Source organism: Bacillus sp. AY2-1 (assembly GCF_008368965.1).
Classification (GTDB): Bacteria; Bacillota; Bacilli; order Bacillales; family Bacillaceae_G; genus Bacillus_A; species Bacillus_A thuringiensis_S.
Genome location: NZ_QPEL01000126.1, coordinates 11965 through 57248 on the forward strand (window position 1 = coordinate 11965; position 45284 = coordinate 57248).

Here is a 45284-nt window from a genome sequence, read left to right on the forward strand (position 1 = left end):
TCTGGTGTTCCGGGTTTACCTGGAACACGTGTTCCAGGTTTCTCTGGATCTGGTGTTCCAGGTTTCTCTGGATCTGGTGTTCCAGGTTTCTCTGGATCTGGTGTTCCAGGTTTTTCTGGATTTGGTGTTTCTGGAACTGGTGGTGCTAAATGATTCAATTTGTTTAATACTTCTAATTGAACTGCATTTATCATTCCATTTGTAATTTCAAATGGAATTGGATTAGTTAATTTTTCATATCCTTTTGGTGCTTCTACTTCTACTAGTGTGTAGTTACCTACAGATAGATCTGCGATTTTTGCCTTTCCATCTTTATCTGTTGTTACTTTCACTACTACTTTGCCCGCTTCATCATGAACTTCAAACACAGCTCCTGATAAGACTTCCTTGCTTTCAGCAGCCATTTTTGTAATCTCCACTGAACCTTTGTCTAACTGTTCATTCTCTACTTTCAATGATAAGACTTTCGTCATACCTTTTTTAATTTCGAATGATACTGGTTCCGTTAACTTCTTATAACCTGGTAAGCTCTTCGTCTCTACTAATTTGTATTTTCCTACTGATAGATCTGAAACGTTTGCTTTTCCTTCTTTATCTGTCGTTATTTCAGTTACTATTTTGCCTTGCTCATCTTGTACTTCGAAGACTACGCCTTCTAATGCTTTTTGGCTATCTTTATCTACTTTTGTTACTTCTACATTTCCCTTGTCTAACATTTCATTTTCTACTGTTAAAGCAAGAGATTTTGTCATACCTTTTTCAATTTGGAAAGTAATCGGATCTACTAATTGTTTATATCCTTTTGGTGCTTTTACTTCTACTAACTTGTATGTGCCAACTGATAAATTAGTGACTTGTGCTTGTCCTTTTTTATCTGTCGTTATTTTAGCGACTACTTGTCCTGCTGCATCTTGAATCTCAAAGACTGCATCAGCTAAAGCATCTTTATTTTCTTTATCTACTTTTGTAATTTCTACATTTCCTACATCCACTAATTCATTTTCTACAGTCAATTGTAATGCTGTAACTCTACCTTTTTCAATTTCGAATGAAACTGGCTTTTCTAGTGGTTTGTATCCTACCGGTGTTTCTACTTCTACTAACTCATACTTTCCAATAGATAAATCTGAAACTGTTGCTGTTCCTTCTTTATCTGTCGTTACTTTCGCAACTACTTTTCCTTTTGAGTCACGTACTTCAAATACAACATTTTCTAATGGTGCTTTACTGTCTTTATCTATTTTTGTGATTTCTACATTCCCCGTATCTACCATTTCATTTTCTACAGTGAACGTTAAAGATTTTGTCATACCTTTTGTAATTTCAAATGGTACAGGCTTTTCTAATTTTTTGTAGCCTGGTAAACTATCTACTTCTACTAGCTTGTACTTTCCTACTGATAAATCTGAAACTGTTGCTTTTCCAGCTTTATCTGTCGTTACTTTCGTTACTACCTTGCCTTTGTCGTCTTGAACTTCAAAGACTACCCCTGCTAACGGTGCCTTATTATCTTTATCTATTTTTGTAATTTCTACATTTCCCGTATCTACCATTTCATTTTCTATTTTTAATGATAGAACTTCTGTCATTCCTTTTTTGATTTCAAACGATACTGGTTCTGTTAATTGTTTGTAACCTGGTAAGCTTTCTTTCTCTACTAATTTGTACTTTCCTACAGATAAGTCTGAGATTTTTGCTTTACCATTTTTATCTGTTTTTACTTCCGTTACTACTTTGCCTTTTTCATCTTGCACTTCGAAGACTACATCTTCTAATACTTTTTTACTATCTTTATCTACTTTTGTAATTTCTACTGAACCTTTATCTACTAGTTCATTCTCTACTTTTAATGATAAGACTTCTGTCATACCCTTTTTAATTTCGAATGATACTGGCTCTGTTAGCTTTTTGTAGCCTGGTAAGCTTTCTACTTCTACTAGTTTGTAATTTCCTACAGATAGATCTGAAATTTTCGCTTTTCCTTCTTTATCTGTTGTTACTTTCGTTACTACTTTGCCTTTTTCATCTTGCACTTCGAATGTTACGCCTTCTAATAACGCGCCACTTTCTTTGTCCACTTTTGTAATTTCTACTGAGCCTTTATCTAACTGTTCATTCTCTACTTTTAATGATAAGACTTCTATCATACCTTTTTTGATTTCGAATGATACTGGCTTCGCTAGTTTTTTATATCCTGGTAAGCTTTCTACCTCTACTAGCTTATATTTTCCTACTGATAAATCTGAAATTGTTGCTTTTCCATCTTTATCTGTTTTTACTTTCGTTACTACTTTGCCTTTTTCATCTTGCACTTCGAATGTTACGCCTTCTAATAACGCGCCACTTTCTTTGTCTACTTTTGTAATCTCTACTGAACCTTTATCTAACAGTTCGTTCTCTACTTTCAATGATAAAACTTTCGTCATACCTTTTTTGATTTCGAATAATACTGGTTCTGTTAATTTTTTGTAACCTGGTAAGCTTTCTACCTCTACTAGCTTATATTTCCCTACTGATAAATCGGAAACGTTTGCTTGTCCTTCTTTATCTGTCGTTACTTCTGTTACTACTTTGCCTTTGTCGTCTTGAACTTCGAAGACTACGCCTTCTAATAATTTTTGACTATCTTTATCTACTTTTGTAATTTCTACATTTCCCTTGTCTAACATTTCGTTTTCTACTGTTAAAGCAAGAGATTTTGTCATGCCTTTTTCAATTTGGAAAATAATCGAATCTACTAATTGTTTATATCCTTTTGGTGCTTTTACTTCTACTAACTTGTATGTGCCGACTGATAAATTAGTAACTTGTGCTTGTCCTTTTTTATCTGTCGTTATTTTAGCGACTACTTGTCCTGCTTCATCTTGAATTTCAAAGACTGCATCAGCTAAAACATCTTTATTTTCTTTATCTACTTTTGTAATTTCTACATTTCCTGTATCTACTAATTCATTTTCTACTGTTAGCTTTAATGCTGTTACTCTACCCTTTTCAATGTCGAATGAAATTGGCTTTTCTAGTGGTTTGTATCCTGCCGGTGTTTCTACTTCCACCAACTCATACTTCCCAATAGGTAAATCTGAAACATTTGCTTTTCCTTCTTTATCCGTCGTTACTTTCGTAACTACTTTTCCTTTTGAATCACGTACTTCAAATACAACATTTTCTAATGGAGCTTTACTATCTTTATCTATTTTTGTTATCTCTACATTCCCTGTATCCACCATTTCATTTTCTACTTTTAATGATAGAACCTCGGTCATGCCTTTTTTGATTTCAAATGATACTGGTTTTTCTAGCTTTTTATAACCAGGTAAACTTTCTACCTCTACTAATTCATACTTTCCTACAGGTAAATCTGAAACATTTGCTTTTCCATCTTTATCTGTCGTTACTTTTGTAACTTCATTACCCTTTTCATCTTGGACGATGAATGTTACTCCCGCTAACGGTGCTTTATTATCTTTATCTATCTTTGTTATCTCTACATTTCCCGTATCTACCATTTCATTTTCTATTTTTAATGATAGAACTTCAGTCATGCCTTTTTTGATTTCAAATAATACTGGATCTGTTAGTTTCTTATAGCCTGGTAAACTTTCTTTCTCTACTAATTTGTACTTTCCTACTGATAGATCTGAGATTTTTGCTTTACCATCTTTATCTGTTTTTACTTCCTTTACTACTGTTCCAGCTTCATCTTGCACTTCAAAGACTACGCCTTTTAATGCTTTTTTGTTGTCTTTATCTACTTTTGTAATTTCTACTGAACCTTTATCTAACTGTTCATTTTCTACTTTCAACGATAGGACTGTTGTCATACCTTTTGTAATTTCGAATGATACTGGTTCTGTTAGCTTTTTGTAGCCAGGTAAACTTTTCGTCTCTACTAATTTGTACTTTCCTACTGATAAATCTGAGATTTTTGCTTTACCATCTTTATCTGTTTTTACTTCTGTTACTACTTTTCCTTGCTCATCTTGCACTTCGAAGACTACGCCTTCTAATACTTTTTGACTATCTTTATCTATTTTTGTAATTTCTACTGAGCCTTTGTCTAACTGCTCATTTTCTACTTTTATTGATAAAGCTTTTGTCATACCTTTTGTAATTTCAAATAGTACTGGTTCTGCTAGATTTTTGTAACCTGGTAAGCTTTTCGTCTCTACTAATTTGTACTTTCCTACTGATAGATCTGAAACGTTTGCTTTTCCATCTTTATCTGTTACTACTTTTCTTACTACGCCATCTTTCTCATCTTGGACTTCAAATTCGACACCGGCTAATACTGCCCCGTTTTCTTTGTCCACTTTTGTAATTTCTATATTCCCTTTGTCTACCATTGCATTTTCCACTTGTATTGGGAATATGCCGTCCCCTGTTACATTTACTTCGAACTCTGTTTCTTTTAATTGGTAGCCTTCAGGTGCTTTTGTTTCTTTTAAAATATATTTTCCTGGTGCTAACGGTTTAGAGATTGCCTTACCATCTTTATCTGTAACAATATGTTCGACTACTACACCGTCTTTTACTATATCAAACTCTGCATTTTCCAATGGTTTTTCACCATTTTCCGAATCAATTTTCTTTACTTCAATTTGACCCTTTTGCATAGTATTTTTAATTTCAATTGTTTTTGTTTCTCCAGCTTGAAGTGTAACCTCTACTGGGCTTGTTAATTTTTGATATCCTTCTGGTGCTACTGTTTCATAAATTTTATACGTCCCAGGAGCTAAAGTTTGAGGTACTGAAAAACCTTTTTCGTCCGTTTTTAGTTTTGCAACAACTTCATTTGCACTATTTCGAACTTCAAATTCGGCACCTTTTAACCCTTTATTCGGATTCTCAGAATCTGTTTTATGAATCAATACTGTACCATCTTTTGGAGCTTCAGGCGGCGTAATAGTTACTTCTTTTGATGTTAATGTTTTATCATCAAAATGCAATTCCGCTTTATTAGGAATCTTCTTATCTACGTAAGAAGATAAGTCTGCATTATTTTTTATTTTCGCCTTGATACTGAGATTGATTATCTGGTCTTCATATGACTTATAGTCAAAACTCTCACCAAACGTAAATGTTACTTCACTTCTTTGTTTATCTATATTTAACGTTCCTTTAGAAGTAATATCTTGGCCATTTTGATCATACACTTTTGCCTCTAATACTTCTAAAACATCTTCTAAATCATCACTAATTACCATAGATGTGTATTTAGGAGGATCGTTCGGTATATGTGTACCAACTTGGTATTGAATAACTTGATCCATTTGTGTTAACTGCTCATTCTCTACAAGCTTGCCATTCTCATCAACTATATTTTTTTCAATGCTAGGTGGATTATTGTCACCTGAACCGGATCCTCCTCCACCACTTACAAATACTTGTCCTACTTTTTCTTCAGTTTTAATATTTTTACCTTCTAATTTCACAGTATTTTTATGAGGCTTTGCAGCAGGATTTGTAACCTTTGTTTTATATCTTAAAATATAACCTTTTGAACTGTCTGGAAACTCAATTGTAAATCCAGTCTTCGTTGCATTTATTTTAATGTTAGATAAATCTGCTGGCTTAATATTTGTTGGTGCATAACCATCTTCAAATACAGCCTCTTCTAATACTACGCTGTCTGTAATTAACTCATGCCCAGGTCCTAATGTATCTGTTAATTTAAGATCTTGCATTTCTGTTCCAGTTGCATTTACGTATACAAGCCAATCAGCAATTGAAGGATCTTCTTGATTATAAGAACCCCATTTCAATAAATTTTCCGTATTGGGCTGTGGCTTCGGTCTCTCTGTCGTATTATTTACACTTACTTCTTTATTGACGATTTGACCATCAACGTTAAATTCTAATGGAATTTCTTTAACACCATCATATGCTTCTAGACCAAAGTAGAATTCTACGAATAAAGAGCCTTTAATGTTATTCTTTCCTTCTACGTAATCACCCATAGTACACGTTAATAGACCCTTTTTCATCTCACATGTACCAACTGTTTTTCCTTCAGCATCTTTTAAAGGAAAACTCATATTCATAAGGTCTTTTCGAAACTCTTTTGGCATATCAATTGTGAATTGATCTCCACTTTTTATTTTTTCTTTAGCTGACCACTTCACTTCTACTTTCATACCATCTGAGGCTTGATACGGTTCAGATGTCGTGCCATCAGTACGGGAAATATTAATTTCGTCCACTGGACTTTTCATCACAGCAGCTTGAATAACTGGAGCCCACACATTCAGCACTGAAAATAATACTAGAAAAACTAATGAAACCATTGAAATATGCCTTTTAGTACTTTTCATTTGCATAGTTCCCTCCTATTTTTTATATTTATATAACAAAAAAAGACCGTCCGGTTGCATCAAAAATGTGCAACCAGACGATCTTAGTAACCAATATGTATTACCGTAGACTCTAAGCTTTGCGGCCTATCCTTTCGAATAGTGTGCTAAAAATATCTTTTATTCTTTTTTTGTTTCATTTTCCTCTTAAACCAAATATTACTATACCGTCTGGACGGTTATAATTCAATACTCTATAAAATTGTTCTATTTTTCTAATAAAAAAAACAATTCACCACTACATTAAATAAGTAATGGTGAATTGTTTTCGCATTATATAGTTCGTATATTCTATTTATACGAATTATCAATAAGAGCTTGAATCACTTTTTCTCTTAACTCGGGGCTTAGTCTGCCAACCCCTAAATATTCCGAATACCATAATCCATCTGCTGCTAATCTAATAATTGTTGCACAAACTGAATCTATCTCATCGTTTTCTATATTCTTTTGCAGTTGCTGAAATGATTGTTGTAATGGCTCAAGTAATTCAGGTTTTAACATGAATGCTGCCATCATACTACTAGACAACTCTTCTGTTCTTCTCTCATTACTTAATCTTTCCTCTACAAAAGAGCGAACCCATCTCCCTTTCCTCTCTGAGTCTTCCGCTACTTTATTGTAAATAGCGCCCTCATAATCCTCTATCCCTCTGACTATCATACCTTCTATTAAAGCTTCTTTATTTGCAAAGTGATACAATAATCCACCTTTACTTACACCCGCCTCTTTTGCCACTGCTTCTAAGGTTAATTTAGCAACCCCTTTACATTGCACAATTTGAGAAGCGGCCGCCAAAATCTTTTGCCGCGTTATGCTGATACTCATTCCTTTTTAAAACCCCATTTCTACTAAATTTATATAAATACGAATCTTATTTTTAATATTGTTGATTACTACTAAGTATTTTCTTTATACAACAAAAGCTTCATTACCTTTGAATTTTTAGTTACTTATTCTATTAAAAATTTCCATATCATTCAATATGATAACATTAAATACACAAAGTCGACTATACATCTATACTTTTGTATTCATTCCTAATATATCCATCAATAAAATTTACCGATGTAGTCCTTCTTATTACTTTATAAGACGGCAGTAATTCTTTCAGCATTAAATAAAAAATGTTATTACTCCCATCGAATCGAGTAATAACATTTTACTTAACAAATTCGCGGCCAACTAGCATCCTTCACATCTTCACTAGTCGGTTTTCTAACTGATCCAATAAAGTGAAACTTTATATCCGCAACATGGACAGGTGTATTTCATTTTGTCACTCCATTATTAACTTGTTTTCCCATATATTCCGACTCACAAAGAATGTAACAGCACAAATCATAGTTATCCCTATGAAAAATGTATTAGAATCTTCATATGTAGTTGGAATGCCTACCGTTACGAAAACAATACTAAAAGCTAAAAATAGATATAATAATAAAGATATAATATAGCTTAGTTTAAATCGTAAAATGATACCTCTAAACAATAGCTCACCAAGTAGACAGCCACCTAAAATAATAGGTACTCCGAAATACAATGTAAGGACTCCCATTTGCGCAGTAGATTGAATTATCTTTCCAATTATGTTCGGCGAAACCAGCTCACTATCGTTTCCCATCCTATCATATAAATCAAGTGCTGTTGCTGAAATAAAGAAACTTAATATAGAAAATGAATACGGTATTAAAAATTTGCTCACTCTCATTCACCTCGCTTTTTTCTTTACATATATTATTCATTATTTCCTATCATTTTTACATAAAAAAATAACCCTCTATGATAAAACATAGAGGGAAGCATTTCTATATAAAAATCTATACCTTATCCTGAAGTGAATCCCGAAAATAGGACAAATATCAAAACACCTAAACCATCTGCTATCTGCTCCCTACATTCTTTAGGGTAGATAGTTTATATGTTTTATTAGAAAGTAGTGCTCTCTTTTTTATAATATTCTTTTGAAATCTCTTCATAAAATGCTGCCGATGTCGAGTAGAAATAAGGTACTAACCATAAGAAACCGATTCCTATAGTAAGAATACTTAATATGAACCAGCCTAAGAAACTTAAGCATAGTAAAAAGTAATCCATTTTATGTCCATTCATCATATGACGACTCTCAGTAATCGCTTGATTCGCTGTATATTCTGGATGATCATTCAAAATAAAATATGTCATAGAATAAGAAAATGATTTAATAATACCTGGAATAATAAGAAGTAATGTCCATAGAGTCAAGTATACATACATTAGTAAATATGTTAAAAACGACTTCATCAACTTACTTCCATCGCTAAACCATCTAAATATATGACCAATGCGAGCATCAGTCCTACGAATTGCATTTAAAACAAGATAATAGGCACCTATTGTTAATGGACCAATAACAAGCATTACAATAATACTTACTGTGAGTGAATCACTTGCTTCTTCCCAACCCCAAAATATCGAAAAAATACCTGTTGTTAGCATTTCAACAGCTCCAATAAGGATTCCAATTAATAAAGTTGCCCCTACCGCTAATCCCCATCTTCCTTTTAATGCATCAAGTGCTTCTCTTTTCAACTGACTTATCATATATAACCTCCTAATACTATTTATATTTTAGTATACCATTTATATCAAAAATTCCACAGATTCCTCTAAAATAGAAGAATATTACCTTTTTTCATACATATTAATACATGTGTGCTGTAGTTGTACTGCTCTATCACTTAAACCACTCATTTCCTTATAACAAAAAAAGCCTGCCCTTCATAATAGGCAAGCTTTCTCAAATTATTCCTCACTCATTCTCTTCTTATACCAATCCTGCATTCTCTCCGCGTCTTCTACTCTCGTATGCTCTATTTTATAACTAGATGATGCACTAGAAAACTTATACGTACATAAATCCGCGCGGCGCTGGAAATATGATTGTGTCTTCTCCATTGATTGGACGTGTCTTCTTCTAATAAGTCCTGTGTATTTTCCGACGCTACGATAGACAAGTGTAATTTGTTCTCCGTTAACACAGTAACCATTTGTTTTAAATGTTGCGTAGCCAAGTGTAAAGATAAGGATTGCGAGCGGTAGTAATGCCCACATGATGTAATACTTTTCAAAGTATACGCTTATTCCAGTAAGCGGGATTGCTAGCATAGCGAAGAAAATGAAACTATCAATGAGATAGCGGCGCAATGCTGCTTTTGGTAACGAAGTAATATTTGTATTCAGTTCGTATGGTAATTGTAAATGCGCGAGTAACTGTTGCACTCGATTTTTTCGAATGATAGGATGCAGTGTAACTTTTTCTTCTTTTCCCTCACTTTGAATGACTTCTACTTGCACAGCACAATAACCGAACGGTTGGCGTAAAATGCCTTCTTTTATCGTAATCCCTTGAATACGGTGCAATTTTAGTACGAGTTCTTTTCTTTCCAGTAACCCTTGCGAAATACGGACTTCATCATTTTTTCGATTTACTGTGAAGTTACCATGTTTTAACGCGTAGCCAATTGTCGATATAATCCACGAAAGGACGAGCAAAATAGCTATCATGAAAATCCAGCCATATATATCATGTTCCATTACATACGACTTTACGCCATTCTCTATCCATTTTGGAATGTACTCATCTACTTGGTGATACACAAAAAAGATTAATGAGAATAATAGTCCAAACTGACCAGATGTAACAGACGCTATTAAAATCTCTTTCCACGTTAACTTGTACTCTGTCGTTTGCTTTTCCTCTGTAACGATTGCTTTTTCTACTGTATTTTCTGCTGTTTCGTCTAACGTTTTTTCTGCTTTCACTTCTGGAGTTGGCTCATTTAGCAAAGCAATAAGCTCCGCCGCTTCTTCTGCCGTAATACCAGCTAAGCTAACTTCTGCTTCATCGCCCCCACCAGCTGTTTCAATCTGAATTTTTTTCAAACCGAGCATTTGATATAGTACGTTAGAACTTGTATTAATCGTTTGAACACGTTCTTTATTTAAGTAGCTCTCCTTTTTCACGAAGAGACCTTTTTTCACATGTAATACGTTATTTTCAACCCAATATGTTGTGTAATACCATTTTTCAAATACTGAAAAAACAGTGAGTAAACCAAATGCTGCGGGAATTAAATACCAAAACGGGAATTTTCCGTTTAAGCTAAACATGAAAATAATGAGTGGTATAAAATCTGTTATTTTTAATTCTAATAACATCGTGATTGGATGCTGCCTCTTATACATCCTCATCACTCACTTTCGCTAATTCTGCGATTTTCGTTTTCAACATTTCTGCTTCATACATCGTTAAGCCTGGGATGCTGTGAGAAGTTGCTGCTGTTGAAATGTGTAATTCTGCTAATCCGTATTTTCTCATAATTGGTCCTTGTTCAATCGTAACGTGCTGCACACGAATCATCGGTACTAATACGCGCTTTACGACGAAAAGACCATGCTGAATTTCAAGTTCTTCTTCATTTAGTTGGTAGCTGTAATAACGTTGACGTAGTTTCGGGAATAAGAAGTACGAAAATGGCGCGAACACAACTGTTAGCCCAATCATCACATACAAAATCCACGCCCACCAATCAAACTTTATCATGAGGAAAAGGTAAGCTAAAATGACGAGTATACCGATCCCTTCTTCAATTACAGCACGAATTTTCCACACTTTGACCATGTCAGGGTTAATTTCATTTTTCAATGGATCCATGTAACCACTCCAAATCTAGTAATCTAATATACGAATACTCTTAATCTATATTTTACATAACTTTACAGAAAATTAAAATTTAATCTTCTTTCCTCTCTGGAATAAAATATCCGAACCAAAGTAGCCAAATAAAACCGATTAACTTCATCCAACTTCCATCTGCTTGAAAAGCCTCTATCATGCCTGGAATTTTATAAACTCCAATGAATCCAAGAAAACCGAGCCACCAGTTTTTTTGCATTTTCATTTTTACTCCTCCTTCATGACGCTTTTCACATTTCGAATCCAAATTTCTTTATATTTTAACTGAAATCCCATGAGCATATAATTGCTCATATTATCGATCACAAGCGCTAGCGTATGAGCGTTTTCTTCCGTTGCATGTTGTGACACAACGCCCAGTCTCGCGCCTTGCTTCAATAAATCGTGGAAACCATGTAAGAAATCCTCTTGTATTTCAAATAATCGTTTCTGATACTTTTCATTTCGCGATGCAGTTACGATAAATTCATTGATAACGCGTAGTATTCCTTCTTGCCCTTCATACTCAGAGAGCATATGTAAACCATCTGCGATTAGCTTTTCTGCAAAATTTTCTTTCGTATACTGCTCTTTATCGAAGTAATTTGCAAAATGATAATCAGAAAAAATCTCTTCAAATAAAAAATCAACTAACGCTTCTTTAGAAGAAAAATGATAGTAAATAGCCGGTTTTGAAATACCTACCTCTTTCGCAATCATGGAAAGACTCATCTTCTCAATGCCGTGCTCTGCCATGAGTTTAAATGATGCCTCGACAATGTTTTGCGATGTTTGTAAATTCTTTGTCATACTGTACCTCACTTATTTTTACTTACCGGTCGGTAAATAAATTATAAAATGAAACTGAATAATTTGCAAGTTAATAAGAGTTTACACAGGAAGTTCTTGATAAAGTGAAACTTTAATCAGCCTCCATAAACAGCGGGATAAAGGCGGCGATGAGGCTGGTCACGATAATAAAAGCGGATTTCCATCCATTATTGTGCTCTTTATCATATTGATTGTAGTCGGAGTTGGCTATAGCGAAATTAACTTCTAAAAAAAGCATCCTAAATCACACATTTAGGATGCTTTTTTTTACTTTCTATTTAGCAATCGCATACGATAACAATTCATTGTCACTTCTCCAAGTCTTTGCAGCAATTGATAGTTCGCATATGCGCCTACCGGGGCACCGATTACTGGTACGAGCTGAAGCATTTTCGCTAAATCGATATAGTCTCGGTATTCTGTTTGGAACTTTTCCCAGTCCATATGATTTTCTTTTTCTGTATCCCACGTTTCAATTGCTTTCCATATTTCTTTTCTGTGACTGTCACTTGAAAAGGCGAGTTGGAAAACGTGAAGAATAAAAAGACGCTCTTCTTGTTTACTTGTATCAAATCCATACAACGTTGCTGCATCGAATAAAAATTTAATTTTAATCGTAAGTAAAAGCGGAAAGTCAGCAAGACCGAGTAAAATACCACCAGCCCCCGTCCCTGCTCCTTCTGCCGCAGCTATTTTTTTGTACTCATCCATTTTTTTACGCACTTCGTCATCACGTCTTTGCAGTGACCATGTCGTCTCTTTTAGCTTCGGCTTTATAAAGTTTGATCCGGCGCTGATCGTTTGCACCATCATCCGAATCGTTTCTGTTAAGACTTTTTGCACTTTCGCCGGAATAAGCTGTTGTACTTTCGTCTGCACTTTCTTTGAGAACCGTGTCATCATAGAAGAATCTTTCATGAATGTAGCTTTCCACTGCTCCAGTTCTTTTATAACCTTTTCTTCATATGTAATCATAGGTTCATTCCCTTCAATTTAAACGTTCAATGCGCTTCGCACCGTATTGGTAAACGAAACCGATACTAAATAATATGCTTACAACAAGTAAAATTCCTGTCATCATGAAATCTTTCGTTGCTAGTGCAAATATAACTGTAAAGATTACGCTCCCGATGATTAGAATCACATTTAATAAAGTAAGAAAATCTTTCTTCTTTTCATCTACCTTTACTGGATACAAATCAAGCCAAATTTTCATGCGGTGATGTTTCCATAAAGTTAATAGCTGATAGCCAATTAAGTATAGGAAAATAAAACTTACGATAAATCGCCCGTATAAAAATGGAATGAAGTAAAGAATAACTCCTCCAAGAGCGAGCAGACGCACATATAATCCAAAATAGTTACCTGATCTTAAAAACGTTCTCGTATATAAGTATAAATATGTGCGCTTTTCGCCGATTATCGACAGAATGAAATCCAGCCATTTTCGGCGAGATACTCTTTCTTTTAATGCTGGTACATCAACGAACATATTCGCAATTCGGTACAGCAGCATCATTTTCTTACCTTCTTCAGAAATTAAATACTCCCAGTTTAGCGGCTTTCCTTTTACCATTTGATGCATGATAGCAAGATATAACACCATGAGCAGAACGATTCCGCCAATAACAAGAACTGAAGTACGTTCTACAAGGAAATATACAAATAAACCGTTTAAGATAAAACGAATAAACCAATCAGCCCTTTGTATATTTTGATCTGTTAAAAATGATTTTTCCCACGCGACGAATAAATTCCACGCTTTTACAATGACAAATGCGAGGACAATCCATATGTAAGCAGCTCCTGTTTGTTTCATTTGCTGGAAATATAACGGGGCAAGCGCAGCTGCTACGATTGCGATTATGTATAACTGAATCATAAACGTAAAAAGAAATGCCTTTGTGAAGTAAGGTTTTAACTTTTCTTCAACTGGCAGTAAGTAAACGAGATCCGCTTCTTTTAATAACGTTTGAATGGATCCAGCCGTTAACACGAGTCCAATTAATACTGCCATTACGAGCGCAGTTGGAAACGAAGATGTTAACGTTTGTAACCATTGCTGGTAATAATACGCTCCCGCACCGATGATGAACACGAAAATAAATTTCAAATGATCATTAAATACGTATTTACTATATGTACGAACTTCTTTTAGAAAGTGACGAAATCGTTCTTTCCATAACGCTGTGCTATTCATAATCTTCTTCCTTTGTTAGCGCGATGTAAATATCATCTAACGTTGCACCTGGCATATTAAACTGTGATTGCAGTTCAGATAACGTTCCCTTCGCTCTTACTTCACCTTGATGCAAAATAATGAACGAATCACAGTAACGCTCTGCCGTCGCTAAAATATGTGTGCTCATTAAAATACCGGCACCACTCTTTTTCATTTGATCCATCATTTGAAGAAGGGATTGAATTGCTAACGGATCCAACCCAACGAAAGGTTCGTCTACTATGTAAAGAGATGGCTCAACTAAAAATGCGCTCATAATCATTACTTTTTGTTTCATCCCTTTTGAGAAATGAGATGGAAACCATTTTAAACGATTTTTCATGCGAAATTCATGTAATAGTTGTCCTACACGTTCTTCATATTGTTTTTCATCAACTCCGTACGCCATCGCTGTTAATTTCAAATGCTCTTCTAACGTTAATTCATCATATAATACCGGCGTTTCTGGAATGAATGAAAAGCTAGAACGGTACGCTGTCATATCATCACGAATTGTTTTCCCATTAATTGTGACAGTTCCTTTTTTCGGTTCCATTAAACCGATAATATGTTTAATCGTCGTACTTTTACCAGCTCCATTTAATCCGATTAAGCCGACAAGTTCGCCTTTATTAACAGAGAACGAAACGTCTTTTAATACAGGTCGTTTCGTATATCCTCCTGTAACATTTTCTACACGCAATAACTCACTCATACGACACCACTTTCTTCATTAGTATTCATTCTATATTCATCTTACCAAAAATTATGGTGTACTACATAGTATCCATGTACTCAAAAATAAATTTAAATTTATTAGCATATATTTTCCCGAAAGCGGACATCATAATTAGTGAAGAAGGAACACATTGAAAAAGCGACCACCAATTGATGAGTACAACAACATAGTTAAGTCATCATGAAATGGGGTGTCCATGTTGGACAAAGAAATTTACACATAACCAGATCATTTGTTTCATTTTCGAAACGGGGTGTCTCCGAAAGAGCATATACTGTTTTAAAAAATAAACAATTTCCTTTTATGAAAGATTGCAATTCATTTCACTTGAAAATGGGGTGTCTACGGCAGAAACTTTAGCCGATTTACCGTGCATTTCTTAAATAAATGAGGTGTCTGCGAAACGTAAATTACGATAATGCTTTTTCAATCCCTCTTCAGAAAACAGGAAGCTGAGTCAGCTTCCTGTTTTTCGTGTTTGTTCTCTTATGTAATTATGGTAAAATACGGCTAAGGATATTTGAAAGGATGAGATCAATGAATCATACAGCAGACAATTGTATTTTTTGTAAAATCATTGACGGGCAAATCCCTTGCTCAAAAGTATACGAAGATGAACATGTGCTTGCATTTTTAGATATTAGTCAAGTAACAAAAGGACATACTCTTGTTATTCCGAAAGTTCACAAACAAGACATTTTTGCGTTAACGCCAGAAATCGCATCACACATTTTTTCTGTCGTTCCAAAAATCGCAAATGCGATTAAAGCAGAGTTTAATCCAGTTGGCTTTAACCTACTTAACAATAACGGTGAAAAAGCTGGACAAACTGTGTTCCACTTCCACCTTCATTTAATTCCACGCTACGGTGAAAAAGATGGTTTCGGTGCTGTTTGGAAATCACACCAAAATGAATACACTATGGAAAATTTACAAAACATCGCAAGTACAATTGCAAATAGTGTGAAATAATGACACTATAAGAAGGCGTAATACATAACAAGCCACTTCCCTGAAGTCATCAAATTCCGCATGGCTTGTTTCTTCACTTAAAATGCTCAGGGATGATTGTTTGTGCATAGCACATATAAGAAAGATATGCATATTGTTTTACATCATGAATACGAACAAAAAATAAGGAGGTCTCCTTTTATGTCAAAAGCTAAATCCTTTATTACAGGTGTTATTTGCGGGGGAGCAGTTGCTGGACTAGCCGTTCTTTTCTCAACTCCTTCTTCTGGTAAAGACATGCGCGGCAAGTTAAAAGAAAAAGGAAATGATATTAAAAAGACTTTAGCTGATATTACAGCTGATACGAAATTATTAAAGCGTCAAATTGTTGAAACTGCTTCAGAAGGTAAAGAAGTGTTTCAAGAACTAAAAGATGACATGCAAGACACGCTTTCTAACTGGAAACAAGATATTTCTCAAAACAAGCGCCATATTGAGAAAGAAATTTTGGACATCCAAAAGTCAATTGAGAAACTACAAGAAGCTGTTCCAGAAAAAGCGTAAACAAATTCCTGCTTAGTTTTTTGCATATAACAAATATTTTTTATATAAATTGACCTTGACACGGCATATCGTATAGATATGCCGTGTTTTTATGCATTTACAATATATGTTATCAATTAACATGTAAGGACAACGCATGTATTCACGACTCATAAAACGCTTCCATAGTTATGCATGATTTGTATAGAATGTCATTTTGTTAAAAAATTTTCACAATTCTCACAAAAAGACTTTATTAATTTTTATTTTACTGGCATAATAGATAGTAATGAAAAAAGAATGTTAAAGTGGGTGAGTACATGAAAAGTGGAGAAAAAGATTACTCGGTAAAAGAAGCGATGATTTTCAGCCAACGCATTGCTCAATTATCGAAAGCGTTATGGAAATGTGTAGAGAAAGATTGGCAGCAGTGGATTAAACCTTACGATTTAAATATTAATGAACATCATATTTTAACAATCGCTTATCATTTAAAAGGGGCTTCTATTTCTGAGATTGCTAAGTTTGGAGTTATGCACGTATCAACGGCGTTTAACTTCTCTAAAAAGCTTGAAGAACGCGGCTATCTTGTATTCTCAAAAAAGGAAGATGATAAACGAAATACGTACATTGAAATTACAGACAAAGGGGAAGAATTACTACTTCGCTTAATGGAGGAGTATGATCCTGAAAATAATTCAGTGTTTAATGGGGCTCTTGCACTTCGTAATTTTTATGGGAAGTTCCCAGAAAATATCGAACTGATTGCAATCCTGCGTAATATTTACGGACAAGACTTCATCGATATTTTTGAGAAATCATTAGAAGATATTGAAGAGAACTTTACAGAATCCGATCAAAAGTTAGTTAAGAAATAATCTATTTATTTTTTCGCAATCATGCTTAAGAATTCATTCATAAGCGGCTTAAATAAACCTTGTTTTGCTAGCGCTTCCGCAGTTTCGTTTACTTCGAGCTGATGTGGAAGCGCTTTTTCAAATTGATCTAACAGCGCATCGAACAAAAGAAGCCCTTCTGCTTTCTCCACTACATATTGCTCGTTCAGTTTTTCACAAAGATTTAGTATACGTTCAATATCTTTTTTACGAGCTTTTTTCTTTATGATCAAAGAATAAAATGGACACTTCTCTTCATCAATCATTTTAAATAGTAGGTCTACGTAGTATTCAGCTTGTTCTAATCTTCTAACAACGTCCATTTTCTCCCTCACTTTCTAACACAAAGTCTTCTATTTCTGAATTTTGTAACACGAACAAAATATCGTGTGATACAATATATGTATATGTATTTTAGCCAAAAGGAGGTCTCGCCTCATGACACTTATAACAGTTGTTTTTGTCGCATTCGCACTTCTTGTTATATTTTACACGAATTTCATGACACATACACTGTGTGAACGAAAACAAATAGCTGCGAGCCGCCAGCCCGGTGTCTTTCGGGTTATTAATGTATGTATAACAATTTTATTAATTTCTAGTTATATAGAAATTATATTTCATGGAAAGTGAGGAAGGAAAGCCCCTTCCTCACTTTTTTCCTCTATAAGCAAATTATACCTACAATAACCAATAAAATAAACAGTACAAGTAATAAAATAAGTTGAGAATTCATCCCCATCCCCTCCTCTATTCTGTATATGCGGCATACGCCCAATATGGCACACTTTCAAAATCTGACACGTACTGGTTAATTTTTCTTTATCAATATGAAAACGCGTCGAAATATGATATATTAAATTTTGTACATATTGCTTATACTATAGAACAAAACATTCATCAAAACTTTATCCTCAGCCACGGTAAGCCCTGTTAAGCGCGCTTTACCAATACAAAAAAGCAAAAGTATCAGTGAGACTTAATCGGGCTCTTATGAATTTAAAATTCATCGGTGTAGGATAAATTAAAAATACATAATAGTAGGAGTGTTTATCGAATGAAGAAAGCTATGCTTGCCTTAGCCGCAACAAGTGTAATCGCATTATCAGCATGTGGAACATCATCATCAGACAAAATCGTTACATCTAAAGCTGGTGACATTACAAAAGAAGAATTCTACGATCAAATGAAGACACAAGCTGGTAAACAAGTACTAAACAACATGGTTATGGAAAAAGTTCTTATTAAAAACTACAAAGTTGAAGACAAAGATGTAGACAAAAAGTTCGATGAAATGAAAAAACAATACGGTGATCAATTCGATACACTAATGAAACAACAAGGTATTAAAGAAGAAACTATCAAAAATAGTGTGCGTGCTCAATTAGCTCAAGAAAAAGCGGTTGAACAATCGATTACTGATAAAGATGTAAAAGCAAAATTCGAGGATTATAAAAAAGAAATTAAAGCAAGTCATATCCTTGTAAAAGATGAAGAAACTGCTAAAAAAGTGAAAGATGAACTTGCTCAAGGTAAATCTTTCGAAGAATTAGCAAAGCAATACTCTGAAGATACAGGTTCAAAAGAAAAAGGTGGCGACTTAGGATTCTTCGGACCAGGGAAAATGGTAAAAGAATTTGAAGAAGCAGCTCAAAAGTTGAAAAAAGATGAAGTAAGCGAACCTGTAAAAACACAATTCGGTTACCATATTATTAAAGTAACTGATAATCACGCAGATGCAACTTTCGATAAATCAAAAGCTGATATTAAAAAATCACTAGCTCAAGAAAAAACGCAAGATGCTCAATTTATGAATGACTTAATGATGAAAGAAATCAAAAAAGCTGACGTAAAAGTTGACGATAAAGATTTAAAAGATCTTTTCAAAGAGCAAAAAGCTGACGAGAAAAAAGACGAAAAGAAATAATGAAGTAAAAAGCTTGGGCTTCGGCCCGAGCTTTTTTTATACCCTCTTCTTCCGATAGTTATATCCAGATTCGGTAAATGAAATTATATCGGCGATTTTTCAAATATATCGACTTACCGACAAAAAACGACAACAAGTGTGACTCCCTCTTAAAAACACAAAAAAACCTTGATCCACGCTACACGGAACCAAGGTTTATCTTATTATCATTGATTAAATTCAAAAACTATGTTAAATTAGTACAGAAACACGTTTTCCAAAATACAAAGAACGTATTTATCCGTATCTTAATTGTACAACAAAATCTTTCTTCAGTCAACCTCTATTTTTCACTTTTAAAGGAGTGCTTACGTATGAACAACAAACTTGATCTAGAGCAAAAACGATTGGATACCGTAATCGAAACGATTACGCAACAAATTGATAAGCTGGAAAACGAAACTGGTAGACGCCGGGCAGAAGTAATCAACATCCGTAAACACTTCTGGGATGACGTTAAAGTGAATACAGATACTTTTGATGATTACCTTGAAACAGTTATCAACTTAAGACAACAAGCTCAATCACTAGCTGTTACACAAATCACCCATAAACACAACTTTAATCGACTTGCCGCGCTGCGACGTATGCAAAAAGCACCTTACTTCGGACGCATCGATTTTACTGAGGAAGGCGAACCTTCCTCAGAACAAATCTATATCGGTGTTTCTACCCTTACTGATGCAAGCGGAGAAAACTTTCTTATTTATGACTGGCGCGCCCCAATTTCAAGTGTTTATTACGACTACCCACCAGGACCAGCTGAGTACAACACACCAGGCGGCGTAATTCGCGGTAATGTGGAGAAAAAATTACAATACATTATTCAAAATGGCGAGATTGATTCCATGTTCGATACGAGCCTTACAATTGGCGATGAAATCTTGCAACAAGCACTCGGAAAAGGTACGAACAAACATATGCAAAGTATCGTCGCTACGATTCAGCGTGAGCAAAATGAAATTATCCGTCACGATGAAGGCCGACTCCTTATCGTTCAAGGAGCTGCTGGTAGTGGTAAAACATCAGCTGCCCTGCAGCGAATTGCCTACTTACTATATAAATATCGCGAATGGCTAAAAGCGGATCAAATTATTCTCTTCTCCCCTAACTCTATGTTCAATAGCTACGTATCTAACGTACTACCTGAACTCGGTGAAGAAAATATGCAGCAAGTAACATTCCAAGAATATTTAAACCATAGACTAAGTAAGTCATTTGATGTTGAAGACCCTTATGAGCAATTGGAATATATGTTAACTGAAACAAATAGCCCTACCTATAAAACGAGAAATGCGAGCATCCGATTTAAAGCATCCACTCAATTTTTCGAGATGATTAGAGCGTACAGACAATCTCTTGAATCTTCAGGCATGCTATTTAGAGGAATGAAATTTAGAGGAAAATTGATTGCCTCTGCTAAAGAAATTACAGAGCAATTTTACAATACCGATTCCTCCCTCCGTTTCCATAATAGAATTGAAAAGTTAACGGATTGGCTAAATAAACAAATAGATGCAATCGAAAAAGCAGAACTGAAAAAGCCTTGGGTAGAAGAAGAAATTGAATTACTTAGTAAAGATGAATATCAAAAGGCTTATAAATATTTACAGAAAAAAGGCGAGTTTGACGACAACTCTTTTAATGACTATGAGAAAGAAACGAAAGTCCTGGGACGTATGATTGTCCGTAAAAAATTGAAGCCGCTTCGTAAAGGCGTTCAAACATTGCGCTTCATCAATTTCACAGGAATCTATAAACAACTCTTCACAGACGCATCATGGGTTACTGGAGAAAAACCGAAAGAATGGGATGACATTTGCTCTTTAACGGTAAACATGCTTGATGAAGGAAAGCTATATTACGAGGATGCGACTCCATTTTTACTTTTAAAAGAATTAATCGAAGGCTTCCAAACGAATAGATCGATTAAACACGTACTCGTAGACGAAGCGCAAGATTATTCGCCGTTCCAGTTCGAGTTTTTAAAACGTCTCTTCCCTGCCGCAAAAATGACGGTACTCGGAGACTTTAATCAAGCGATATTTGCCCATGCAAGTGAAGCAGTGAATTTCAATACACTTACTAGCTTATACGGACCGGATGAAACGAACGGTATTAACTTAACTCGTAGCTATCGCTCAACAAAACCGATTATTGAATTTACACGTGCTCTCGTACCGGAAGGCAAGAACATTCACGCCTTTGAACGTGACGGCGAGAAACCTACAGTGACGAAAGTAGCGAATGAGAGCGAACTGCACGAACATATTACTGCCAAAGTTGCTGAACTACAAAAAGAGCAACACAATACAATCGCAATTATATGTAAATCCGCAGCTGAAAGCGCCGCTGCATACGAAGCACTTAATCATATCGATAATATTAAACTCGTGAAGAGTAACTCAGCCGAGTATGAGCAAGGCATTGTCGTAATCCCTGCTTACTTAGCGAAAGGTATTGAATTTGATGCCGTTATTATTTACAATGCTTCTAAAGATGTGTACAGCGATGAGAGCGTTCGTAGATTGTTCTACACTGCTTGCACACGCGCGATGCATGAGTTGCACCTTTATAGCGTTGGTGAGGTTAGTCCTTTTGTACTTGGGGCTGATTCGTATAGTTTTGAGCTAATAACTAAAACACCTTGATGATTATCAAGGTGTTTTTCTCATTCTAAAAGGAATATCTTTACGTCGATATACACTTAACACAATTCCCATTATAAATGCATGAAACAGAGTTGGTATCAATCCGTAGCTAATAAATGGTAATGATATAGAAACACGTGGTAATATCCCGAGGGTCATGCCAACATTACAAATAAAATGGATTACAAAAAGAGTCACTCCGCCAACGAGAAGCAATTTACCATAACCATCATTTATTTTATAAGCTATGTTCATTATTCTTACTGCAAAAAGAGAAAGAATCACGACAAGAACTAGCGCAAGTACATATCCATAATAGTAAGTCAAACTTGCAAATACAAAATCAGTATGGGCAGCACGGATAGACTTTATATTTTCATATGTACCAAACCAACCTGCTGAAGACATCGCCTCTTTTAAACGTAAATACCATAGATCATGCTCTGGATTTAACATTCCTAAAATTCTGGCCATACGGTATTCTTTTACAGCAGACCAGGAAAGTAGATCCCTAATAATCAATGGTACAATAGGTAAAATCGTAATGAGCCATGCCGTTTTCTTTCCTAACTTACTCCACCAAAGCATAACAAATACCATCGTGATATAGATGAACAGTGGTAAAAGAGTTGATGTAGTTAGAAATAAATATAAAGAAAATAAATACAACATGAGAAGATGTATAAACTTTAATCTACTGTTATTGAAAAAAGAAGCCCAGCCTAGAAAAAAGAATGGTATTGTCATTAAACAATCAATTATGACGGAACCAATTTTTAGTAATGGTTCTCCATTCAAAGAAGCAGTCGGAAAACATTTTATCATTAACAAGATAAGTACACCAATTGTATAAAACAGCCACCCAAGTCTCTCTAACTTCCGATAATCAAATAGCATCATCCCAATCGCTGTTGTAACACCGAGAATTACAAATATCACCTTATTCATTAATAAGTCAGCATGTCCAAGCGCTATAACTGGCAAAAAACCTAGCCCCATCGCAGCCACTAATAAACCAATTAAGAACCAATCAACCTTTGGCTTATGTAGTTTATTAAGTTCCTGGCCAAGCTTAATTGGACTTCCCATTTGTTCAACAGCCTTATCTTCAGCAACTTCCTCACTTAAGCCTTTCTCTATCCACATATTCTTCGTCTGTTTCAAGTGAAAATCTAGTTCCGTTGCTACTAAGTCCTTCGCTTCTTTTGATTTAATATGATTCGTAACTTCTTTTAAAAAACGCTCCCCTTTTTGATTCAATTTTTTCTCACTCCTGTACTAATCCTTTTAATATAAATCGTGCCTTCGTAGCATTCTTCTCTGCCTTTCGCAGCATCTTGTTTCCTTTATCATTTAATTGATAATATTTAGCTCCTGCGTGATCCCAGCTAGATTGGATAAAGCGATTCTGTTCTAAACGATGTAATAAAGTGTATAGAGACCCTTCATCACCTTCGAATTTTTGAATCCCTCTCCCTCTTAGCAACTGCATCAATTCATAACCTGTTTTTTCATTCATAAGAAGTTGTAATACTGCTAAAAGGATATCTTCTTCCTTTTCGGACGATTGCTTAATTTTTTCGCGCACCTGCTTCTGGTGTTGATCAGAAAAACTCAAATGTTTAAACGTTGTGTTCTCCATTGATTTTCGCAAGCCTTTTAATCGATCTTCCATTTGATTATTCCTCCAATCCTTCCTTCAAAAGCTCCTTCGCTTTTTTCAGTCTCGTTTTTATCGTGTTTTCCTTTACTTCTATTACTGTAGCAATCTCTTTAATTGATAATTCCTCATAATAAAATAGATAAATCACTTCTCGATATTTTATCGGTAAACTCATTACTGCAGAAGCCAGTTCACGATCCTCCGCATTTTGAATGACAGTTTGTTCCACACTTTCTTTTTGACTCTCCATATACGTAAAGTCATCCTCTGTCATGATAACTTTTTTGTTATACCAACTTTTTAAATAGTCCTTACATTGATTGCAATTCTCCATAACCATGTTTTCAAATTCGAATTCCCTTTATATGTATGAAGAGATTTATAGCATTTCACGAATATATCTTGCGTTAAATCCTCCGCAACCTCTTTATTATTCACATACGAATACACAAGCTGCAGGACTTCTTGTCCATACTTGTTCATTATTTCGTCGATAAGGTCCTCCTTATCTTCTATTTCAAACGCTTCTATCGTTAATTCATCCACATCATTTCCTCCTTCCCATATATTAGACGACGCACTGTATGGAAAAGTTTTATAAATACATAAAAAAATACGGATGGTAATGTCCATACCGTTTTTTTATGTATATTTATTTGCTTCTTGTCCCTTGATACTTATGCTCTGCTTAAAGATAGGGATTTTTATCCATATGTCTTGTTCCCTATTTTAAAACATAATACAATGGAAATGTAACTTAATAAGCTATAACTAGTAGGTGTGGTAATCATCTCTTCCATTTTGAAAAAAGGGGGGAGGTGATAAAATGATCGCGATGTTTGTAATTAAATTAGTGTATGGTATCCTAACCGGAGCTGGCGTTGTCATCGGTAGAAGATACGTCGGTCCGTGGCTAATTTCTGTATACAAAAAAGCGAGAACCACCCTGCTTCGTGGAAAAGGTAAGGGCGGTTCTCGGCTAAAACGTTAATGTAATTGTCTTATAACCGCACCTACTACCACCACAATAGCAAGTTAGGTTACAAAGGCAGAAGTTTCTCAGGCTTCTGTCTTTTTTATTTTATGCAAAATTCACACTAAATACTCTATCATCATTGTAACACATTTTATTTATTTTTAGTCAAGAGAAAAAACACCTCCTGAATTCACTTAATAAGTATAAAAATTCAAAAAAATCAAACCATCTATCCCCTTAAGTATATAGGGAATAGATGGTTTAGTTTTTTTAACATGTGTTCCATTTTCATAGCTCACTTCAAATCACTGTGATTTTCACTTTATTCTTCTAAATACCCAATCGCGGCTAGTGCCTGTAAGTATTCTTGAAACAAGGGGTTTTCAATATTGCATTCTTCTTTTTCTAAGCCCATAAGAACTGTAAGTTTATTGTACATCATCTCTGAATGACCTAATAAGTTGAAGTAATTAATGTATGTGCCATCCGCACTTGCTAAAAAGATAACAATTAATTTACCTTCTTGAATTTCTTTATTGAAAAGATCTTGCTCATCGAAATCTGTATTTTGTTCAGATTGATTAAGTTGTATCATTTCAGCAAAATCTTTTTTTTCCGCATCACTAAACAACCCCATCAAAACAGCCTTTTCCTCGATCTTATAACACTTTACTATTTCTTTAAATTCGATATTTGGATCTAGATAAATGGAACCAATTTTATTTTTTTTGATTTCTGTAGCTCTATACTCACTTTTCAAAATTGTATCAATTTCGTCTATCGAAAATTTATTTGGGATGTTTCTCATTTTGTATTTTTCATAAAGTTTATTTATCATATACTACTCCTTTTTAATAGAATGAATGACCACCTGTTCTATTATGGATATGGAAGTGGAAATAATAACCTTCAGCTGACGTTTTTCCTTTGTCACGCTCAGGGCCAATTGGTGTTCTCCCGTTTCCAGCGTCTTTTGCAACAGTTGCGGCTAAAGCATAAGATTTTGACCAAACATTGTTATTCTTTTTATCACTTGATTTCATTCTTGAAACTGCAGTTGCTTTAGAGATTGGTCCGCCAATATATAAATCACCTTTTGTTAAAACAGCAGCATAGTGATCATATTTTTTCTTTCGTAATTCTGCAGCAACTTTCCCCACTACCGTATATGTAGCACCTGCAATAATTACAGCAGCACCAATCGCGATTAAATGCGAAACAAGCCCTTGACCAATTACGCCTGCAAGCGGTAATAAGAACACTATAGAAGCATGTGCTTCCATAGAATCTACTTCAAAAGATTCGTTTGTTTTTATATCGGTAAATGTCGCTTTAAACACTTCCTCAGTAGCCTCTTCAACGTCAACTCTATATTCTTTTTCAACTTCATTTCCGTTTGCATCTTTTTCCATTGATTTCACTGTAAATGTGTTATCTGTTTTATCCCAAGCCGCTGAAACTGTTGCATCACCTTCTACCGTTTCAACTTCTGTTTGTATTTCTACTTTCTCACTATTATTCTCAAGTACTTCAATATTCTCGTCTTGAACCCAATCTTCAGCTAAAACTTTACCATTTGGAATGATTCCAATGCTTAAAACAAAGATTAACATTAATGATACTATCTTTTTAATCATAATTCTCCACCCCTACTATAATTTTATAAATCCATTGCCAATTTGATTACTGCCACCAATGTCCACAGTATTTTTTTCTAAAATTTTATACACTTCTTTAGGGAACTTTACTTTGCTAGATGACAGTTTAAATGTTTCCTTATTCGCAAGAATTAAAGATACAATTCCTGTTACGTGAGCCGTTGCTAGAGATGTTCCATTTTCAATCGAATAACCATTAGAAGTTGTAGTGGTTATGACGTTCACACCTGGGGCTGCAAAATCAATTTTCCCATTCCTTGCAGCAAAACTTGCAACTTTATAAGCGTGATTTACTGCTGTTACTGAAATAACATCTTTATAATTAGCTGGATATTCAACTTTTCCGCCATAATTATTACCTGCAGCTGCAATAACAACTATCCCTTTTTGAATCGCCTTCTCAATCACCCACTCAAGTTCAGGATGGTTAGAAGACATACCAAAGCTAATGTTTAACACATCAACATTGTTTTCAACGGACCAATTAATACCTTGAACTAAATTATCAATCTTTCCTTTTCCATCATCATTAAGAACTTTAACATCATAGAGTTCCACTAGCGATGCTGCAACGCCAGTGATTCCAATTTTGTTATTATGTGCTGCGATAATACCCGCCACAGTCGTTCCATGGCCTAAAACATCAATTACTGGATGTTGCGGCTCAATTACATTGTATTCTTTAATTACAAGATTTTTTAAATCATCATGTTGTTTTTCTATTCCACTGTCTAATATCGCAACCTTAATCTTACTTTTAGATTTAAATTCATAATATTCAGAATTCAAATTCGAAAGTGCCCATGATCTTACTTGCTCCTTTTTGCTTTTTTCTAGTAAAGCAAGGTTGTCTGATTGATTTATTTTAACCAAACCCGTACGTTGAAAGAAAAAGAAATAGACAGCGCAAATTGCAAAAACACAAACTAAAAAAATCAAAGAATACAAAATTTTCTTCTTAATCACTATCCCCTCCTAACCTTAAATAAATCCTAATATACATATATAACCAAAACAATACTGTTTTTTACTATTTTTTCTTGTTATACTGATACTGAGTTTAGATAAACATTTCACTTAGTAACCTATTCATCAAATGAATTTAATTGAAATAAATGTAAAACAATAAAATTATCACCAGAAAACCCATCTCTTGGTTCATTAGCGAGAGATAGTCACACTCGAAACATCCCCCAATATATTCTCGTAGAGTAGAAAACTGAAACAGATTAAATTTCTTTAGGGATGGCTTCGCCTCATCAAACCGTACGTGAAGTTTTTCCTCATACGGCTTTCCGATATTCTTCCTTCTTTAGCTTTCCGTTTATTCTAGCTTCCTACTTTCACGAGTATGTATGTTGTTTTCTTTATCAATTCCTTGATACGGCCATGTTTCTTTCTAACATTTCTTTTCTTATTCCAGAAAAGGTTCAACCGTTCTAGGACATACCAGTCTATTTTACATAGCCACCTCTGTCCAATTGAAGATAACACTATAATAGTTCTTGAACCCTTGTAGAATTCTATTTAAACCTTTTACCATCTCTTCTAATTGTAAATACAGTTTGTTCCTCGGCTCTGTGTATCTTTTAATGCGTTCTCGCATTTTCTTCATGGCTTTCTGGCTCGGAATATATGCCATCACATACACTTTCTTCCCGCCTTTCACAGGTTTAGGGTATTTTCGATGGTGAAATCCTAGAAAATCAAATCCCTCGTTGCCATCCCACGTATTCACTAGCTTTGACTTTTCTGTATAGATTGTAAGTTCTAACTTATTCATAATGGATTGTAGTATCCGAATACTTTCTAGTGCTTGTTGTTTTGTTTGACATACGATGACAAAGTCATCGGCATATCGAATTAGTTCCCCCGAGTGTTTACACTTCTTTTCCCAAATGGTGTCCATATAGTTTAAATATATATTAGAAAGTAACGGAAATATCACGCCACCTTGTGGTGTACCTACTGTCGTTTCATGAAATTGCGCATATTCCATGATTCCCGCTTCCAGCCATTTTCTAATGAGTTTTAACACTCTTCGGTCACTGATGCTTCTTTCTACAAGCCTTATTAATTTATCATGATTAATGTTATCAAAGTATCCTTGATGTCTACGCCTACTATCCAATGAGATGTTTTACTCGCTTTCCGTATCTTCCATATCGCTTGATGCGCGTTTCGTTTCGGGCGAAATCCATACGAACAGTCTTGAAAATCAGCTTCAAAGATTGGTTCAATGACTAATTTTGTTGCCATTTGTACAACTCTATCTTTGATCGTAGGAATTCCAAGTGGTCTTTGTTTTCCATCCCCCTTTGGAATATAGGTTCTTCTCACAGCTTGTAGATGATATGACTTATTTTTGAGCTCCTTTTACAACTCATTTAGAGAGTTACGTTCTCCATATTGGTGCACAATTTCCTCAATTCTTTGTCCATCCACTCCTCCACTTCCTCTATTCCGTTTTACTCTTCACCATGCTTCAGCTAGTATACCAGGACGATAAATCTTATCATACAACGCATGAAATCTTCGGCTTGAATTTTCTTTGGCACAAAGATATAAAGTCTTCCAAAGTTCTTGAGCTTTTACATCAGTGTAGTTAGCAAGTTTTCCAGTATTCACTCACTCGTACCTCCTTCCAACTTATGAACAAAGTAGAGGTCCTTCCCTACATAACGTTGTGTTGTGGTTATGATATTCAGTACTATGATCTCCTCCGACTCCCTCTTTACAGTCCACCATTTCGCATATGCTTATAGGCTTTCTCTCTCCTTTCTGAAAGAAAGGGCAAAGGAGGGTCTCCCTAGTTCCAGACACTACTTTCTCAACATACCATCCTCCGTACCCCGAAGGATTCTTCGATGCTGTATTTCCAAGTTCTTCACGTCTTCCATGGTTTTCTCCTATATTCACCAGGCTCAACTTCCCTTTGTCCTATTGCTAGGTTTCTTTTAACGAGGCGGCAAGGTTCACTTTATGTTACGGTTTGTTGATTCGCTCGCACTTCTAAATAGAAGTCACTTTGTCACAGAGCTTCAACCTTAGGATTTCTCCACCAGTTGCCTGTTAGCTACTAGACGACTTGGCTCTTACCTAGGCTGGACTTTCACCAGGAAGCAGTGTCCAGCTTAGCTGGGCACGCAAAATAAAAGACTCTCTCCATTAATGATAAGAGTCTTTTTAACGCCAAATACTCATAATTTATCCCCTATAATAAAAAAAGAATTGTGCATTTTTATACCTACACAATTCTTTCTTCCAAAAACATATCTATCTATTTTACGCTAACGCAGCTGCCTGTTCTTGTTGATCTACAGGAATTACAGCGTCTGTTAATGCTTTTTCTAGTTCAGCTGTATATTTCATTTGTTCTTCTTTGCTCCAGCCTAGTTTCGCAGCCATGTAGTTGATTACTGCTTCTTTCCACTCATATACCCAGTGGATGTTGAAGAATACAGCGCCTCTGCGGCGTACGAAGAAGTCAACTGGTTTTGCTGTCATTTCGTAATCCATTGCGTATACAAGTGGGATTAGAACGTCAAGCGGCATGTTGTATTCTTTCGCTTCGTCTTTATGTTTTTTCGCTAAGCCAAATAGTACATCAACGTTAGAACCATAGAATTTTGCGAATTCTTCTGCTTGTGCTTTCGTTAAACCAGATTTCGTACCTTCGTCTGCTTTTTTCGCAACGAATGCCGGGAATCCGTGTGAACCATCTACATGTCCACCAGAGATCGGCATATGTTTCGTATCACTCTTCGGATATGCACTATGACCTTCTTTTTGTAGTAAGTTCGTTACGTAATCTACTACCATTTCAGCCATTTTGCGGTATCCTGTTAATTTACCACCTGCGATTGTAATTAAACCAGATTCAGAAGTCCAAATTTCATCTTTACGAGAAATTTCAGATGCATTCTTACCTTCTTCATAAATTAACGGACGTACACCAGCCCAGCTTGATTCAATGTCTTTCTCTGTAATTTTCACGCTTGGGAACATGTAGTTAATCGCATTAATGATGTATGTGCGATCTTCTGTTGTCATTTGTGGTACAGCTGCGTCTTTATCATAGAACGTATCTGTTGTACCTACGTATGTTTTTCCGCCGCGAGGAATCGCGAACACCATACGTTTATCTGGTGTATCGAAGTAAATTGCTTGCCCGAGTGGGAAACGTTTTTGATCAATTACTAAGTGAACACCTTTTGATAACTGAAGTACTTTTCCTTTTTTCGAGTTATCTTTTTCACGAAGTGTATCTACCCAAGGACCAGCTGCGTTTACAATTTTCTTACCGTAAACTTCATATACTTCACCGTCTAGTAAATCGATTACACGTACACCGCATACTTTTCCATCTTTATATAAGAAACTGTCTACTTTTGCGTAGTTAACAGCTTTCGCACCATGCTCAATCGCTTCTTTCATTACTTCAATTGTAAGACGCGCATCGTCTGTACGATATTCTACGTAGTAACCGCCGCCTTTTAATCCTTCTTTTTTTACAAGAGGCTCTTTATTTAATGTTTCTTCACGGTTAAACATCTTTCTGCGCTCGCTTCGTTTTACACCCGCTAAGAAGTCGTATACACGAAGACCAATTGATGTACTAAATGATCCGAACGTACCGCCTGTATGGAACGGAAGTAACATCCACTCTGGTGTTGTTACATGGGGACCGTTCTCATATACGATCGCACGCTCTTTACCCACCTCTGCTACCATTTTCACTTCAAGTTGTTTTAAATAACGTAGACCACCGTGTACAAGCTTCGTTGAACGACTTGATGTACCTGCTGCAAAGTCCTGCATTTCAAACACAATTGTTGATAACCCGCGTGTTGCTCCATCTAATGCAATACCAGAACCAGTAATACCTCCACCAATTACGATCACATCTAACTCTTGTTTATTTACTCCGTTTAATACGTCTTTACGTTGTTTACTTGAAAATTTCATGGTAATTCCTCCCTTTGATAACGAAAAAAGAGACCACAAACTCCGCTATAGATTTCGCCTCTATAGCGCGTTGTGGTCTCTCCAAATCTCCTACCGAATTATTAACTTGTCACCATTATAACACTGTTTATGATTATTTGAAAGCTTTTGTTGCTTCAATTGCTTTTTTCCATCCAGCATATAGCTCTTCGCTTGTTTCCGCTTCCATCGTTGGTTCAAAGCGTTTGTCCATATGCCACTGTGATTTAATTTCATCTTGGTTTTTCCAATATCCAACCGCAAGACCAGCTAAGTATGCTGCACCTAGAGCCGTTGTTTCGTTAATCACTGGACGCTCTACAGGAACATCTAAAATATCACTTTGGAACTTCATTAAGAAGTTATTTTTAACTGCTCCGCCATCAACGCGTAATGTTTTCAGTTCAATACCTGAATCTGCTTCCATTGCGCATAATACATCTTTCGTTTGGTAAGCTAAAGATTCTAGCGTTGCACGAATGAAGTGCTCTTTCGTCGTACCGCGTGTTACACCAAACATAGCGCCGCGTACTTCACTATCCCAATAAGGTGTTCCTAGTCCAACGAATGCTGGTACAACGTATACACCATCAGTTGATTCAACGCGACTCGCATACACTTCACTCTCACTTGCATCTTTAAACATGCGCATTCCGTCACGTAACCACTGAATTGCAGAACCTGCTACGAAAATACTTCCTTCTAATGCGTAGTTTACTTTACCATCTATTCCCCATGCAATTGTTGTTAATAGACCGTGCTCAGAAGCTACTGCTTTTTCACCTGTGTTCATTAACATGAAGCAACCAGTTCCGTAAGTATTTTTCGCCATACCTTCACCGAAACAAGCTTGTCCAAATAATGCTGCTTGTTGGTCACCAGCTACACCTGCAATCGGTACATTTTGGCCGAAGAAGTGGTAATCAATTGTTTCTCCGTAAATTTCAGATGATGGACGTACTTCTGGAAGCATGCTCTTTGGTACTGTTAACATTTCTAGAAGCTCATCATCCCACTGTAAGTCGTGAATATTAAACATTAACGTACGTGATGCGTTTGAATAATCTGTTACGTGTGCTTTACCACCAGATAGTTTCCATACAAGCCACGAATCAATTGTTCCGAATAATAGATCACCGTTTTCTGCTTTCTCTCTTGCACCTTCAACGTTATCTAAAATCCATTTTACTTTCGTACCAGAGAAGTATGCATCAATTAAAAGACCTGTTTTTTCGCGAACCATTTCGCTATAACCTTTTTCTTTTAACTCATCACAAATTTCAGCTGTTTGGCGAGATTGCCATACAATTGCGTTGTAAATTGGTTTACTAGTTGTTTTATCCCAGACAACCGTTGTTTCACGTTGGTTCGTAATACCGATACCTGCGATTTGTTCTGGTTTTACATCTGCTTCGCTTAAGCAAGTTGCGATAACTGCTAAAATAGATCCCCAAATTTCTTGTGCATTATGCTCTACCCAGCCCGGCTTTGGAAAATGTTGTGTAAACTCTTTTTGAGCTGAATGAACAATTTCACCTTTTTTATTGAAAAGAATTGCGCGTGAGCTTGTTGTTCCTTGGTCTAATGAAAGAATATATTTTTTCATATCGGTTTCCCCCTTATGCTACTTTTCTACTATTTGTATTGCTTCCGCTTTTTTTACTTGTCATATAAGAGATTGCTAGTACAATCACAGTTGCGATAATCACATAAATAAGTGCTGAATTTTGCTTTCCTTCAAATACAACTTGATGGAATAAACCTGCAAGTGATCCACCTAAAATTGGACCTACTACTGGAATCCATGCATACTTCCAGTTTGAACCGCCTTTTCCTGCAATCGGAAGGAAGAAGTGTGCGATACGCGGACCTAAATCACGTGCTGGGTTAATTGCGTATCCTGTTGTCCCACCTAATGATAAACCAATACTTACAATTAAGAAACCTACGATAAATGGATTTAATCCATCTGCAAATTTATTTGCACCAATTGCTAATATACCAAATACTAAAACGAATGTTCCAATCATTTCACTTAAAAGGTTTGCAAATGTGTTCGGAATTGCTGGACCTGTTGCAAATACACCTAACTTTGTTCCTGGATCTTCTGTTTCTTTCCAGTGTGGTAAGTAATGTAAATATACGATAACTGCCCCGATAATTGCCCCAATCATTTGTGCTACGATATAACCTGGTACGTCACTCCATGGGAACGCTCCCTTAAATGCTAGTCCTATCGTTAAAGCTGGATTCAAATGTGCCCCACTAATTGATCCAACCGCATACGCTGCAACCGCTACTGCTAAGCCCCAGCCCATTGTAATAACAATCCAACCTGAATCTTTCGCAAACGATTTCTTTAAACTTACACCAGCACAAACGCCGCCACCAAGTACGATTAACAACGCAGTCCCTATTAACTCTCCTAAAAATGCTGACATAGTATCCCTCCACAATCAATTTAAACGCTTCCAAATGTGATAGAGGTAAAATGAATGGCCATTCGTTTTTGTCAAAAGAAAAAGACCCACAGCTTTGCACGCTTCTATATAAATTTATATAGAAACAATGAAATGTGGATCTCTTCTTTTCTCCGTCACGTTTATTAACTTGTCTATAATGTTAACCTCTTATGAAAGCGGTGTCAACAGAATTTTTTCACATTTTCGTCACTTTTTTTGGTAATGTTTCCATAGTTCGCGTTTTGACGTCGTAATCGCTGTCGCACCAGCGTTTAAAGCTCTTTCCACATCTTCTACAGTACGAATAAAACCACCTGCTAAAATCGGTACACCAGTACGCTCTTTCACTTCAGCGATAATATCCGTCATTGCTCCTGGAAGCACCTCAATATAATCCGGTTTCGTCTTATCTAAAAGATTGCAGCTCTTCTCCATCGCACTCGAATCGATTAAAAAGATGCGTTGTATTGCCACAACACCTTTTTGCTTCGCCTTCATAATAACGCTCGCCTTTGTCGAAAGTAACCCGTACGGTCTAAACTCCTGACATAAATATTCCGTCGCATGCCCATCACTCTGCAAGCCATGAATTAAATCCACATGTAAAAACACCTTTTTACAATATTGCTTCGCAAGTGATATAACACTCTTCAATTGGCCGACATGAATATCTAAAATAACGATATATTCATACGAACTATGTAATAGCTTTTCCAAATCTTTAATTTGCCTCACTGCCGGCAAAATTTTCTGTTCATGAAATTCCATTCTCTATATCCCCTTCTTTATGACATCCTATCCTTTATAGTACACAATTTAAGTGAAAAGAACAGCTAGTGTAGGGGATTTCTTTCAAATCTTTCCTCTATTTATATATTTTCTTCAACTTATCAGAACCTATACCACCTATAATCATGAATACAAGGGGCAAAAGATTCATTACATATGGCGCATCTGCTACAATTGTAATACTTGCTCCAGCAAATTTGTTTAGCATCCATACAACGATTTTTGCAATAAACAAAAATACTCCTATTATAAATAGACTATCAAAAAACACCTTCCATTTTGGATATGCCAATTGCTTACTATCTTCAATTACTTTCTGCGTCAATTCTTCATCACTCCTTAGCAGTTCATCAATTGTAATACCGAACAGGTCACTTAAATGAATAATAATTTCAATGCTCGGATAGTTCTTTTCCGTCTCCCATTTCGAAACAGATTGCCTGCTCACATGAAGTTTTTCAGCCAAATCATTTTGCGACCAATTTCTTTTTTCCCTTTCTTCTTTTAAACGCTCACTAAAAATCATACTGTGTTTATCACCTCTCTATGCCCATTATGTTCAAATAAATGATGAAGAGTAAAGCGAGTTATCGTTGCATTTCCTGCGCAACTTATGCGTTACAACTTATAATGGCGCTATTTTATATGTATCTTCCCTATACTATTCTCCAATAATAATTTCCCGAACAATAATACAAAGAATGGATACTAATAAAGTGAAACTTTAATCAGCCCTCACCAATCGGACTTTTACGGACAGCCCGCCCCCCCACCTAACTTCTTTACTTCAGCTGAATTTTGAGGTGGGGGTCTTACTACCCGGCAAATAGCGGGATAAAGACTAGATTAGGCATAAAAAATGCGCCATCCCTTCTTATCAGTCTCCAGAAAGAATAACGCAAATTTTCATTTTTACTCATCACTTTTCGGACTATATGAAAACCCCGGATATTTCACAACAGGCCACTTCTCCTTACGCAGGGAATCCATTACTTGCGGGCCAACATGTATATTACTCTCCACTATTTCTTTAGGAGTCAGTGCCATCCATTGATTTAACGATACATCTTCAAAACGATTACTTCTGAACATCTCTAAAAACCATAATGTTTCGGTACCTGTATTTTGAATATAATGCCCCGTCGCAAACGGTACATATCCGACATCGCCAGCTCTATAATCAAATGTACGAGCGGTACCATTTCCAAGAAACACAGTCATTCTCGCTTCCCCTGTCAAATAATATTGCCATTCATCATTATTCGGGTGCCAATGAAGTTCTCTCATTCCGCCAGGCTCAACCTCAACGAGCGCTGCTGCGATCGTTTTTGAAATAGGGAAATTTGTAGAATCTACAATTCGAACGCTACCACCAGGAGTCTTAATTGGCTTTTGTTTTAACAGTTCATGTTTAAATGTTAAAGGAACTTCCCCTTTCGGTGATTGAACTTCCTGACTTTCAAGCGAACCTGGCACCTCTCCTTGATAAATATAAACTTGACCTGAAGGGATAGAATGAAAAGCACTCTCAGGTACTCCAAAATTAGCCGACAACACTTCTTTTGGCGTATGCGCAAACCAATCAGAAATAGCTAAAGTAGATAAATCAGAAAAATGTCCATCATCGAAAACAAGTAGAAATTCACAATGTTCCAATCCTTGAATGGAATGCGGAATACCAGGCGGAAAATACCAAAGATCACCTGGTCCAACATCAGCAATAAAATTCCGTCCATTTTGATCAACAGCCGTTATGCGTGCCCGTCCTAAAAGCATATACGCCCATTCCGCTTCTTTATGCCAATGAAGTTCTCGTATTCCACCGGCCGTTAAGCTCATATTTACCCCAGCAATCGTCGTCGAAACTGGTAGTTCCCGAGCAGTAATCTCCCGAGACCACCCGCCGTGTTTCAAAATCATAGAAGTGTCCGAGAATGAAAACTTCAAGTTAGGAACTAATCCTGCATCCGTTATAGGTGGAACAAGCATATTCGGATTTTGAATATCTCGCATAACATTACGAGGTCCAGAATCAATTGCACCTGCTCCGTCGCTGCGGATTGGTTGCGGCACTTTCCCTCCCGCTTCATTAACAGTACGTTTCTTCATGATTACACCCCTTTTTCATCCGGTTATTAGGTGAAAATCCTCCACCATAGTGTATGAATTGGGCTTTAGATGGTTACAGTTACTATGGAGTTACATCAACTGCCTATCATTATCGTTTTGTTCATTTCTCAACTTATACTAGTATGGACAGCGTCTGGAAAGATAATGAAGAAATTAAATTAAAACTAATAAAAAACCCTGTAAAATTTATTACAGAGTTTTTCACCAATTATTTATTGTTTTACATATCGAATACGAACATTATCGTCCATATGATAAATTTGTAATGTGTTTCCATCATAGTTTTGCAATTTATACATGATACTATCATTTGTTAACTTTACTTCTTGACCGTCTTTAACTGCTTTTGTTACTTTTAAAGATAACTGGAATGATGGGACATCCACCGTATATGTTCCTGTTAAATAGTTATCTTTATTCGGATAAGAACCATTCGCATAAGACTCAAATGTTTTATCACCTTTTAGTACTAGCGTAGTTTTTACGCCACTGCCGTAATCAATACCCCAATTACCAATAATCTCAGTACCATCTTTAATGTTCTTCTGCATGTTGCTATAACTAATTCCTAACTCTTCACTTGTACCAACTGTATCTACAAATACCCCAGTTTTTGCTTGACTTTTATCTGTTTGAGCCTGACTGCCAGTAGTTGGGTTTGCCTGTGTAGAACTACTTGTTGTACTAGTAGATTTTTCCGTGGTTGTATCACCTTTTACTTCAGCCCTTAACTTATCAAATGTAGGTTTCCAAATACGTTTTGCTTCCTCTAATTTTATATTTGCTTTATTTAAGATTTCCTTATCAGTCTCTAAGCTAAAACCTTTATCGTTGAATAACTTCTCTATTTCACCGAATGTTTCTCTTAGTTTACCTGCAGCTCTTTCAATCTCTTTTTGGTCTTCTTTATGTTTTGGCGGTGCAGAAATCTTCTCTATCTTATCAAATACTTTATAGATGTCTTTAACACTATCTAATACCTCAGCTTTTGATTTACTTCCGTTTCTCAAATCCTTTACAGATGCATCATAGTAATCAAATCGTCTTAACATATCCTGTTCAATGTCTAATAAATATTGTGCATAATCTTCATCTAAAACTCGAACCTTTTGAACATCTTTACTTTCTTCTTTCGAATTAGTTGATTTTTCTTTTGTTCCAGAAGACTTAGCTTTACTTGTTTCTTCTGTCTTTGCTTCTTTACTTGCCGAATCTTTTACTGTAACACAACCACTTAATAATAATGTAACTGGAACTACAGCAGCCATTAGTTTCTTCACTTTCATACCTCATACTCCTTAAAGTAATTTACTCTTAGTTTGTTTTGCTACCGATACTCTTCGCTGCTTCTTCAAACAGTTTTGAACCTTCTTGTGCTTTACTTAATGATTGATGCATTTTACTCTCGTCTTCTTGGTCTAATGCATCAAAGAGAAGTTGGAAACAATCCGCATACAGTTCCATCGATTGCTTTATCTTCACTTGTTCTCCCTGTAATTCAGGAGGCGCTTGTAGATTCTTCAGTTTCGTTGCAGTTGCCTTTGCTCCACCTAAACTCAGTTGCACTTCACTTTTCTTTTGTTTGTATGATTTTACGTCTGAATCTGCTATTCCTTCAATTAATTTCATTGTATCTTCAATTTGAGTAGCACTGTTTATAATATCTGCCTTGTACCTTTCAACATCTGAACCCGTTACCTTACCAGTTGAAGAAGTTGAATTATTTGAAGAAGAACTTGGTTGACTACTTGATGAGCTACTATTTGTACCTTCACCTTTCGCTACTGATAAGCTATCCTCTTTCTTGCTATCAGTTGACTTACTCTCTTTTTCAGAAGTCTTATTCTCTTTCTCTACCTTTTGCGTTTCTTCTTTCTTTGGTTCAGCTTTCTTACCATCAGTTTCAATTGTAATACAACCACTCAATAACATAACTGGTAACGCTAAACTTACTAATTTCTTTGCTTTCATGATTACTAATACCCCTTTATTTGTAAAATGTAGTGCAAACAAGTTAATATACTTAATTAGTAAATTTCCCTCGAATAATTTATTAGAATCTAACATCCGTATACTTCTTACATATTTATAATATTTCCACATGTACTGTTTTACAAATAATCACATATTCGATCAAAGGGATTTATGTAGTCTTTAAAAGGAAATTTACTAAACGAAAAGAAAATTTTAACAACAATGAAAAGAAGCTAACAATAAATTGTTAACTTCTCAACCGAAAGTAAAATACTATCTTTCCTTATCTTCTAATATCTAGGTTGTGATTGAATATTTGTAAGATGAACATCATACATATCAATGATTTCAAGAAATCTATCAGCTTCACGGAAAACATGGTCTGCCAATAATGGATGAATGATGCTCTTTATTTTACATTGCTCAATTAAATCACGTGCTGTTTTCTTAAAATCCCGAAGAGATGCAACTGACACGCGATTTTGATCTAAAAATTGATCTAAAAGAGGAGCTGTTTGGGATTGTGGTTTCATAGATTCTAAGTCAATTGCTTGATACATCAATTCATCAAAATCATTGCTAAAATTCCGTGCTGTATCTACAAGCTTTCTTTCCGATGGATCAAGAAGATGGCCAATAAATTTAGCATGGTCTGCCATAATCCTTAAAAAGAAAACATTTTCTTTAATAATAGCATCAGGAAGAGCATCTAATTTACCTTCATTTAATTGTATTAAACGTTTTCTAAAATAATCCGCTTCCCTACTTGTATGGTCAACTAAAAGTGGAAAGTTATTTTGTCCTGGCAATTTACATGTGAGAATTAATCCTAAAATTTTTCGTTTAAATCCCCAAATATTAGTTGCGGCTTGTTGTACTTCTGCATTAAATCTTTTTATTTGCTCAGGATCTGTTTCATTTGTATAGGAATGCGCTATTTGTTCAATATGTTCAAACAATCGATAAAATTGATTCGCCTCTTCGATTAGTTGAGTATCCTCGCATCTAAATCCTAAACGTAGAAAAAAAGAATGCTCCTTCATGATTCTAGACCAAAAACGAATTTCATTTAATGAACGCTCAACAAACATTACAGATGTAACACCTGTATCCGGATGTAATGAAGTTTCATCCCTATGCATTGTTAATCCCCCCCAGTAAAATCCCCGCTAGTTCCATTCTTATGAAGAAAAATATATATAAATGCCATCAATAAAAGTTTATGATGACTCTCTTATACATGTAAAATTAAACTAATATAACCTTAGCTTGATGAACATATACTGCTCCCCAGAAGAAAAAAAGCTACCACCTAGATGTAAAATCCTACTAGGTGGTAGCCTTTCAAAATTTCTATTAAAGCAATACCGAATCTTTATCACTATCCTGATTACGTTTCTCACGTTCTTCTTCTAAACGCTTCATATATACTTCGCCTTCTTTTTCAATAAACTCATTATCCATATCTTGCTCTTTTTTCGAAGTATATAAAACCATGTAGCCACTTAGTACAATCCCGACAATTACAAGATACACCCACCATGGTAAAGTTTCCAAATCACTTCATTCCTTTCCTTAGACAAGCCTTATTAGTTTCACTTTATGAGGAAAGAAGTGGATTTATGCTTAAAATTTTTATTGTGGATGCTTCGCGAAAAATGCTTGTACATATTCCATAAACTCAATTGGTTCCTGACGAAACGGTGCGTGGTATCCTTTTTCAATAATATGAAACGTACTATTTGCAAATAGCCCATGATACAGTTCACCATTTTTCCAAGAAACACTTTTATCATGTCGTCCCCATATAATTAAAGTCGGTACCTTAATTTTATCAGCTTCCATCGCAATGCGGCGCTCTCTCATTTTCGTAAGCTGGTCATAATGCTCTTTATCATCACGACTATTTTTCACTTCATTTTTATTATACTTCGTAATCTCGGTTACAGTTTGTAAGTCCGTCGATAGCGGTGGTACTTCATAACTTTCTTTTTGCTGGAAAGACTCAATTCCTGTAGCATCCGCCAAGATGAGATGCGTTACTGCATCCGGATATAAATACGCTAAATTCAAGGACATCTCTCCGCCCATCGAATGGCCAAGCACCGCAAACTGATTGTATCCGAGCTTCTTCATTAACTTATAATATAAATTCACTTGCGCAGGAAACGAATACTGAAAATCAACCGGCTTCGAAGAACGTCCAAATCCTAAAATATCAACCGCGATAATCGTATGGTCCTTTACAAGTTCCGGATAAATATCACTAAACCCATCTGAAGAACCACCAAACCCGTGAAGCATAAGTAAAGGCGGCTTCCCCTCACCAATTTGCTTAAAGTAAATCGTCTGCCCATCAATTTGCGCCATACTCTCTTTCGTATGCAGCTTCATCATAACAGTATCTTTCACTTCTTCAACCTTCGCAATCGGCTTATCAACGAAGTTACATACGATAAGCAAAACAAGCACAATACCGCTAATCAAATAAAACTTAAACCGTTTCAAAGTTCCCGTCTCCTTTCTTGAGTTGCTATTTAAAGTTTTTACATTATTTGGTTGTTTTATGTTATCCTTTTAATTGTAACTAAAACAGTTACAATTATACTAAAAAAATATAACTCACTTCTATTACTAATGGTTATTCTGTAACTATTATAGTTACATATTTAAAGTAAGTCAATTCTTTTCTCTACATGGCCTGAAAATAGAAAAAGGGACTCCATGTTGAAGTCCCTTTCTTTGTTATTATAGTTGGCTTACTCCGCCGTCGCCCCTATTATCTGCTGGTGCTCCTCCTGTGTCGCCAATGTTAACGTAGTCTGGTCTTGCTGGTGCTCCTCCGTCACCAATATTAACTGCTTGCTGTGTAGTAGAAGAAAAATTAAGTCCCAATGAAAGAATCCCTACAAAAATTAATCCTTTTGCTATTACGCCTACTTTTTTCATTATTTCAACGCCCCTTTTTCTAAATGTTTTTTCTGTGCTTGATTATTTATATAAAAATATTTACTTGCCTTTACATGGTTTTCTTCTTTATAAAATTGCATAGCTAAAATCTCAGTATATTCTTGAATACAATCCAACAAACCTTCTTTCTCAAAATATAAAATCCCATTTAAAATAGTGGATTCTAATAATACACTAGACGTCTTTTGATTCATTTCCTTTAAAATTACAAAACGGTGCTGAAATTCTTTATTTTGTATCTTATTACATATATCTAATCCTTTTTCAATTAATTCAGCGGCAGTATCGATTTTTCCAATTTTGTAATATTCACGTGCTAATACAAACATTGCTTTGAAATGTTTGGGATTACTTTTTATTACTTCTACTAAATGTCGAATTGCTAAACTCGAAAGGTTTTGACTTGCATATAACCATGCTAAATTATGACGAACCATTGTAATAAATCTTTCATTATCTATCTTTTGAAATACATCTAATGCCAAATTCAACTTCTCTTCGGCTTGTTCATATTGCTTTAAATCAATACAAGCCATTGCAAAAATATTCTCACACAAAGCAATACAAACTTCATAGCCAGGATGTTTTTCATATTCATCTTTTGCTAAACGTATTTGATCAATCGCCATCAATGGTTTATACGTTTGATAAGACAAATATGCAAATCTATAATTGAATTCAGCATGTTCCAACGAAGATGTTATATATTTAATTAATTTCCCAGCCTCTTCAAAGTGATTTTGTGACTCAATGTAATTTGATATATACATTGCATGAATACCTTTAAATAATTGATAATAATGTGTTAAAAGTGCGTCATCAGGAATTATAAAGGTATTAATTTCATCAAAACTATTCTCTGTAATACTCAAACTATCAATTAGCACATGATAACGGAATTTTAATAATGCGTGATAAAATGCCGCATACTGATCTTCTTTAATATAAATAACCTTGGACTCTATTTCCTCATTTAGTACTTTCGCTTTAACCACATCTTGTTTTAACATTGAATGATACCAATCATCCAATAAGTGTCTCATTTGCTCCCGCGTTACTACATCTGCTCCCATAAACTCGCATCCCCTTTTCTCCAAAATTAGGATTTTTATACAATTATCAAAATTGTATATTACCACTCCTTTTCTATGTATTGAAAAATAATTATCAGAAAATTTAATGTTTTAATTAATTATACCAAAGTTTTCCTTTTTAATAACTTGAGAAACAATTGTCAGAAAACTTACTAGGATAAATAAAAAAGCAAGCAGTTCCAGCACTCCGCTAAAACTACTTGCTCTCCTACTTACTATCTCTATTTTTACTCTTTAATAAATTCCTTCGTACTTCTCACTGTATCAATTGGACGAACTAATTTTTCAATTTCTTCACGTTTTGGCTCTAGGAATGGAGGTAAAGATAATTTTTCACCAAGTGTTTCGTATGGCTCATCTCCCATAAATCCTGGGCCATCTGTTGCGAATTCAAATAAAATTTGTGGTGCAACTCTTGCATATAATGATTCGAAGAAGTGACGGTTTACATATCCAGATGAAGGAAGTCCTACGCTACTGATTCTCTCAATCCATTCTTCTAATACAGCGCGATCTTCTACGCGGAATGCCGCATGGTGCACTGTACCAAAACCTTGTTGTGCTTCAGGAAGAACTGTATTATGTTCTACAATAACAGATGCACCGTTTCCGCCTTTGTTCACTTCAAATAAATAGAATTCCCCTTCTTGCGCAACCTCTTTAAATAATAGAACTTTTTCTAACACTTCTTTGAAGAAGCTAAAGTTTGCAATACGGATAAATACAGGTCCTAAACCAGTGATTGCATATTCTAATGGTACTGGCCCGTTTTGCCAAGGTGTACCTGATTCGATTCCTTTATCAAGTTCATCTGAGATTAATTGATAGTGTTGGTCATCAAAGTCAACGAAAGAAAGAGTTTTCTTACCAAATTGCTCTTTAATTCCTGTATGTTCTACTTCAAGACGGTCAAAGCGTTTCACCCAATACTCTAATGCTGCATCAGTCGGAACACGGAATGAAGTTTTTGAAATTTCATTTGTACCGTGTACTCCTTTCGGAACACCTGGGAAGTCAAAGAATGTCATATCTGTTCCTGCACTACCTTTATCATCTGCAAAGAATAAATGATACGTTTGAATGTCATCTTGGTTTACTGTTTTCTTAACTAAACGCATTCCTAAAACGTGAGTAAAAAACTCATAATTCTTTTCTGCACTACTTGTAATCGCTGTAACGTGGTGAATTCCTTTTAATTGGTTCATTTTATATTCCTCCAATGTTTTTAAATTTATATTTTCTCTCCTATTAGTTCTCTTCAATAGGTGCTAAATTCACTTCAATTTCTGCACGCTGATCTTCTAGGAACGGTGGTAAATCAAGTTTTTCTCCTAAGTGTTCCACATCTCCATCAACTGTAAATCCTGGTCCATCTGTCGCAATTTCAAAAAGGATTCCGTTTGATTCACGGAAATATAAGCTTTTAAAGTAGAAACGGTCAATGATTCCTGAAGAATGGAAGCCTCTTTGTTTCACCTGTTCTTCCCAATAGGCAAGCTCTGCATCGTTTTTCACACGAATTGCTAAATGGTGGATGCTACCGCGGCCCGGCTTTTCAGTAGGACCATCTAAATATTTCACAACGATTTCTCCAAAAGCCTCTCCTTTAATGGACTGAAAAATTGCTTCCTCTTCGCTGCGGCTAACCGCTGTATAACCAAACATCTCTGTAAGTGTACTCGCCATTTTATCAAGTCTACGAACTGTCATTTCTACAGAACCCATTCCTTGAATTTGATGCTTTGCAGGAACTTCTGATTTCTCCCAAGTTTCCCAGTGCTCTACTTTTTCCCCGTTTGAAACGAGTAGTACTAAGCGAAGACCTTCAGCATCCTCAAATTGTAAAGCAGGACGATTTGCATATGTTGTCATTTCACTATGTTTCACATCAAATTTCTCAAATCGTTCTTTCCAGTAATGTAAGCTTTCCTCTGAAGGAACGAGTAATCCAATTCGAGTAATCGCATTTGTACCGCGATATGTTCTTCCTACTAATGGAATTTCAAAAAATGATAACTCTGTACCCGGACTTCCCGTTTTATCTCCGTAAAATAAATGGTACATTGACGGATCATCTTGGTTTACTGTCATTTTCACACGACGTAATCCAAGCACATTTTTATAAAAGTGATTATTTTCATTTGCATTTTTCGTAACCATTGAAATGTGATGATGCCCTTTAATTTTATACATTGGTTATTCCTCCGTTTCGTTTTACTAGTCAAGTGATAACTAAAAAAATAATATTTCCCACAACTAATATGGTTTTTAGCTTTTCAATTTATTCTTAATTATGTTTTTGTAAATTCATCTTAGTTTTTACTGTATAAGTTACTTTGTTTTTTAATCGAAAACAACTGAGTGTATGTTTTTCATATGACTCAATCGCTTTCGTTACTATCACTTTACACCTCAAGTGATTGAAAAGCAAGAGAAAAATCTCGAATTCGAGATTTTTTTGTTAAATAACATTTAGGGTGTAAAATCTGATTATTTACGTAATTGACATTCTATTAAAACGCTCATTTACAGAAGAACATTATTCAAGTGAAGCCCTCTATAATTCAATTACAACTCCTTGAAAGTTTATGATACTATCCTGATCACACTTTTTATATTTAATGTTTTAAGGAAAAAAGCTATACTATAAGCGAAACTAAAAATCAGAAAGGAAATACCAGAACATGGAAAATTATATGCTATTTATCCTTACAGCA

42 protein-coding genes, 2 pseudogenes and 1 riboswitch are annotated in these 45284 nt (G+C 35.5%); of the genes and pseudogenes, 8 read left to right on the forward strand and 36 right to left on the reverse strand.

What is annotated here, in order from left to right; genetic code table 11:
- From DN403_RS24000 to DN403_RS24030, 8 genes are all read right to left on the reverse strand, one after another.
- Positions 1-6317: SpaA isopeptide-forming pilin-related protein (locus DN403_RS24000; RefSeq protein WP_255452062.1), on the reverse strand; the 6317-nt coding region annotated here is incomplete at its 3' end.
- Between the two features lie 59 nt (positions 6318-6376).
- Positions 6377-6469, reverse strand: a riboswitch (cyclic di-GMP riboswitch).
- A gap of 172 nt (positions 6470-6641) precedes the next feature.
- On the reverse strand, positions 6642-7178 hold the full coding sequence (locus DN403_RS24005; RefSeq protein WP_000028014.1) for a TetR/AcrR family transcriptional regulator: 537 nt from the start codon (positions 7176-7178) through the stop codon (positions 6642-6644).
- A 451-nt stretch (positions 7179-7629) separates the two neighbouring features.
- Positions 7630-8055, reverse strand: a complete 426-nt coding sequence (locus DN403_RS24010; RefSeq protein ID WP_002083032.1) for a hypothetical protein — start codon at positions 8053-8055, stop codon at positions 7630-7632.
- A 224-nt stretch (positions 8056-8279) separates the two neighbouring features.
- Complete coding sequence (locus tag DN403_RS24015) at positions 8280-8933, reverse strand: DUF975 family protein (protein ID WP_000625404.1); 654 nt, start codon at positions 8931-8933, stop codon at positions 8280-8282.
- Positions 8934-9134: 201 nt separating this feature from the next.
- The gene (locus DN403_RS24020; protein ID WP_000278226.1) at positions 9135-10577 is read right to left on the reverse strand and encodes a PH domain-containing protein; all 1443 of its coding nucleotides are present in this window, start codon (positions 10575-10577) and stop codon (positions 9135-9137) included.
- Positions 10570-11046, reverse strand: a complete 477-nt coding sequence (locus DN403_RS24025; protein WP_000371368.1) for a PH domain-containing protein — start codon at positions 11044-11046, stop codon at positions 10570-10572. Before DN403_RS24025 ends, DN403_RS24020 begins: the two co-directional genes overlap by 8 nt.
- A 79-nt stretch (positions 11047-11125) precedes the next feature.
- Positions 11126-11293, reverse strand: coding sequence for a hypothetical protein (locus tag DN403_RS31315; RefSeq protein ID WP_000783816.1), 168 nt, complete (start codon positions 11291-11293; stop codon positions 11126-11128).
- A 2-nt stretch (positions 11294-11295) separates the two neighbouring features.
- Positions 11296-11877, reverse strand: coding sequence for a TetR/AcrR family transcriptional regulator (locus DN403_RS24030; protein WP_000164836.1), 582 nt, complete (start codon positions 11875-11877; stop codon positions 11296-11298).
- Between the two features lie 115 nt (positions 11878-11992).
- Here DN403_RS24030 and DN403_RS24035 point away from each other — a divergent pair, with 115 nt between their 5' ends.
- On the forward strand, positions 11993-12127 hold the full coding sequence (locus tag DN403_RS24035) for a YjcZ family sporulation protein (RefSeq protein ID WP_102981857.1): 135 nt from the start codon (positions 11993-11995) through the stop codon (positions 12125-12127).
- 38 nt (positions 12128-12165) lie between these two features.
- Here DN403_RS24035 and ecsC read toward each other — a convergent pair whose 3' ends face one another.
- From ecsC to ecsA, 3 genes are read right to left on the reverse strand one after another with little or no spacing between them, the layout of a single operon-like run.
- Positions 12166-12873, reverse strand: a complete 708-nt coding sequence (ecsC, locus tag DN403_RS24040; protein ID WP_016077987.1) for an ecs operon protein EcsC — start codon at positions 12871-12873, stop codon at positions 12166-12168.
- A gap of 13 nt (positions 12874-12886) precedes the next feature.
- Entirely contained in the window at positions 12887-14098 is a 1212-nt protein-coding gene (ecsB, locus tag DN403_RS24045; protein WP_016077988.1) for an ABC transporter permease EcsB, read from the reverse strand.
- On the reverse strand, positions 14091-14834 hold the full coding sequence (gene ecsA, locus DN403_RS24050) for an ABC transporter ATP-binding protein EcsA (RefSeq protein ID WP_001292598.1): 744 nt from the start codon (positions 14832-14834) through the stop codon (positions 14091-14093). The genes ecsB and ecsA overlap by 8 nt, the downstream gene beginning before the upstream one ends.
- A 561-nt stretch (positions 14835-15395) precedes the next feature.
- Here ecsA and DN403_RS24055 point away from each other — a divergent pair.
- The 3 genes from DN403_RS24055 (at position 15396) to DN403_RS24065 (ending at position 17230) form a co-directional block, all read left to right on the forward strand.
- On the forward strand, positions 15396-15830 hold the full coding sequence (locus tag DN403_RS24055) for an HIT family protein (RefSeq protein ID WP_001016835.1): 435 nt from the start codon (positions 15396-15398) through the stop codon (positions 15828-15830).
- A gap of 180 nt (positions 15831-16010) precedes the next feature.
- The gene (locus DN403_RS24060) at positions 16011-16373 is read left to right on the forward strand and encodes a YtxH domain-containing protein (RefSeq protein WP_000030302.1); all 363 of its coding nucleotides are present in this window, start codon (positions 16011-16013) and stop codon (positions 16371-16373) included.
- Between the two features lie 299 nt (positions 16374-16672).
- Positions 16673-17230, forward strand: a complete 558-nt coding sequence (locus DN403_RS24065) for an HTH-type transcriptional regulator Hpr (protein WP_000834924.1) — start codon at positions 16673-16675, stop codon at positions 17228-17230.
- Positions 17231-17235: 5 nt separating this feature from the next.
- On the opposite strand, the gene DN403_RS24070 is transcribed toward DN403_RS24065, so the two are convergent.
- A complete protein-coding gene (locus DN403_RS24070) occupies positions 17236-17571 on the reverse strand; it encodes a DUF1878 family protein (RefSeq protein WP_000383656.1) in 336 nt (111 codons plus the stop codon).
- Between the two features lie 115 nt (positions 17572-17686).
- Between DN403_RS24070 and DN403_RS24075 the strand changes: the two genes are divergently transcribed.
- From DN403_RS24075 to helD, 3 genes are all read left to right on the forward strand, one after another.
- On the forward strand, positions 17687-17881 hold the full coding sequence (locus DN403_RS24075) for a hypothetical protein (RefSeq protein ID WP_000172690.1): 195 nt from the start codon (positions 17687-17689) through the stop codon (positions 17879-17881).
- A 424-nt stretch (positions 17882-18305) separates the two neighbouring features.
- Positions 18306-19175: a peptidylprolyl isomerase PrsA gene (gene prsA, locus DN403_RS24085; RefSeq protein ID WP_074789435.1), complete on the forward strand. Its 870-nt coding sequence runs from the start codon at positions 18306-18308 to the stop codon at positions 19173-19175.
- 353 nt (positions 19176-19528) lie between these two features.
- Positions 19529-21865, forward strand: a complete 2337-nt coding sequence (gene helD / locus DN403_RS24090) for an RNA polymerase recycling motor HelD (protein ID WP_074789438.1) — start codon at positions 19529-19531, stop codon at positions 21863-21865.
- A gap of 6 nt (positions 21866-21871) precedes the next feature.
- Here the strand turns inward: helD and DN403_RS24095 are convergent, their stop codons facing one another.
- The 3 genes and pseudogenes from DN403_RS24095 to DN403_RS24105 form a co-directional block, all read right to left on the reverse strand.
- Complete coding sequence (locus DN403_RS24095) at positions 21872-23125, reverse strand: FtsW/RodA/SpoVE family cell cycle protein (protein WP_001072130.1); 1254 nt, start codon at positions 23123-23125, stop codon at positions 21872-21874.
- 7 nt (positions 23126-23132) lie between these two features.
- Positions 23133-23540 (reverse strand): PadR family transcriptional regulator, encoded by a 408-nt coding sequence (locus tag DN403_RS24100; protein ID WP_000390149.1) that lies wholly within the window; start codon positions 23538-23540, stop codon positions 23133-23135.
- Positions 23541-23544: 4 nt separating this feature from the next.
- Positions 23545-24074: pseudogene (locus DN403_RS24105) on the reverse strand (sigma-70 family RNA polymerase sigma factor).
- A 280-nt stretch (positions 24075-24354) separates the two neighbouring features.
- Between DN403_RS24105 and DN403_RS31320 the strand changes: the two are divergent.
- A complete protein-coding gene (locus tag DN403_RS31320; RefSeq protein WP_000561154.1) occupies positions 24355-24519 on the forward strand; it encodes a hypothetical protein in 165 nt (54 codons plus the stop codon).
- Positions 24520-24826: 307 nt separating this feature from the next.
- Here DN403_RS31320 and DN403_RS24110 read toward each other — a convergent pair whose 3' ends face one another.
- The 21 genes and pseudogenes from DN403_RS24110 to DN403_RS24205 form a co-directional block, all read right to left on the reverse strand.
- A complete protein-coding gene (locus DN403_RS24110; RefSeq protein WP_000608809.1) occupies positions 24827-25342 on the reverse strand; it encodes a hypothetical protein in 516 nt (171 codons plus the stop codon).
- 13 nt (positions 25343-25355) lie between these two features.
- Positions 25356-26141 carry an SAR2788 family putative toxin gene (locus DN403_RS24115; RefSeq protein ID WP_016077991.1) on the reverse strand — a complete coding sequence of 262 codons (786 nt, stop codon included), beginning with the start codon at positions 26139-26141 and terminating at the stop codon, positions 25356-25358.
- Positions 26142-26156: 15 nt separating this feature from the next.
- Positions 26157-27128, reverse strand: a complete 972-nt coding sequence (locus tag DN403_RS24120) for a S8 family peptidase (RefSeq protein WP_016077992.1) — start codon at positions 27126-27128, stop codon at positions 26157-26159.
- Between the two features lie 493 nt (positions 27129-27621).
- A complete protein-coding gene (locus DN403_RS31900; protein WP_306692623.1) occupies positions 27622-27804 on the reverse strand; it encodes a group II intron maturase-specific domain-containing protein in 183 nt (60 codons plus the stop codon).
- 108 nt (positions 27805-27912) lie between these two features.
- Positions 27913-28502: pseudogene (locus tag DN403_RS31905) on the reverse strand (reverse transcriptase domain-containing protein); the annotation flags it as partial.
- 135 nt (positions 28503-28637) lie between these two features.
- Complete coding sequence (locus tag DN403_RS31910; RefSeq protein WP_016077994.1) at positions 28638-28790, reverse strand: hypothetical protein; 153 nt, start codon at positions 28788-28790, stop codon at positions 28638-28640.
- A 657-nt stretch (positions 28791-29447) separates the two neighbouring features.
- Positions 29448-31130, reverse strand: coding sequence for an aerobic glycerol-3-phosphate dehydrogenase (gene glpD, locus DN403_RS24135; protein WP_000672828.1), 1683 nt, complete (start codon positions 31128-31130; stop codon positions 29448-29450).
- Positions 31131-31263: 133 nt separating this feature from the next.
- Positions 31264-32754 carry a glycerol kinase GlpK gene (gene glpK, locus DN403_RS24140; RefSeq protein ID WP_000760013.1) on the reverse strand — a complete coding sequence of 497 codons (1491 nt, stop codon included), beginning with the start codon at positions 32752-32754 and terminating at the stop codon, positions 31264-31266.
- Positions 32755-32767: 13 nt separating this feature from the next.
- Positions 32768-33589, reverse strand: a complete 822-nt coding sequence (gene glpF / locus DN403_RS24145) for a glycerol uptake facilitator protein GlpF (RefSeq protein ID WP_001272200.1) — start codon at positions 33587-33589, stop codon at positions 32768-32770.
- Between the two features lie 228 nt (positions 33590-33817).
- Positions 33818-34378, reverse strand: a complete 561-nt coding sequence (gene glpP, locus DN403_RS24150; protein ID WP_000394286.1) for a glycerol uptake operon antiterminator GlpP — start codon at positions 34376-34378, stop codon at positions 33818-33820.
- A 97-nt stretch (positions 34379-34475) separates the two neighbouring features.
- Complete coding sequence (locus DN403_RS24155) at positions 34476-34925, reverse strand: helix-turn-helix domain-containing protein (RefSeq protein WP_000577649.1); 450 nt, start codon at positions 34923-34925, stop codon at positions 34476-34478.
- A gap of 386 nt (positions 34926-35311) precedes the next feature.
- Positions 35312-36508 (reverse strand): oxalate decarboxylase family bicupin, encoded by a 1197-nt coding sequence (locus DN403_RS24160; RefSeq protein WP_017762881.1) that lies wholly within the window; start codon positions 36506-36508, stop codon positions 35312-35314.
- Positions 36509-36741: 233 nt separating this feature from the next.
- Positions 36742-37815: a DUF3994 domain-containing protein gene (locus DN403_RS24165; protein WP_000865195.1), complete on the reverse strand. Its 1074-nt coding sequence runs from the start codon at positions 37813-37815 to the stop codon at positions 36742-36744.
- A gap of 28 nt (positions 37816-37843) precedes the next feature.
- Entirely contained in the window at positions 37844-38500 is a 657-nt protein-coding gene (locus tag DN403_RS24170; RefSeq protein ID WP_033668979.1) for a DUF7018 domain-containing (lipo)protein, read from the reverse strand.
- A 293-nt stretch (positions 38501-38793) separates the two neighbouring features.
- Positions 38794-39645 (reverse strand): DUF2935 domain-containing protein, encoded by an 852-nt coding sequence (locus DN403_RS24175; RefSeq protein WP_000554479.1) that lies wholly within the window; start codon positions 39643-39645, stop codon positions 38794-38796.
- 214 nt (positions 39646-39859) lie between these two features.
- Positions 39860-40060: a sporulation YhaL family protein gene (locus DN403_RS24180; protein WP_000449223.1), complete on the reverse strand. Its 201-nt coding sequence runs from the start codon at positions 40058-40060 to the stop codon at positions 39860-39862.
- A gap of 78 nt (positions 40061-40138) precedes the next feature.
- On the reverse strand, positions 40139-41011 hold the full coding sequence (locus DN403_RS24185) for an alpha/beta fold hydrolase (protein ID WP_149185819.1): 873 nt from the start codon (positions 41009-41011) through the stop codon (positions 40139-40141).
- Between the two features lie 240 nt (positions 41012-41251).
- On the reverse strand, positions 41252-41452 hold the full coding sequence (locus DN403_RS24190; protein WP_000755466.1) for a Phr family secreted Rap phosphatase inhibitor: 201 nt from the start codon (positions 41450-41452) through the stop codon (positions 41252-41254).
- Positions 41452-42546, reverse strand: a complete 1095-nt coding sequence (locus DN403_RS24195) for a response regulator aspartate phosphatase (RefSeq protein WP_149185820.1) — start codon at positions 42544-42546, stop codon at positions 41452-41454. Before DN403_RS24195 ends, DN403_RS24190 begins: the two co-directional genes overlap by 1 nt.
- A 248-nt stretch (positions 42547-42794) precedes the next feature.
- Positions 42795-43772, reverse strand: coding sequence for a ring-cleaving dioxygenase (locus tag DN403_RS24200; RefSeq protein WP_001072577.1), 978 nt, complete (start codon positions 43770-43772; stop codon positions 42795-42797).
- A 43-nt stretch (positions 43773-43815) separates the two neighbouring features.
- Positions 43816-44760, reverse strand: coding sequence for a ring-cleaving dioxygenase (locus DN403_RS24205; RefSeq protein WP_149185821.1), 945 nt, complete (start codon positions 44758-44760; stop codon positions 43816-43818).
- Between the last annotated feature and the right edge of the window lie 524 nt (positions 44761-45284).

Coding starts and splice junctions, on each gene's coding strand:
- glpK (WP_000760013.1), bottom strand. CDS start 32,754: ATGAAAAAATATATTCTTTCATTAGACCAAGGAACAACAAGCTCACGC.
- DN403_RS24200 (WP_001072577.1), bottom strand. CDS start 43,772: ATGAACCAATTAAAAGGAATTCACCACGTTACAGCGATTACAAGTAGT.
- DN403_RS24165 (WP_000865195.1), bottom strand. CDS start 37,815: ATGAAAGTGAAGAAACTAATGGCTGCTGTAGTTCCAGTTACATTATTA.
- DN403_RS24170 (WP_033668979.1), bottom strand. CDS start 38,500: ATGAAAGCAAAGAAATTAGTAAGTTTAGCGTTACCAGTTATGTTATTG.
- ecsA (WP_001292598.1), bottom strand. CDS start 14,834: ATGAGTGAGTTATTGCGTGTAGAAAATGTTACAGGAGGATATACGAAA.
- glpD (WP_000672828.1), bottom strand. CDS start 31,130: ATGAAATTTTCAAGTAAACAACGTAAAGACGTATTAAACGGAGTAAAT.
- DN403_RS24055 (WP_001016835.1), top strand. CDS start 15,396: ATGAATCATACAGCAGACAATTGTATTTTTTGTAAAATCATTGACGGG.
- DN403_RS24115 (WP_016077991.1), bottom strand. CDS start 26,141: ATGATTAAAAAGATAGTATCATTAATGTTAATCTTTGTTTTAAGCATT.
- DN403_RS24065 (WP_000834924.1), top strand. CDS start 16,673: ATGAAAAGTGGAGAAAAAGATTACTCGGTAAAAGAAGCGATGATTTTC.
- glpF (WP_001272200.1), bottom strand. CDS start 33,589: ATGTCAGCATTTTTAGGAGAGTTAATAGGGACTGCGTTGTTAATCGTA.
- glpP (WP_000394286.1), bottom strand. CDS start 34,378: ATGGAATTTCATGAACAGAAAATTTTGCCGGCAGTGAGGCAAATTAAA.
- ecsC (WP_016077987.1), bottom strand. CDS start 12,873: ATGATTACATATGAAGAAAAGGTTATAAAAGAACTGGAGCAGTGGAAA.
- DN403_RS24060 (WP_000030302.1), top strand. CDS start 16,011: ATGTCAAAAGCTAAATCCTTTATTACAGGTGTTATTTGCGGGGGAGCA.
- DN403_RS24205 (WP_149185821.1), bottom strand. CDS start 44,760: ATGTATAAAATTAAAGGGCATCATCACATTTCAATGGTTACGAAAAAT.
- ecsB (WP_016077988.1), bottom strand. CDS start 14,098: ATGAATAGCACAGCGTTATGGAAAGAACGATTTCGTCACTTTCTAAAA.
- DN403_RS24025 (WP_000371368.1), bottom strand. CDS start 11,046: ATGGATCCATTGAAAAATGAAATTAACCCTGACATGGTCAAAGTGTGG.
- DN403_RS24020 (WP_000278226.1), bottom strand. CDS start 10,577: ATGTATAAGAGGCAGCATCCAATCACGATGTTATTAGAATTAAAAATA.
- DN403_RS24110 (WP_000608809.1), bottom strand. CDS start 25,342: ATGATAAATAAACTTTATGAAAAATACAAAATGAGAAACATCCCAAAT.
- DN403_RS24070 (WP_000383656.1), bottom strand. CDS start 17,571: ATGGACGTTGTTAGAAGATTAGAACAAGCTGAATACTACGTAGACCTA.
- DN403_RS24030 (WP_000164836.1), bottom strand. CDS start 11,877: ATGACAAAGAATTTACAAACATCGCAAAACATTGTCGAGGCATCATTT.
- DN403_RS24190 (WP_000755466.1), bottom strand. CDS start 41,452: ATGAAAAAAGTAGGCGTAATAGCAAAAGGATTAATTTTTGTAGGGATT.
- DN403_RS24195 (WP_149185820.1), bottom strand. CDS start 42,546: ATGGGAGCAGATGTAGTAACGCGGGAGCAAATGAGACACTTATTGGAT.
- prsA (WP_074789435.1), top strand. CDS start 18,306: ATGAAGAAAGCTATGCTTGCCTTAGCCGCAACAAGTGTAATCGCATTA.
- DN403_RS24015 (WP_000625404.1), bottom strand. CDS start 8,933: ATGATAAGTCAGTTGAAAAGAGAAGCACTTGATGCATTAAAAGGAAGA.
- DN403_RS24100 (WP_000390149.1), bottom strand. CDS start 23,540: ATGGAAGATCGATTAAAAGGCTTGCGAAAATCAATGGAGAACACAACG.
- DN403_RS31320 (WP_000561154.1), top strand. CDS start 24,355: ATGATCGCGATGTTTGTAATTAAATTAGTGTATGGTATCCTAACCGGA.
- DN403_RS24075 (WP_000172690.1), top strand. CDS start 17,687: ATGACACTTATAACAGTTGTTTTTGTCGCATTCGCACTTCTTGTTATA.
- DN403_RS31900 (WP_306692623.1), bottom strand. CDS start 27,804: ATGGCATATATTCCGAGCCAGAAAGCCATGAAGAAAATGCGAGAACGC.
- DN403_RS24005 (WP_000028014.1), bottom strand. CDS start 7,178: ATGAGTATCAGCATAACGCGGCAAAAGATTTTGGCGGCCGCTTCTCAA.
- DN403_RS24175 (WP_000554479.1), bottom strand. CDS start 39,645: ATGCATAGGGATGAAACTTCATTACATCCGGATACAGGTGTTACATCT.
- DN403_RS24155 (WP_000577649.1), bottom strand. CDS start 34,925: ATGATTTTTAGTGAGCGTTTAAAAGAAGAAAGGGAAAAAAGAAATTGG.
- DN403_RS31315 (WP_000783816.1), bottom strand. CDS start 11,293: ATGAAAATGCAAAAAAACTGGTGGCTCGGTTTTCTTGGATTCATTGGA.
- helD (WP_074789438.1), top strand. CDS start 19,529: ATGAACAACAAACTTGATCTAGAGCAAAAACGATTGGATACCGTAATC.
- DN403_RS24160 (WP_017762881.1), bottom strand. CDS start 36,508: ATGAAGAAACGTACTGTTAATGAAGCGGGAGGGAAAGTGCCGCAACCA.